Genomic DNA, 57,671 nt, shown 5'->3' with positions numbered 1-57,671 from the left:
GCCTCCAGTTCTGCTGTACGCTCTTGAACTAATGCTTCCAAATCTCGATTCAATTGCGCCAGTTTCTCTTCCACTTGCTTTCTGTCCGTAATATCAATCATGGAACTAATGCGCTGATGTGTTCCTGGAATAACGGTTACACGCATATGGACAGTCTTTACTTGGCCCGCACGATCGAGAAAGGTGAAGTCATAGTCGGGAGGTGCCGTATTGTTCAAATCCGGATGAATCCGTGCAGCATGATAGCCTTTCATACGTCCATGCTCACAAGGATGCGCAAAATCTGTCCAACTCATATGATCAACAATTTCTTCCAACGAGTATCCGCTCAATTCAACAAACCGGGAATTACAGCTTCGAATAATCATGTCGTCACCATAAATAATCGTTGCTGCACCGGTATTCTCAAACAGACTACGATAATATTGTTCACGAGTAGCCAGTTCTTTCTGAGCTTCGTGTTGCTTGGTCACATCGCGAAGAATACCTTCCACTCCCACAGCCTCACCGGTCTCAGGGGAGGTAATCAGGCGGGAGTTAGTTTCCACTTCAATGGAACTTCCATCTTTACATACTAATGTCGTACGAAATCCACGAATAGCCCCGTATTGCAACAGATGTTCTACGAGTCTATTGCGATCTGAGGGATCACGATACAAAATTTGTGCAACATCTTGACCGGCAAGTTCATCAAGAGAAGTATAACCGACCATGCTGAGTGCAGAAGGGCTGGCCATGACCAGCCGACCATGCATATCGGCCCGATAATAGCCATCCATGGTGTTTTCATAAATTCCACGATAACGCTCTTCACTTTCACGCAATTGGGCAAGTGCAGCCTCACGTGTTTCAATCATGGTATTCGCAGCCACGGCGAGTTCAATAAATTCATTGACTACAATTTCTTCGTCAGGGATGGGGTCTGAAGACTCTGCGGCTTTTTTAAAGAACGATGAGAATAGATTGATATTTCGTCGAATACGCTCGGCTATGCATCGTGACAAAAACAGACAAACCAAACCAAGTGCAATCATGGTCGAGCCAATAAACATAAAATGCGTCACAACATTGTGATCTATCACAGCTTGGCGCTTTTCCAATTCGGCCTCAATATCATCCAGATAACTTCCGGCTCCGATATACCACGGCCAACCAGGAACCGCTGCGGCATAACTCAATTTCATGATTGTACGTTGGCCATTGATGGCCGGCATGACATATTGGACGAAACCGCCACCATTTTGGGCAGCCGCGATAAGCTCTCGAACTATCGCAACTCCGTTAACATCGACCGCGTCAATCATGTTCTTGCCGACTGCCGGGCCCAAGATGGACACGCCATCAAACGTCCCTCCAAAAAGCAACTGTCCATCAGGGTTTTGCGTTTGCCGCAATCGTTCAAGAACGCGTGCTTGAATGGTGCTCACATACGCGCTTCGAGGTATTCCCCAACCGATGACCTGTTCATTCTGATCAATAGCCAACGCAAACAACAGAATTGAATCGCTGTCCTCAACATGTTGCTCCATACGGACAATTTCGTTCGATGACGTGGAGCTAAAATCGATAGCGGTTTGTATGGCCGTTCTCATCGACGAAGACGACTTCAAAGTAGAACCATCCGAGGAAAACAATCGCATCGATTGATCTCGTTGAGAGGCGGAAAAGAAAAATCCAGGAATGTCTCGAAAAGGAAGCAAAAGCAGGTGAACGGCATTGGTTCCATCAGCGTGATTGAAAATCATGTCACGGAGATGCGTGCCATTGATGATCAACAAATCCTTGTCCTGTTCCAGTCCGAGACGAATGCTCGTCTCAATGGACTCTTCCTCGCGTTGTCTATCATAAGCGATGTTGACAAGCGCTTGGTCAACGACATTTTTCAGTCTCCGACGCACCTCTAAAAAATGTTCTTGCCGGGTCATTGTGGCGAACCGACGAAAATCGACATGGTCGTCCACAACCCATAAAATCCCTATGAAAATGAGCGGCAACCACCCCACCAGAGTCAAACTCCAGAAGACAATTCTTGCCAAAGAGTATTTGCGTTTACGGCTCGTTTTCATCATCGTACGGCTCTGTTTTCTATGCTGTGATGTACGACATCACGGCGTGCACGTGATCCCGTAAAATAAAGAATACGATTTCGCTTTGCATTGAGCAACATGAAATGAATAACAATCCAAAGAGCCTCCGTAAAATTCGTGCCTTGATCTTTGATGCCGAAGGTGTGCTGATCGACACGGAACCATTGTGGGATATGTCTCAAGAAGCGTTTTTGCAGCACTACGGCAAAACCTATGAACGAAACCGTGTCAAAAGTCTGCTCACCGGGCGGTCTTTAGCAGAGGGAACGGCTGTCCTTGCACAAATCTACGCGCTCCCTGGTCCTCTTGATGAACTGATTCGTCAACGGCAAGAGATCGTCCAATCGTGTTTTCAAACCAATGTGACCTTCATCCCCGGTGCACGCGCATTCCTCGCTCGTTTCGGCCGCAAACTCCCTTTTGGCATCGCCACATCAATGGATCCCGATATGTTTTTGGGCATCGCCGAAAAGCTGGATTTACTCAGTCTCTTTCCTGCCATTTCCACCCTGCATCAGACTCAAGGGAGAGGCAAACCCGCTCCAGCGCTGTTTCTTGATTGTGCAGCTCGACTCAATGTTGCTCCTGTAGATTGCCTTGTCATTGAAGACGCTCCTTTGGGAATCGAAGCAGCCCGGCGTGCCGGCATGCTCTGCGCCGCGTTGACAACGACATATGAAGCAACCCTACTCGAGCAAGCTGATGTCATAGTTCACAGCTTTGACGAATTCGGTGATTGGCTGGCTTCTCACCTTGACTTTTAGCATAAGTGACGACAGGTCAATGTGCGTACATAATCGTCTGCGTATGGAGTAAAGCAGTGGCAGAAAACATGACTTTCGAAGAATTCGCCGACATCCCCAAAGTCGATGAATCGCTTCTTGCTGAACAAATTCATCTGTTTGAAGAGACTCCTCTTCTTTCTCTTTTCGATTTTCTCCCCATGGCAGTGTTGATTCTCAATACAGCGCGACAAGCCGTGTACGGCAATCCGGCGTTCATTGATGTTCTGCCTCAAGCCGATATCGACCTCATGATCGGACGACGACTGGGAGAAGCCATCAACTGCATTCACGCTGGCAAAGATCCCAGAGGATGCGGTGCATCGGACGTGTGCCGCTTTTGCGGAGCGGCACAAGCACTCCTTGAATCCATGCGAAAACGTGGAGCCATCAATCAGTGCCGTATTCGTCGACATAAGGCAGGGATAGAAGAGGCACTCAATCTCGAAATCAAATCCATGCCGTTCACGTATCACGATCAAGATTTCATTTGGGTCTGCTTGCTTGACATCACACATGAAAAGCGACTTCAGTCGCTTGAAAGCCTATTTTTTCACGATATTCTCAATCAGAGCTCCGCTCTCTACAATATGATTGGCATGCTCAGTTCAGAGAAACAATCTGCTGATATCCCAATTGTCTCAACTTTAGTGGAGATCAGCAACGATCTTATTGATTTGGTGCGCCAACAAAAGGAACTCAGCGATGCTGAAGCCATGCGATTGAAAGTGAGTCCGTCTCAATCATTCGCTCGGGATTTTCTGGTGAGTGCCAAACATTCATTAAGCCGTTTGGCACAAGAGCGCGGCGTATCGATCCTTTTTGACAATAAAGCGGGTGATTTGCTCGTAGAAACCGATGTTGTCCTTTTGGGACGGGCCTTTACCAACCTGGTGAAAAATGCCGTGGAAGCGTCATCATCCGGTCAGGATATCCATCTTGATTGCACCAAACATGATAATACGGTGATATTCAGCGTAAGCAACTCGACGGTGATATCTGAAGATGTTCGTTTACAAGTATTCAACCGTTTTTTTTCGACCAAAGGCAAAATGCGTGGACTCGGTGCATATACAGCCAAAGTTTTCGTTGAACGCTATCTTGGTGGGACGATTGAATTCACCTCAACACCTGAAGAAAAAACCCGATTTTATATTTATTTGCCTGAGGAGTTCCATACTCCCGGATAGTCGGCATCCTTCTGTACTGCATAACCATATTTGCATCATGTCTTTTTCAGTTTATGGTTGCGCCAGATCGCACTCTCCTGACATGAGAGAAAAATCTTCTTTTTCCCGGGGAACACCCGGCATCATAAAGGACATGTTATGAAAGTTTCACTTGGGGCCAAGCCCATGGCTTACCCAACTCCGGCCTGGGTTATCGCAACCTACGACAAAGACAACAAACCCAATGTTATGACTGCAGCCTGGGGTGGTATTTGCTGTTCTAAACCACCATGCCTGACCGTTTCATTGCGAAGCGCAACGTTTTCCCACGCCGCATTGGTTGAACGCAAAGCCTTTACCGTGAATATCCCGACAAAAAATCAAATTGCTCAAGCCGACTACTTTGGCATGGCATCCGGTCGAGATTACGACAAACTCGCTGCCGCAGGTATGACCACTTCTCCCGCCGGTTCAGTTGATGCACCGCTTGTCAATGAGATCCCGCTCAATATTGAATGCAAAATTGTCGGCATCCATGAACTCGGGCTCCATACGCAGTTCATTGGTGAAATCATGGACATTCAAGCAGACGACAGCATTCTGACCGAGGGTAAGCCCGATATGGCCAAACTCGAACCTGTCGTGTTTTGCCCGGAAATCCGGACCTATCACGCATTGGGTGAATTTCTGGGGCGGGCATTCTCTGTTGGAAAAATGTATCTGTAACACGTCATATATTTGAGGAGGATGGGGCACCTCCTCCTCAACGCATCCCGTGCACATTCCATAACGTTTTCTGTTAGCGTCCTCTCCTCCTTGTTTTACGCTCTTCTAAAGCCTTCCTCCGTTATTCGATCGTGTATCCCACCACAACAAAGAACCGTATGTATTGCAGTGGTTGCGAGGAAAAGTCGAAAAAATGGAAAAAGAACGTGACGATGGGTTGAGAAGTTTGGCATATATGTCGCCAAACTGATATGATTCGTCGGTCTGTCCCTGGTCGTGTGGGGAGACAGTTGCAATGTTTTTTGCTCCAAGCCGGTTTAACCGGTCTGAACACCCAACCCGCGGAGGATGGCATGCTATCACAAATTGAAGAGCTTCTCGGCGCTGAAGCACAATCACTTCTGACGCATGAGTGCAAAACCGTCACCAAAGATCAATTGTATCTGCCTGGCCCGGATTTCGTTGATCGTGTTGTTGCCCAGACTGACCGGCCTATCCCTGTTCTGCGGAGTCTTCAGTCGATTTTTTCTCATGGACGATTGGGTGGAACCGGATACATGTCGATTCTGCCTGTAGACCAGGGAATCGAGCACACGGCTGGAGCGAGTTTTGCACCGAACCCCATTTATTTCGATCCTGAAAATATCGTCAAACTGGCACTTGAAGCAGGATGTAACGCTGTTGCCTCAACATTGGGTGTTCTTGGTTCTGTAGCTCGAAAATATGCGCACAAAATTCCTTTCATGCTCAAAATCAACCACAATGAACTGTTGACTTATCCGAACAAATACGACCAGGTCATGTTTGCTCAGATCGAACAGGCATTCGACATGGGCTGTGTGGCCGTTGGAGCCACGATCTATTTCGGATCGGAAGTCAGCAATCGCGAGTTGATTGAAGTATCCAGGGCTTTTCGTCGGGCACATGAACTCGGTATGTGCACCTTCTTATGGTGTTATTTGCGAAATTCCGGATTTAAAAAGGATGGAGTGGATTATCACGCCTCCTCCGATATGACATCACAGGCCGATCATATTGGATGCACGATTGAAGCGGATATCATCAAACAAAAACAACCCACGAACAATGGCGGATTCAATGCGATCGGTTTCGCCAAAACCGACCCGCGCGTCTATTCTGAATTGACCACCGATCATCCCATCGACTTGACCCGATACCAAGTTGTCAATGGCTATATGGGGCGTGCTGGGCTTATCAACTCGGGTGGAGCATCTGGAGAAAACGACTTCGGTCAAGCCGTGCGAACAGCGGTTATCAATAAGCGCGCCGGAGGCATGGGGCTGATCTCGGGTCGCAAAGCATTTCAACGACCAATGGATGATGGGATTCGATTGTTGCACTGCATTCAAGATGTCTTTCTTGAAAAAGATATCACGATTGCCTGATTATATGATCCTTTCTTCTCGTTTCCGGGGGAACATATTCCCCCGGGACGTATCGTGTGCGTCTCCTCTTCGTTTTCGCCCCATTCCTGCATGACATACAACGCCCCAACTCGCTCTCCTACGCCTGTGCTTCGCTTTATCCTTGTTATACTTTGACAATTCCAATACAGTATGGCTTATTCAGCATGTATTCCCCGTCGTATCTCAGCACGATACGAACGGACAGAAGCCATAATGTAAAGTGAAATTGCAATGACGACAGAGCACGACACAACAAACTCGATTGCTTTCGCAGCGCACGGAGAGGGAGCACAACCTGTCGAACGCATGGGGCCATCCATTTTTCGATTAGCGCTTGTTCTTGTTGCATATGTCATTTTTACCGTGGTTATCGGCATTACCTGGAGTTCTTATGAGAATGATCGAATCATTGAAGACACCGATCATCACCTTCGACTGGCAGCCGGATCACTCAAATACATGCTTGCCGAAGATTTCCATGACAGAGCTGTTCACGCCCGCGCTATTGCCCTGCCGGAAGAGCTTGAGAATCGACGCCGCTTCAACGCGTTTGTCAATGAAAGCGACCTGGCCTATGTCTATACCATTGTCGAGAAAAACGGCTCGTTTTATTTTTCTGCTCCCACAGTGACCGATGAAGAAGTGAAAGAACGCCCTTCGTGGTATTTTTATCCCTATGAAGATATTCCGACGGAATTTGTTTCCGCCATGCATGATCGAAAAAACGTCTCTCTGTCTTACTCCGACCAATGGGGGACATTTCGGACGGTATGTCTGACCGAAACGTCTCCTCATGGCAATCCCTACCTGGCTTGTGCCGACGTGGATGTTTCACACCTTGATTCGGTGATGCTTCGAAATATTCTGACTGTTGCGCTCGTTTTACTTGGCTTTATCCTGTTTACCATACCAATCATTTGGTCATTCCGTTCGTTTTATCAAAAATACGCGAAAGATCTCCAAAAACGAAACGACATGTTGATGCTGTACCAGGAGAATTTGGAACAACTCGTGGATGAACGGACGGCGGACTTGTATCGTGCCAAAGATGAAGCCGAAGAAGCCAGCCGTATTAAAAGTCGATTTGTGGCAAATATGAGTCATGAAATTCGGACACCGCTGAACGCCATTATCGGCATTGCCGATAGTTTATCCGGAGCAGACCTGCCACGACGATTTACCCCACTTGTCACGACGCTGAAAAGCGCAGGAGATTTGCTGTTCAGTCTGGTCAACAATATACTCGACATCAGCAAGCTCGAATCTGGCCGCCTCGAATTGATGCCGAGTGATTTCCGACTGCAATCATTCCTGGATGATATCCGCAATATTTTTACCCCACAGATGCAGGCGAAAAATCTCGCGTTCGAGATAGTATTGGATGAGCGTATTCCCGAATGTATCTGCACCGATGCCACACGGTATCGGCAGGTATTGGTCAATTTACTCTCCAATGCGGCCAAATTCACATCAAGAGGCTCCGTCACAGTGCGTATTGAACTGCTGGAAGACAAGGGACAAACAATGGTGTTACGCAACGAAGTGCAAGACACCGGCATCGGCATCCCTCGAGACACACTTCCTCACCTCTTTGAACTGTTTTACCAAGGTGATGTTTCCATGCGACGGATTCATGGTGGTTCAGGAATTGGTCTGAATTTATGTAAACACCTGGTCGAACGTATGGGAGGAACGATTGAAGCGCGAAGCCGTATCGGTCAGGGAAGCACGTTTCTTTTTACCATTCAGGTACAAAAAGGCTGCACTGCAGGACTCGAACATGGACTGCACGTTCCAGGTGTTGATAAAACCAGTCACTTGCGCGCACTCATTGCCGAAGACAATATAAGCAATGTCACATTGCTTGACTTCTATTTCAAAGACTCACCACATGAAGCCGATATCGTTAAAAATGGTTTGGATGCGTTTACGCAGTTTACTCAGTTTACATATGATATCGTCTTCATGGATCTGGAGATGCCGATCATGGACGGGTTCGAAGCTGTGCGCCGCATTCGTGAATATGAACGCGTCAACAAGCTGCCTCCCACTCCGATCATTGCACTGACAGCCCACGCCACAACCGATGTCATGGAGCAAGTGTTGACCTCTGGATTTTCGGGATACCTGACAAAACCCATCACAAGAGAGCGATTATTCGATGAAATGCTCAAGGGAGCCAAGCAGAATGTCACACTCATTCCTCCCCAAAAGGAAATAAAAGACGACCTTTCCGATGTTTCTGTTTCTCATGAAACATCATCGAACCACCTCAAAGAACATCAGCCTCAAAACATAACGCTACGGAAGCGCTTACGCGACCTTCTCCCCGGATATATCACATCGCTGATGACAGATTTAGATGAGATGCAACAAAAACTGGAGCAGCCTGATTTTGAATCCGTTCGCAAAATCGCACACAAGATAAAAGGCTCTGGAGCATCATTTGGATACCCGACGATCACCGAACTTGCCACAGTACTGCATGAGGCTGCCGCATCCGGCAAAGAGGTTGACGTCAAGAGCAACGCCGACGCGCTTATCCGCTTTGCCCAAACCATTGGGCCGGATGGAACGGTTGAGGAACCTGCATGAAATTCCTGATAGTTGATGATGACGAAAATATCTGTAAAATTTTGACGTTTTATCTTGATCTTTATGGTCAATGCCATGCATGCAGTCGTGCATCCGAAGCAATACTACTTTTCCGTAACGCATTGGAAACAGAACCATTTGACGTTGTCTTTATGGATATTGACATGCCGGAAATGACAGGTCATGAGCTGGTCACCATTCTCCGTGGCGCCGAGGAAACACAGAAGGTTCCGTTCCATAAAACATTCAAGCTTGTTATGGTTTCAGCATATGACGACATAAAAAACGTGACTGCTTCTTTTTTTCGTGGACACGCCGAATGTTTTGTCCCGAAGCCTGTAACGGAAAGCCGTATTCTCGAAGCTCTTCGCCAGGCCGACATTCTGAAGTGATTGTGGATGTAAGGCTTTCTCTTTCTACTATACAATATAACGTTCTGAGGATGCTACTCTGGCATCTTCACGGAATGAAGGAGGCGACAGTGAAATCCATCAGCATTTTCTGTTTGACGGTTCTTTGTATGGGACTTCTTTCCTGCTCGTCCACGTCCATGCAAGCTGAGCCGTCTCAAGGGGCCGGCTTTGTTCCCATGGATGAGATGGCTAATCGAGAAGATCTTCCCTTCGACAAAATCTGGGTCAAATCCGGTATCGACCTGAAAAAATACAACACGATCTATTTCAAAGACGTCAACACCTCCTACCTCATCAAGAGAGATTGGTGGAAAGAGCAGTTCCGCAAGGACAAAGTTGAAGCAGACGCCAAAGAAGTCGCTCAATACATGAAGAAGGCCTTTGTCACCGCTTTTCAAAAAGACCCGAAAAAACGCTTTACCGTCATTGAAACACCGGACGCCAATTCTCTAACGGTGGAACTGGCATTGACGGAACTTGTCCCGAGTGATCCCGTTCTCGAAGCAATCGGTCTCGCAGCCCCGTATGGTTCCGGAACGGTTCTCATGGCGGCGGTGAAAGGTTCGGGAGCCAGAGCAACCGTGGCGTTTGAAGCTAAAATTAAAGACACGTCATCGGGCGAAGTTCTGGCCATGGCCGCTGATCGCCGATATGGCAAAGTCGCTCCTATCAACTTGCGAGGATTAACGTGGTACGGAGAATCCGAGGTTGTCATTGATGACTGGGCGAACGAATTTGTCGAAATTGCCAACAAACAACCAGGTGAAGTCATCAAACCAGCCAGTCCGTTCACACTGTCGCCGTGGTAGGACACCGTGATGCGGACATGAAGCCGAAACATTTTTCCCAATACTTTCGAGAGAATGTCGAGAAGGAGAGAAGAGGAGCATGCCCCCGTTCACTGTTGCCCTGATCCAGATGCATCCGGAAGAAAACACGGCAATAACCCTGGAAAAAGCAGAAGCGCTGTTATCCGAAGCCGCGGACAGTGGAGCTGACATTGCCTGTTTGCCCGAACTGTTTTTGACGCCGTATTTTTGTCAGACAGAAGACCATGATGCCTTCAATCTCGCGGAGCCCATCCCCGGCCCGACGACACAACGGCTGAGTCGATTGGCCCGTGAGAAACAATTGACGATTGTTGCATCACTGTTTGAAAAACGCGCCCCAGGTCTCTTCCACAACACCATGGCGGTATTGACACCGGACCGAGATGTCCCTGAGATCTATCGTAAAATGCACATCCCCGACGACCCGGGGTATTATGAAAAGTTCTTTTTTACGCCTGGCGATCTCGGATTTCGTGCGTTTGATACCCCGCATGGCAAAATCGGTGGCCTGATTTGTTGGGATCAGTGGTATCCCGAAGCCGCTCGCCTGACCGCTATGCATGGAGCGCAGATCCTCTTCTATCCAACGGCAATAGGCTGGCATCCTGCAGAAAAAGCCGAATTTGGGGAAGAACAACAGAATGCCTGGCTGACAATTCAACGCAGCCACGCCATTGCCAATGGACTGTATGTCGCTGGAGTCAATCGAGTCGGGCACGAAATCGGTGCGGCTGGGGGAGACGGCATCGAATTCTGGGGAACAACGTTTCTTGCCGACCCCATGGGCAATATCATTGCCCAGGCCGACACCACGAGTGAACAAACGCTGTTGGCTGAAATCGATCCGCAACGTATTGAAACGATCCGCCAACATTGGCCGTTCTGGCGTGACAGACGTATTGATGCCTATACGGGTATCGATCGTCGTTTTTTTTAGAGTTTATTGAGTCGTTTGCCTTTCGAAGAAGCGCAAACGGGGAGCCCGTAAAAAGCCCTTCCCATTTGCGCCTCTTCGGCCTCGCACCCACCAAAATTTCTGATGATTACAACGAAGACGTGTAATGCGGTCGGGCTTAGCCGTGATTGTCCCGTCTTGTCTCCGACTTGCATCCTGTGCCCAAATGAAATGTAATAATCTTCAGCAGCTTATTCATATCAATGGGCTTGCTAATATAATCCGTCATGCCCGTGGCAATAAATCGTTCGCGATCGCCGGGCAAGGCATGCGCTGTCATGGCGATAATCGGAATATTCGCAAACGCATCGGACATTGCTCGTATATTCCGCGTTGCCGACACACCGTCGAGAAGCGGCATCTCGATATCCATCAAAATGCAGTCAACAGGTGTTGTTGTCAACATATCAAGAGCTTCCTGGCCATTGTGCGCCGCAAGTAAAGAAAATCCCATTTTCTCAAGGATACTCGCTGCTGCATGGAGACAGGTCTCATCGTCCTCCACAACAAGTATACATTGCTTTTCCTGCAAATCAGGGAAGGGGGCGGTTATCGAATTCGAAACAACATACTCCGTATTCTCGGTCGCACGATCATCGGACATTTGTTTAAATTGTAAACTGAAGTACATACGTGTCCCATGTCCAGGCATACTGTCGACAGCAAGTTCAGTATTCATCGCCGTAACAAGCCGTCGAACAATGGATAGGCCAAGCCCTGCACCCTGATGACTCCGCGTGAGTGATTTCTCACCCTGAACAAACGCACTGAATACGGCATCAAGTTGATTGTCGGCGATGCCACTGCCTGTATCAGCAACGCAAAACAGCAAGCAGACGTTCCTATCATCACGGCTGGAAAGCGGCGAAATGGTCAGCTCGACATACCCTGAATCCGTAAATTTAATGGCATTCCCCACGAGATTGAACAAAATTTGTTGTAAACGCAGTTCATCCCCAACAAGCTGCTGTGGAATGGACGGATCAATATGCAATCGAAGTTCGATACCTTTGTCGCAAGCGGTTTTACTAAAGAGTGCTCCAAGCGCGTTTATCACTTCTGTCAAGAAGAAGGGATCTTCATTTAAAACCAAGTTATCAGCTTCGATGCGTGACAAGTCGAGTATATCAGAGAGTAGTCGTGTAAGACGTGTCGAGGATGCAAGAGCATGATGGATGTATTCATTTTGTTCAGAATTGAGATCGGTCGTCCGCATCAACTGCAGCATGCCGATGACACCATTGAGCGGTGTACGAATCTCATGACTCATATTCGCTAGAAATTGCGATTTTGCTGTATTGGCTTCGTCGGCCAACTGTTTGGACTTGCGCAGTGACGCTTCGGCTTTGAGTTGATCAGTAATATCATGAAAAAGTACCAAAACAAGGTCTTGCTGCTGAATACAAAACGGCTTGGTCAAAATTGACGCATGGCCAAGCGTCTTTCCGGCTGTTTTGACGGTAACATTGGGAAAGTGCTGTACAGCACTCCCCACTGCCCTAAAGTCGATCGGCAAAGAGGACGAGTTTCCCGTTACAGACGTCGCATTACAGACAATAAAATCATGAGGGCGCAATCCCAGCAAGTCGTTTCGTGACATCCCGAAATAGCTTTCCGCTGTTTCGTTGCATTCAACCACCTGTTCGGTTGTACGATCCAAAACAACCACGGGATCCATGATTGAAGAAAAAAGCAGCCTATACTTTTCTTCGCTTTCACGCAGACGTGTTTCTCCACGCCGTTGCAACACTTCAGAGCGAATAAGTACAGCAAAAGCCAAAAGGAGGAAGCTCATCCCCCCGCCCCAAATAAAACCATATTGTATCCGGGCATTAGACTTTTGTTTATCCACGGCAGCTTCATAAGGCGCCATGGGAACAGTGACACTTATCCCACCTCGAATATCACCTTCTTTGTAACCTTGTTTGCCATGGCACTTGAGGCAACTCTTTTCGGTCACCATCGGTCGCATAAAATGAAGAGCTGATTCATTATTCTCCGTCGTGAATTCATAGAACTCATCATGAGCGGAATGGAATGACGCCAGAGCTTTAGCTTCCCAAGCTGATGGTTTATTGGAAGGACGGATCGGATTCAAGCTTGTAATATGCGCCTGCAAACCTGGAGATAGTCGCATGACATTGTAGACCATGCGTGTCATATAGGCGGGGTTAATCAGGGTGAGATGCAGACCATTTGTCGTTACAGCATCACGATATGGAACATCAAGATACGGATTTGGTTGCACGCCATCGCGTATTTGAACGTAGACTCCGCCCATATTGGAAGCCCAACGTCGGTATGAAATATCCTTACTATAGGCAGTGCGTGCTTCAAGCAATGCATGAGAACGAAAAGAGATCATTTCGCTTTCTACTGATCGCGAATACAGAAGAATAAGCAGTCCTGACCAGAGTACAGTGGCCAGCGCACCAACAGTAAAAATGGCCACGAAGATTCGCAACGATTACTCCGAATTCGGCGATGTTGGACCAATAGTATTCCGGATAGGAAAAAGAGAGAGTGACCGGAAATACACACTACTTACTGAAACGGATGCATCCTCACACGACAACAAAACTTGTATAAAGAATATTATTATGCGTAAATACCATAGAACGGCATACACAAACAAGTGATGAATCGTTGAAAAACGGCGTATACATTGACCGAAACAACCACCGATGCTACCCTAAACCATGAACAACGCGAATGTATTGGACACTCATCACCAGATTTTAGGCAGAGTGATTCTTATCGTTCTCGCGCTCATCTGGTTCGTTTGGCCCGCTCCAGCCCAGGCGAAAAACGCCGGATTGACGCCGGTGCGTCTTCAGCTCAAATGGCGACATCAATTCCAATTCGCCGGTTATTACGCAGCATTGGAAAAAGGTTTTTACCAACAGGCCGGTCTCGATGTCAGCATTCTGGAAGGCACAACGACACCGGCTGTGGATATCGTCGTCTCTGGCGGTGCTGAGTTCGGAGTTGCATCATCCAATCTCGTACTTTCCCGATCCGAGGGCAAGCCGGTTGTTGCTTTAGCCGTCATTTTTCAACATTCCCCTTTAGTCTTTCTCACTACGGAACGGTCCGACTTAGCATCGATTCATGACATGCTCGGCAAGCGCATCATGATAGAAAACGATGCAGCTGAACTGCTCGCTTATCTCAAAGACGAAGGTCTCCCCATCAAGCAGATGCAGTTTGCTCACCACACGTTCAGCCCGGCTGACCTCATCGCGAACAAAGTCGACGCCATTTCCAGTTATTCCACAGACGAACCATTTCTTCTTGAAGAACGTGGTGTCCCGTATCAGGTTTTTACCCCACGATCGGCTGGAATCGACTTTTACGGTGATACGCTCTTCACCACAAAAGAAGAGGTCCAAAAGCATCCCGATGTTGTCAAAGCATTTGTGGACGCCTCGCTCAAAGGCTGGGCTTATGCCTTTGAACACGAAGACGAAATCATCGACCTGATCCTCACTCACTATAGCGATCGTCATAGCCGAGCACATCTCAAATTCGAAGCCGAGCACATGCGGCGACTCATTTTACCCGAACTTGTTGAACTCGGATATATGAGCCCAGGACGCTGGACACATATCGCCAAGACATATGCTCGCATGGGGATGATCCCGAAAGATTTCGACGTATCCAGCCTGATATGGGAACGTGATCCCAAACCGGACCTCCATCGACTCTATATCATTCTCGGTTTGTCTTTTCTCACAATCTCCATCATTGGTGCCGTGTCTTTCCGCTTCTACGTCATGTCGAAGAGGTTGAAACGTCATGTCCACAAACTCAAAACCGCAGAAGTTGAAATCAACCAGGCACGCGACGAAGCCAATGCAGCCAACCAGGCGAAAAGTGATTTTCTGGCCCGAATGAGCCATGAAATTCGTACACCTATGAATGCTATACTCGGGATGAGTCACCTTGCACTTTCAACGGAATTGAATCCCAAGCAACGCGACTATCTGCAAAAACTGCAAAATGCAGCGACGTCACTGTTGGGTCTCATCAACGATATTCTTGATTTCTCCAAAATCGAAGCCGGTAAAATGCATATTGAACACACCCCGTTCCACCTGGACGAAATTCTTGATGGGGTGTCGGGTGTCATTGGATTCAAAACGGAAGAAAAAGGCCTGGAGCTCATTTTCAAGATTGCGCCGGATGTTCCTCTGAAGCTAATCGGCGATCCTTTACGACTCAGTCAAATTCTCACCAACCTCTGTGGCAATGCCGTCAAATTCACCGAGAATGGGGAAGTCGTCCTCGAAGTCTCGGTTGATGATGTACGCAACAACACGGCTATCCTCCGTTTTACGATCAAAGATACTGGCATTGGGATGACACCTGAGGAGCAACAACGACTCTTCACGTCTTTTGCGCAGGCCGATGAAACCATAACCCGGCGCTTCGGTGGAACCGGACTCGGCCTCGTCATCTGTAAGCGACTCATTACAATGATGCGTGGAGACATTGAGGTTTTCAGCACTCCCGGCAAGGGGAGTGTCTTCACGTTTCATATCGAGCTTGGTCTGGACCCGGCCGAAGACCAAAAAGCCAGTCAGGTCGACCCCGATCTTCGTGGTCTCAAAACGCTGGTGGTTGACGACAATGCCACAGCGCGTGAAATTTTAAAGGCGGTCCTGACGTCGTATAGTTTCCGAGTCACAACCGCTGAATCTGGAGAAGAAGCTTTGACAATCCTTGAAGGAACCGACGCCTCAGACCCATTTCAGCTTGTGTTGATGGACTGGAAGATGGACGGCATGGACGGTGTTGAAGCCTCCCGTCGAATCAAGAAAGAAGTCCATCTGGAGTCAATACCTCAGGTTCTCATGGTGACGGCGTATGGTCGACAGGAAATTCATGACCGGGCAGCACGCGTCGGTATTGATGCATTTCTCGTCAAACCGGTCAATCCGTCCGTCCTGTTCGATACCATCATGAATTTGTTCGGCCATATAACCCATGACCAACGTCTCCCCCGACTTCAATTCCGTCGCTCAAATCCCCGCGATTTCGATAACATTGCCGGAGCAAAAGTGCTTTTAGTCGAAGACAATGCCGTCAATCGACAAGTCGCATCGGAATTGCTTCAAAAAGCCAGACTCCATGTTGTAACTGCAGAAAATGGCCGCGAAGCCGTGGAGACCGTGGCCGCTGATCCCGATATCGAACTCGTACTCATGGACATTCAAATGCCGGAAATGGATGGGTATGAAGCCGCCACAGCAATTCGACTCAACCATCTAGCAGAGACGTTGCCGATTGTTGCCATGACAGCCCATGCATTGGTCGGCGACCGGGAAAAAAGCCTGGCTGCGGGTATGGATGACCATATAACCAAACCCATAGATCCGGACGCCTTGTTCGAAGCACTCAAGAAATGGATCCAACCTAAACGCCGGGATACGACACCAGCACGTTCTGATCATTTCGATAAAACTATGGAGGATGTGGAGTTGCCCCAGCAACTTCCCGGCATGGACATCAGTGCTGGCTTGCGATGCGTTGACGGCAACGCACGGCTCTATCGCAAACTACTGTTCGATTTCCGACGCGAATTCAGAGAGATCAGCTCCACGCTCCAGGAACTGATCACGGCGGAAGATATGGATCGCGCTGAGCGCATGGCGCATACGTTAAAAGGTGTCGCATCGAATATCGGGGCACGGTATGTGGCCGCAAACGCCGCACAGGTCGAACACGCGTGTCGAGAACGACAGCGAGAGGAAGCGCTGTCCGCTGTGCCTGCACTCATGCAAAGTATGGAAATGGTATTGTCCGGGCTCGACACGAATCTTCCCGAAGAGTCCAAGGCTCCAACGCTGCCTTCCGACGAGACAGATTGCACTGTCGATATCGATCGTGTGATGCCACTTTTGGTTACTTTACGAACGCTGTTGGAAGAAAACGACATGGATGCCCAAGAATCACTCAATGCGTTGCACCAGGCGTTGGAACCCTGTTGTGCGGCTCGGCTTGCCGAGCTGGACGAGGCCGTCTCTGACCTTGAATTCGAGCGTGCCATAGTTTTGGCCGATGCATTGCAGAATGATATTACAGGGAATGGAACCTCGTCATGAACGATATCTACAAAGAAAAGCCTCAGCTCCTCATTGTGGATGATGCCCCGGCCAATTTGAAAATATTGGTCGATATGCTCAAAAGCGACTATCGTATTGTTTTCGCCAAAGAAGGAAAGACCGCGCTTCAACTGGCCGCATCGAAAAAACCGGATTGTATTTTGCTCGATATTCTCATGCCGGGCATGGATGGATACGAAGTTTTGACCCAACTCAAGGCAGACCCGTTACTGCGGGATATTCCTGTTATTTTCATTACCTCTCGCACGTCGACAGAAGATGAAGCAAAAGGATTCGCGCTGGGTGCCGTCGATTACGTCGGCAAGCCATTTATCCCCGAGATTGTTAAAGCACGAGTGGATACTCAAGTCCGGCTCAAACGGAAGTCCGAACTTCTCGAAGAGCTTGCTGGCATTGATGGTTTGACCGACATACCCAATCGACACAGCTTTGACGAAACCCTGTCCCGGCTATGGGAACAAGACGACACAGCTCCGATAGCGCTCATACGTATCGACGTGGATCATTTCGAGGCATTCAATGACAGTGCCGGGTATGTTCAGGGGAACTGGTGTCTGCGTCGACTGGCCAAAGCAATGCACACCGCACTCCAGTGGTCGGGCAGTCTGTTGGCGCGATATGGCGAAGAAAAATTTGCTGTTGTACTGCCTGGGTGTCCACTCAAGTCGGCACATTTTCAGGCTGAAACTCTGCGCAACGCGGTGACGGAACTCCATATTGAGCATCCGTCTCCAGAATATGCGTATGTCACGGTGAGCCTTGGGCTGGCCAGTATTGACCCTACAGAGGAGACCATCGACCCCGAAGAGCTCATACAACGCGCCGAACAAATGTTGTATCTGGCAAAAGCCAACGGCTGCAATCGTACGGAAATATTCTCATCCTCCTATTGAATACTCGTGGTAAAATCACCCCAACCCAACCCAGCCCAGCCCAGGTGCAGTATAGAGCGTAAGAGGATACAGAATGGACACGATTGAACAGAAAAGAAAAATCCTCATCGTGGACGATTCAGCAACAGACATTAAGATTCTTGTCGACCTGCTCAAAGCCGACTATGCCGTGTTGTTTGCTCGCGACGGCCAAACGGCCTTGCGCCTTGCCGCAACCAAAAAGCCTGACCTTATTTTGCTTGACATCCTCATGCCCGATATGGATGGGTACGAAACCTCGAACAGACTCAAAGCAGATTCGGCAACACAAGATATTCCCATTATTTTTGTGACGGCCCTGACCGGAGAAGAAGACGAGGTGGAAGGGCTCGAACTCGGTGCTGTCGATTACATTACCAAGCCTTTTACACCGGCCATTGTCCGCGCCCGAGTCAAAAATCATCTTGCACTCCACGAAGCACTCCGTATCCGCGAAGACGTGGATCGCATGACCAAGCATGACCTGAAGAATCCCCTGGGAGCAATTTTGGGGCTGACCGAATTTCTTATCGGAGAAAAAAACCTTCCGGAAAACGTTCAGGAAGCTTTACGCATCGTCCAATGCGCAGGATACCGTATTCTCGGGACACTCAATAAATCCATCGACATGTATGCCATGGAAACAGGTGTCTATGTTCCCAAAGCAGAGCGTGTCGAACTTATCCCTGTTTTGCAGAGAACAATTTCCGAAGTAACAAGCCGTCCTGAATTTACCGATCGTGTTGTCCAGCTTGAAACGGCTCATGTTCAAGGAGAACCAGCATCGACACTCTTTGTACTGGCCGAAGAGTTACTGCTTTTTTCTTTGTTCTCCAACCTGTTGGCCAACGCCTTGGAAGCATCGACATTGCAGGATCCCGTTATGGTGCGCATACAGAAGAAGGCAGAACAAGCGTGCATCACCGTCCATAACATGGGGTGTGTTCCCGCATTGATACGTGACCGTTTTTTTGAAAAGTATGTCACCGCAGGGAAGCCCGGTGGAGTTGGCCTGGGAGCGTATACCGCGCGATTAATGGCCCGAACCTTAGGCGGTGATGTGACCATGTCGACGTCGGTTGAACATGGTACGGACGTAACGGTCCGTCTTCCACTGGCATCGACGCAAGAAATAACGTCGTTGCCAGAACAGCGTCCCGACAAAGAACTATCGCGTTCCGAAGATCTCCCTCCCATGACAATTCTACTCGTGGATGACTCCGAATTTACGCACTTTATCGTAAAAACCTATCTCAAAAAAACAGCCTGCCAACTCGAATCGGCTTTAAGTGGTATGCAAGGTCGAGAGATGGCCAAGACAAAGCGCTATGACGTCATTCTTATGGATTTGGAAATGCCTGATATGGATGGCATTACAACTGTTCATGCAATCCGAGATGATGAAATGCACGCCGGTCTAACACCCGTCCCCATCCTTGCCTTGTCAGGTCGCCTCCCGAACCACCTTACCGAAGAGCGCCTCTTCCAAGCGAAACTGGCAAAGCCTCTTGTAAAAAAACAGCTCTATGAACACCTCCTTGCAGCAATCTTGCCTTCTGAATCTTCCCAATAACGAGAGAGAACGTTACAATTTAATGTTATTTGTTTTTTTTCTTTACTGTTCAGCCTAAATTAGAGATAAAGTATTCACAGTATTTCATTGGTTTTCATGGCGACAACTCCGTGAATAATACGCACTTTCTCTGCTCAAAACCTCACTTAAGCCATCCATTAATGAAGTTTCGACCGGACAATGTTTATCATTCATCACATATGCAGCAACTCTTTTTGATATGAAAAGCATAAAATATCGTATTTTTAAACAGCTTTGCATCTTTAGCCTTCTCGCGACATTAATTATTTGTATGGGAGTCTATCTTCTCGCAATAGAAACCTCACATCGATCAATGGTCGAGATCAAAGACATCACCATACAAAACGCTATTAATGTATTTAGTTTATTTGATACAGCCTCCGCCATGGTTGAAGCAGAAGTCGACCGTTCACTCCATAATGTCTTGCCAACATTAGCTAACGATATTCGTACTCTTGGTCCGCACTCCGTTGACGAAAGCAAATTAATCACATTGGCTCGGCAATATAACATTGATGATATATATCTCATCAATGATCATGGCGATGTCTTCATGACGACATTCAGTCCAGATAAAGGTTTAAATCTTTTTAGTGTATCCGAATCGTTGACCAACAGACTCCGCGACCTTTTTGGCGCAGGTGAAATCCATATTGATCGTCTCGGATTTTCCAGCCGAACAGGAATTCTCAAAATATATGCGTTTTACAGTCCTGTCGGTTCTGATTTTATCCTGGAAGTGGCGGTCAATTTTACAGATGCAATGCGCCGCTTTGCTCCCGGATCGGAATATGGACAGGGACTGAAGCATGCCTTTAATGAAGTTGTACGGGCTACACCGTATGTTATTGGATTGGATATATTTAAATATAATACAGTCGGAAGTTGGTCTTTACTGAATCAGGGTACCCCTCTACCCATCGATATTGTTAATAAGCTGAAAGTTTCCTCCAACGTCACAATAGAAACCAATGGCATTATCACGCAATATCGTTCATTCACACTGAAGAATACCCGACTCCCATTGGCCAATTCCGGCACCTGCATCATGATATCGTATGACTTCTCCAGTTTTGAATCTGCACCACTCAAAGCAGCGGGGAAAATTTGGCTGCTCGTCTTTATCGTTACAATTCCAGCATTTATTCTCGTAGCACGCTTTTTCAATTCCAGCGTGCTAGCCGAGGTCAGCCGTGTCAACACAACGCTCGCGACCGTCAGCCAGAGAGAATTGACGTGCGTGATACCCCAGGCTCGTGATCGGGAATTCGATTCCATCTTCACTCATATCTCTCAACTTTGCGATTCGTTGAAACGAAAAGAGGAGGATGTCGTTCAAACGACAACAAAGCTTCTCGAAGCTAATTCTGAACTCAAATTGTTCCGAGAGATTTTCGACCATTCACTTGATGGTATTATCATTACCGATGTTCAAGGCCGTATTCTCATTGTCAATGATGCGTTCATACACATCACGGGCTACTCTTTGGCTGAAGTCGAAGGGCACACTCCGCGCATTCTGAAATCAGATCGACATCAGGATTCGTTCTACCGCCAATTGTGGCGCGAACTTTTGGAAACCGGAGGATGGCAGGGAGAAATATGGAATAGACGCAAAGATGGCTCCATTTATGCTCAATGGACCAGCATCGTCTCGATTCGCGATAACGTCGGCAATGTGACTCACTATGTGGGACAACTGCACGACGTTACTGCGAACAAAGAGCAGGAAGCGTACATTCTCTTCCAAGCGAATCATGATGCACTGACAAAATTACCGAACCGCACGTTGTTGCTCGACAGGCTCGATATGGCCATACGCCATGCCAAACGCAACAATTCCCAGCTCAGTCTTCTCTTTCTCGACCTGGACAATTTCAAAAGTGTCAACGATTCCCTGGGGCATGATGTTGGTGACCAGCTCCTTATCGACGTGTCAAAACGCCTGAAAGCACAAATTCGCGATGAAGATACTTTAGCTCGACTCGGTGGCGACGAGTTTGTCATTCTTCTTCACCACATTAGTCACAACGAAGACGTCATCGACGTCATTCATCGAATTATCAAAACATTTCGTGTTCCTTTCAATCTGGCTGGCGCGCCGTATTATATCACAACCAGTGTAGGGGCATCGATCTTTCCCCTTGATGGATACGATGCGGATGATCTCATTAAATGCAGCGATGTCGCAATGTATTCGGCCAAGCAAGGAGGACGAAATACCTTTTCATTTTATACCGAAGAAATGGGTGAGCAGAGTCGGCGCAAGCTTGCATTGGAACAAGATTTACGACACGCCGTCGAAAAGCAGCTCCTCGATATATTATATCAACCCATAATATCTACACACACCAACGAAATCGTCGGGGTTGAAGCACGATTGCATTGGAATGGTGCGCACGGTTCGATCGACGCGGAAAAAATTTCTCGCGTGGCGAAGAAAACCGGCCTGTTGCAACACGTGGGGAATCTGCTTCTGGAACATGCGATAGCACAAGTTGCAAAATGGCGTCGAGAGTTTGATATCCCACTGTTTTTAAGCCTTGGTATGAGTGCAGTGCAAATCGCAGATACCAACCTCCCCGCCCGCATCGGTGAATTAACCGGCCGAAATGGTTTGCCACCGGGAGCTCTGAATATCGATATCCAGGAAGCCGACATTGTCTCCGATCCCGAGAGTGTCGCGGCGTCCATTCGACGTCTCACGACCTATGGCGTCAAAGTCGCCATTGATGGGTTTGGTGCTGGGGCATCGTTGCTGACTCGCCTCCATCGATTTGATGTGACTTCGATCAAACTCGACAGGAGTGTTGTCGCTATGCTGTCATCTCAATCCGGAACAGACTATGTGTTGCAGACCATGGCCGTCCTGTCGGGAACTCTTGGTCTGAATGTCGCAGTCAACGGCGTGGAAAACCCGGCGCAACTTGATGCCATCAAACATAGTGGATGTTGTTGGTCATACCAAGGAAGACTGGTGTCGAAAGCAATCGGGGCGAAAGAACTTTCCAATGCGCTCAGGAACTCCAAATTGGAGCGCAATGATCATTCTCCCTCAACGTCCATTTCATCGACCTGACATAACTCTATTTGCAATTCCGCCTCTCCCCTGAGAATGAAACCTGGAGCGGCTTCTGTTTCGTTTACGAAATCGATGAAATCCACTATAAAAAACGGGTGCAGTTTCCTCTAAGACCAACTGACGCAACTCCCACCCACCCTGGTCGCCGGAGAGACGAATGCGGGAAATTTTAGTCATCGACGATGAAAAACCGACTCTGTCCATGTTTTCCCTCTACCTTGAAGCCTATGGACATACGGTCATCACAGCCGAAAATGGCGAAGAGGGCCTCGAACTCTTCAAGGAACGCAAACCTTCCATTGTCATTACGGATATAAAAATGCCGGGCATGGATGGGCTGGAAGTATTGCAGCGCATCAAGGGAATCAGCCCACTCACCGAAGTTATTGTCATAACGGGGCATGGAGATATTGATCTTGCCCTAAAAGCACTGAATCTTAACGCAACCGACTTCATCGACAAGCCCATAAGCCGTGAGGCTCTGGAAGCAGCGTTAAATCGAGCTGATGAACGGTTGATCGCAGTAGTCAACAAAACCGATGAAATCGAGGTCAATCAGGTCGGTGATGTGGCCATCATCGAAATTCGAGGTAATGTCACCTCTCGTTCCGAACCGTTTTTAATCGATGCCTATAAAGATGCGTCGGGAGAAACTGGCCTGCACAAACTTATTCTTCACTTTGACGATGCCGCATCTATTAATGGGGCTGGCATCGCCGTGTTGACTCAGCTCCTCATGGAAAGCGAAAAACGCGGTCAACCTGTTGCCATTGCAGGACCATCAGACAACTTTCGCAAAGTTTTTGATATCGTCGGTATCACCAGAATTGTGAAGATTTACGACACTGCTCACGCCGCTTTGGCAGCTCTGGAAAAAACCGAAACCGTTAAACCCCCACCAAGTTAAAATGCACGTGCTCTCGTAATGCCCGGTATTCAATTGGTATTGAATGTTCGTACATGCAGAGACAGGCTATGAAACAATGAGAACGTTACGCAAAACAATGCGAAAATTACGTCTTCGCATTATACGTTACGCGGTGATGGGAGTGCTTCTCGGAGTGCCACTCACTCTCGCCCATTCAACAGTTACCGCCCAAGACGATTGCACCACTGTTCGCATTACGACGAGCTTCAAGGCCCGTTCTTTGTCTGAAGCTTTGGATAAATTATCCGAGATTTCCGGATGCTCCATTAAAATTGACAAAGAATGGGAAAGCACACAGGTGACGGTATCATTTCACGAAACCCCACTATGGGATGCGTTGGACCGTCTTGTACGAGCTGCTGAAATCCGTAATTTTGCTACAATTGCAACGCCATCCGAACGCCGCTTGCATATTCGTGTCCTTGACGAGCACCAAGGCGATACGAATACCCCCAAGCGAAAACCGCAGCACAATATCCCGTCGAAACTCTTTCCCCCTATGCCGTAACGCGCCCGGAATTTTTCTGGCGATATGAGCTCCTTGAGATCTATCGCAAGGATCACAAATATTCTGTAACACCTTTGACAAACCAACGTGTCAGTGGAATTACATCTCTTATCCCGTGACAGACGTTGAGAACTTCTGAAACGACCTCTTCGATACATGGGCATACGCTGAGAGGGAGTGTGAAAAGGCATTTTTTATTTTTTTTGGAAGAAGCTCGTTTTTGTTCTTTACACCGCCAAAAAAGCCAGTATAAAGATCAGAACGATTCTTGATTAAGACTGATTCGAAATCAACATAAAGGAGAATTCCATGTCCAAAGCTGAAGCCGATCTCAAAGAAGCCTTTGCTGGTGAATCCCAAGCCAACCGTAAATACCTTGCTTTCGCGAAACAAGCCGACAAAGAAGGTCATCCTCAGGTCGCAAAACTGTTTCGGGCTGCTGCCGAAGCAGAAACCGTTCATGCCCATGCTCACCTGCGTGCGCTTGGTGGCATCGGCGACACTGTGTCCAATTTGAAAGAAGCTGTCGCCGGGGAAACCCATGAATTTAAAGACATGTACCCGGATATGATCGAACATGCCAAGGAAGAAGGCCACAAAGCCGCTGAACGGTCTTTCACCTATGCCAATGCCGTCGAAAAAATCCATGCCGATTTGTACCAGAAAGCTCTGGACAACATCGAGTCCCTGGCTGATGTCGATTATTATGTTTGTTCGGTTTGTGGCTACACCTGTGAATCCGAAGCCCCTGAAAAGTGTCCTGTCTGCTCTGCCGCGGCCAAGGCATTTTTCAAAGTCGATTAGTCACGACATAATCCTCCGGGTGTGCCGGTCGTGACACCCTTTGCCTCTCACCTCCCAATTGAGAGAGCCGGGAATCCATGCCAGGATTCCCGGCTTTTTTATTTTGGAGAAACGGGCATGATCATACCGCATATTTCTGATAATGATCATGTTTGGAAAATAATAAAAAACACGGTATGCTCCATACACTGCATTTGCCATGTGGTTAAAACAGCGAAGCAAGCAAAAAAAATAACGAGAAAACGATGCAACGCATCAACTATCTATATCTTTCTCTTGAAGCTCAAATGCGCTACAGTATGGGCAACTGGAGACACAGTTCTGGTTCTTCAAAGATAGAGAAAAAACATAAAAGGGACGCACAAAGGCGTCCCCTCTCCTTTTCGACGGACCGTCCGTCAGTTTCCCGAAGGAAGACTTTGAGTGTAGCCCGAGTTGGCTATAAAGGCAAACTGTAGCCTGGAGCAATCCATGCGTTTCAAGAACTTAAGCCGACAACTTGAGGCTGGCCCCGTGCAATGCCAACGCGGAGTCTGTGCTATTGACATTGATGATGATGGCTTATGTGAGGCCTATATTTGTGCTCACGATGGACCAAACTTACTGTTGGACTTCAATGATGGAGTCTACCGTCTCTTTCTTTTGCCCCAACTCAGCGATGCTGCTGCATCATCACAGAGTGCAGTAGCTTGTGATGTCAATGCTGATGGATTGGAAGAACTCTACGTTCACAATATCAGCGATGAAACGGTTGCAGTTCCATCATCCGATCGACTGTTTGCCCGTCACGGACTTGGCTGGGTCGACCTCTTTAACCATGAGACCAACCAATCTTTACGTAATCGTGTTTCCGGACATTCCCTGGCTGTCATAGATCGATTAGGTAACGGCTCCTATGGCATCATCGTACAGAACCACAGTCCTGCAGGTCCATTGCAGCTGTATGAAATCGAGGACCAGCACGAGGAGAAACTCCACGATGTTGCGGCAGATACAGGCATACAAGTACTCACCGATGGCACGGCGATGTTGGCTGCACCTCTGTTCGGGCACACTATGGACTTATTGATAGGTGGGACAGAAGACCTAGACAGGATTTTCGTTGCCGAACAGAATGGTCACTTCAACGAACTTCCCGCAACACAGGGGTTGGGCAAGACCGGACATTCTGCGTCTCTCTGCCTCGTGGATGATCCTCGTTATGGAATCTGCTGCATTGTTGTTCGCCATTCCCAGGATTCGCGAATGTACCGCCTAGACAAAGGAAAATTCGTTCTCGTGCAGTGTCCTGGTCTCGAAGATATCATCTCACCACATAATGTCGTTGCCGCTGATTTCGACAACAATGGATACCAGGAGATTTATGTCACGACCACCGCCGGAAGGAATCACCTTTTTGCCTGGCGCGATGGCACCTGGACCGAAGTGGATCCTGGTATTCTCTCCGAACCGGGAGGAAGTTGTTCCGGTGTTTGTGTAGCCGATTTCAACGGGGATGGTTGTCTTGAGGTCCTTGTCACCCATGGGGAACGTGGAGCGCAGCCGTTGAGCCTCTACGAGCATGAAGACACGCCAAACACGTGGATTCGCATCATGCCACTCACACAATATTATGCCCCGGCCAGAGGGTCTTTGGTGACCATTACGGCAGGAGGACGACGTCAAACACGTGTTATTGATGCCGGTTCGTCGACATTGTGCCAAATGGAACCGATTGCTCACTTTGGCCTTGGTGATGCGCAACGTGTCGAAGAAGTTGTTGTGACGTGGCCAGACGGGAGAACTCAATGTGTAAACGATTTGAATGTCAATACGATCTACAAAGTGACATATCCCAACGAGGAAAACGTGGAAAAAAAGCACGGCGTAGATTGACACCAATCAATCCACGCCGTGAAAGCTGGACGCATCAATTGTTATTCACCGATAATAACATCGGCCGACTCGACGATCTCCTGCGGAACCTGCAATCCCATGCGCTGTGCCGCTTTGGGATTGAAATAAAACTGCAGAGTTTTCTGAAATTCCACAGGAGTATCCTGCGGCTTGGCTCCAGCCAGGATACGCCTGGCCATCTCACCAGTCTGTTTTCCATGTTCATAATAATCCAATCCCACGGCTGCAATGGCGCCTCGTCGGACGGAATCCGTATCGGCACAGAAGAAAGGCGTTTTCGATTCTTCAGCCACTTTCACGACCGTTTCAATATTAGAGACAACAGTATTGTCCGTGGGAACGTACATGGCTTGAACCTTCCCCACCAGACTTTTCGCGGCTTGCGTCACTTCGCTTGAATTGGCAACGGTCGCTTCAATCAGCTCGATGCCCTGGGCCTCAGCTGCGGCTTTCAACCGTCTGACGTTTGAAACAGAATTGGCTTCACCGGCATTATAGAGCACACCCAACGCTTTCATATCGGGCATGAAACGCTTAATCATCGCGACATGCTTATCCATGGGCATTTGGTTTGATACACCGGTCACATTGGCTGTCGGCTGTTCCAGGTTTGTCACAAGCCCGGCACCAATAGGATCGGTAATCCCTGAAAAAATGATGGGAACTTCGGCCATGTGGGCATTTTTCCGTGTTGCTGCGACTTGTGCCTGTGCGCTCGGAGTTGCAATGGCTAAAACGAGCACCGGATCATCATCCGTAATTTGATTGGCAATTTGGTTGGTGGTGCTCACATTCCCTTGAGCGTTGTACACTTTGTACTCAACAACAACGCCGTTTTCCTTGAGATCATCCTGAAATCCTTTGAGGATGGCGTCTAAAGCCGGATGCTCCACAAACTGGTTCACGCCAATGACCGGCGTTTTGGCCAAAGCCGGAGAAGCCAGGCAGACCAAAGCGGCCAGGAGTACAAAACAAGCACGAAAATTCATGTGTATCCTTTTGGTTACGGTTCAATGTGCTGGGTCTCTGCCCAAGCCGAAGCAGCCAGTATCTTTTTGCAAAAGAAACGGCCGCAGCCGGTTTCAGTCATAATTTGGAATTGACGGATATACACTCTTGTGAAAAGGCTAGCAATTCTCCCCAGTGGAGCATCGCGCTTCACAACATTTTGAAAAGACGAAGAGACGACAATGCCGAAGAAACCTGTTGTAACCCTGTTTATTCAATGTCTTGTGGAACACCTTGCTCCTGAAGCGGGCATGGCCATGGTCCGACTTTTCGACCGCCTGGGTGTGGATACGGTGTACCCGGAAAATCAAACCTGCTGCGGTCAACCGGTTTTCAATGCCGGACACCGTGACAAGGCCATGGTTGCCGCCAGGCGATTTATCGAAATTTTTGAATCGGCCGAAGTCATTGTGTGCCCGTCCGGTTCATGTGTCCACATGATCCGTCATCATTACCCCGAGCTGTTTCGTGACGATCAGACCTGGCATCGTCGCGCAACGACTGTGGCGGAAAAAACGTATGAACTCAGTGAATTTCTCGTGGATGTTTTACATATCGATAATGTCGGTGCGCGGTTTGACGGCCGGGTAACGTACCATGATTCCTGTCAGTTGGCACGCGGACTCGGCATTCGGCGTCAGCCTCGCGCTCTGCTTGAGCATGTTGACGGCCTGACGCTGGTAGAAATGGAAGAGAGTGATCGGTGTTGCGGCTTTGGTGGAACATTTGCCATCAAATATCCCGAACTGTCACTGAAAATCGTCGACGACAAAATCAAAACAATTCTCGATACCGGCGCCGACGCTGTGGTCGGTTGCGATATGGGGTGTTTGCTCAATATTGAAGGTCGTCTCAAGCGACTGGGCCATGCCGTTCCCGTTTTGCACCTTGCCGAAATTCTTGGTGCCGAACGAACCACGACATAAGACCTGCCTGTCTTACCTTCCCCCTGAACGGATTCAGATCATGTGCGGCAAGTGTTTTCCTCGCCGCACGCAAACTATCGAGCAATACCTACCGGCCTTGTGTGCTCCTGAAATATCGTAGCAACAGGGCCGGTCTCCCACGAAAAGCCTTCTGAGGTTCAATGCCGAACATTTGACTGTTCATTTCCCCCGAAAATGCAGGGTCAGAACGGTGATATCATCGGTTTGCGGAGCCCCTCCAGCAAATTCGTGCACTGTGGCGACCAAATGTGTACAGATGCCTTTTGCTCCTTCTGATGACAAGTTCGTCGCCGTATCAAGAAGACGAGGGTTAGAATAGAATGCTCCCGACTGATTTTCGGCTTCATTCACTCCGTCAGTATAGACAATAAGTTTGTCGTCTTTCTCCAGCTTGATGCTCGCATTTTTATAAACGGATTCTTCCATAACCCCGAGAAACAGCGCTTTGGGGACGGTAAGCCATTCGGCATTGTGACCGGACCGTAAAAGCACCGGAGGATTGTGGCCTGCATTGGAGTACGCCAACTCGCCGGTTTTATAATCAAGAATCCCAAGAAACATGGTGACAAAGAGCAACGCTTCATTATCCACGAGAAGTTCCCGATTAACCCGGGCAAGAATCTCGGCGGGAGAATTCTCAAGCTCGGCAATACCTTTGATCAGCGTTTTTGTGACAGCCATGAAAAGCGCTGCAGGAACACCCTTTCCGGAAACATCGCCAACAAGAAATAATAATCGACCATCATCAAGCAAAAAGAAGTCAAAAAGATCTCCCCCCACCTCCAATGCTGGTTCCAATGTTGCAAACAACTCGAATTGTTCGATGTCGGGAAATGGTGGAAATCGCTTTGGCAAAAAACTCATTTGGATAGACCGGGCAATTTTGAGCTCGGATTCCATTCGTTCTTTGGCTTTCGTTGTTTCCGTCAGGTTGGCAATATACTCACGGAGAGCCAAGCGCATCCCTTCAAAAGATCGAGCCAATTGCCCGACTTCGTCGCCTGTGCTGGCCTTGGGAACAGGAATATCCAAATTCCCTTTGGCAATTTCTGCTGTTCGTTCAGCGAGTGTTTTCAAAGGTTTTGTGATCGATGTAGAGACCACAATGACGACAATAAGCAGCAAAACAAATCCGATGAATCCGATGACGGCAACTTCGCGGCTGAGCCCTTCAAGCCCTTGAAACATCTCCGCTTCCGGAATGACAAGTCCCATGGACCAATCGGAATTTGACACCGGTGCGTAGGACAACCAAGCCGGCTCTCCCATGACAAATTCCGGCAGTCGTACAAAGCCTGTCTCGCCCTGAACCATTTTTTTTCCAATATCGCGCAGTACCTTGCTCGAATGTGTTTCAGCCAGGCTAAAAATACTTTCGCGCATGATGAACTGGTCGTTCGGATGGGACAGAAAAACACCATTGCGACTCAGAAGAAAGGCGTATCCCGATTGGTAAATGGAGATGCTCTTTATGAATGTGCGTAACCATTCCAAAGAAATATCGGCTGTCACGACACCAAGAAAGCGTTTGCGTCCGTCCTCCTCACGAAAGAAGGGAATACTATATGTCGACATGACCACGTTGCCGCCCCCTTCGTCAAAGTAGGGTTCGCTCCATATCGGGCGGCGAATTTCTTTGGGAATAAGAAACCAGTCTGCTTGGGGGTAATTGTAATCAGCCGAAAGATACGTAAACATCGGTCGGCCGCCGGGCATATAGGCGTAGGGCGCAAAAAACTCAACATCGCGATCAAAAGCATACGGTTCATACGCAACGCACGAACCATAGACCGCTGAATTGAATAAGATAAACCCCAGTAAATCTGTACTGATGGCGCTCGCTGTCGGTTTATTTTTTCCATAGCTAAACGCCAACAACCCGGGGATAGCTTCCACCGAAGCAAGTGTGCCTTCGATTTTGCGAATACTTGCCAATGTCAAATTTGCGGCATCAGCGCGAGCCTCCTGCATCAATGTTGTTTTCGATGACGTATGGTAATACAAAAACGATGCGAGAAAGATAGCTGATGTGCACGACAGAATAAGCAAGGAAAGCTTGAAAGCAAGTCCTTTCCCTTGGGGAAGACTACCGGTTTGGGACATGAAATTCCTCGAAGGATACGGGCCGAGGCAACATGCCGGCCCTGTTCAAAGACTGGACGACAGTATCAAATTCGACGGATTGAAGCGGACCGGGCGGAACCTGATTATCATCGGGAAAAATATTCTCGAACATACGTTCAAGCATCCATTTTTGATGCGCCCGATTGGTAGGCAACATCGCTGCATTTACACGTTCCATCACGATATCAAGTGTTTCTTCAGGATGTTCATGAGCATACACCCATCCTTCGATACTCGCCTCCGCAACGGCATGGCACAATTCAGGATCGTCACGATAGGTTGATTCAAGACAATACAGTCCATCTTCGGCAAAATTGAGACCATAATCGGCCATAGCGAAAACGGTCAAATCCTCCGGATCAAGGCCGGTATTCAGAAGAGTGTGGTACTCATTGTAATACATTGCCGACATGGCATCGACACCACCACGCAAAAACAAGTCTGGGGTAAACCCCTGAGGAAGCAACGTCACTTCCACATTATATTTTTTGAAAAATTCTTCCGGTTGGAGGCTAAATTCTTTGTCCCACAAACTGACTTTTTTTCCGTCAAAGTCTTCGGGCCGAGTGATTCCACTCTCTTTCTGCACAACGAGCAGCACCGTGGAGCCACGCATAAATTGGGCAATATTCATGAGCTTGAGGCCCTTGGATCGCTCCAAAATGGCCGTCGCTAAAAACATAGTGCCAAACTGTGCTTTTCCCGAGGTCAACAATTTCGAAGGAGGGTTGGAGGGACCACCGCGCAAAATCGTCATGTCCACACCATGCCGAACATAGAAACCCTTGGCTTGGGCAACATAATACCCGGCAAACTGGGCCTGGGGTTCCCACTGCGGAATGAGGGTGGCTTCCTTCATGACGTCCCCCCAAACAGCACAAGGGCTGACACAGAAGAACAGTAGCAGTGCCACCGAAAAGAACACTCGTTGTGTGAACATGATTTTCACCGACTCCACAGACTATTGTGAAGAGCATGTTCCTACTGCACGCGCAGTGCAATTACATTGAACGCAACATCACCCACCAATTACGAAACTGGTTCAGCATCTCGTGTTGCTCTGCTGTTTGGACCTCCACCAGCATATTACCGTAGGCGTCTTCGAATTCTCCATCGGTGAAATCGAGATGCTCTTCTGCCAAGACGGCCATTCGGGCCTCGTGGTTCTCCGCAGCATTCAGCTTCTGCCGCAATTCCTTATCTTCGAAAAGGCGCCGGTACAGGCCTTTTACGTTGGCAATCGTCATACGAACTCCTTCCATTCTCTCGAGAGAATAAAAAAACCCCTATAATAGGGGTTTTTCAAAAAGATGCATTCTCAACATCGATTATGCCATTGCTTCGGCGTCATCGAACTCGGACTTCATCGCCTGAATAGACTGAATTTCATCCGTGGAAAATACTTTATCTACGTCGAGAATAATAATGAAACGACCGGCTTGTTTCCCAATACCACGGATAAAGTCGGTTTTAACACTTGCCCCCATTGTGGGAGCCGGATCAATTGAGGAGGCATCCAATTCAAGGACTTCCTTGACCGAATCGGCCATTGCACCAATGGCTGACGTAGTCTCACCTTTATTGATTTCCAAAATAATAATGCGTGTATTGAGGGTGGGAACAATGGGCGGCATGCCGAATTTCATTTTCAAATCCATGACCGGCACGGCCGCTCCCCGAACATTGACAACACCGCGCATAAAGGGAGGGGCTTGGGGAATACGCGTAATGTCGGTCATATCGAGAATTTCGCGAACGGAATAAATATCAAGCGCGAAAAATTCGTCACCCAACGTGAGCGTTAAAAATTTTTCCACTTCACTCTTTTTTTCTTCGCTCATGGAGACGGCTCCTTGCAAAAAGGTCACAACGTCGCACACGTAATGTTCATAATGGCACTGTTAGAGAAAAACAGCAATAAATTTCCCCTCAGAAGCCTTCCTAAAACATCGTGAAATCAAATTAGAACATCAACAGAAGATCATGAGGCACCGCAATCGCCTGATCTGTACGGACACACCGAAAGCGCCGCGCCTCGGTTTTGACTACAGTATGACTTGTCGCTGTATCATATTGCATAACCCAAGCGTTTGTCGGTGTCTGTATATCGGTCGTACTCGTCCAGTACGCTTCAGGATGAGCGGAAAACCGCGTGTTCGCCGCAATTGGAGTTCGTGACGGATCAAGCAGACTACTCAATTCACGGGCATTGGGTAGTCGCCAATCATTGTTCCCACCGTCTTCAAGCACCTGGCAAAATCTCAGAGCGTCCTTCCACGTTGCTGGCGCCTCATCCGCCTGCAGCCAGGAAAGCCCCGTTGATTCATCCAATACGAAGCGCCCACGATCTGTATATGGTCCATACGGAAGAACAGCACCTCTCACGCATCGTACGTTCATGAAAAAGTGTGTCCTCGTCTGGAATACCCCACCATCCTCAAAAGATACGATATAGCCCAAAGCGTCGTTTCCCGGAAACGTATCCGCCGACCAAACCGGATTCTCCGTCGTAAAAAAAATCGGGTCCAAACTCGGTTTTTTTCGTCCATAATCAATCAGCGTAAACAGTTCATGCAGACTGGGGACACGCCAACCGTTTTCTCCCTCCAAAGTAAGCCCACTGCAATAGCTCCGCGCATCATCAAAAGACCGCCGAGCAAGATCAGGGCTGCGTTGCCAGGATAATCCGGTCACAGGGTCACGGACGATATCTCCGTGCGCTTCATAGGGGGCAGGGACATGGCTCACGTTGCCATCTTGTCCATAAAAGGCATTACCAGGAGGCGGACAATCAATGGCCTCCTTCGTATTATAGCAACGATACTGCCCGGAATCCGTTGCCATGGTGGCCCCAACCGGACCATACCATATCGTCAGAGCAAGAACCAACGCGAAAACAAACGCTACGGGATGCATCATGACGCCTCCATGGCTTCGAATCATAGCGGCAGCGCGAGCGTGTCGCCAAACGCCGGGTCAGCGTGAAGCACGCCGACCCGGAACACGTCGGACAAATTAGTCGTCCACGCGAACAATACTCAAAATGCCGATGGGATCGACAGGCACATCATCAAAATAGCCCATGGAGCGAGTTTTGACCTTCTTGATTTTATCCACCACATCCATGCCATCAATAACTTCACCAAAGGCACAATAACCGAAGCCCTGAACGGTCGGCGCCGTGTGGTTGAGGAATTCATTGTCGGCAACATTGATGAAAAACTGCGACGTGGCGCTATGCGGATCCTGCGTTCGGGCCATGGCGATGGTGCCACGCGTATTTTTCACTTCCGTCGAAGCTTCATTTTCAACCGGTTCGTGCGTCGGTTTTTCTTTCATACCGGCAGTCATGCCACCGCCCTGGATCATAAATCCATTGATGACACGATGAAAGACTGTGCCTTCATAAAATTCCTCGTCAACGTAACGCAGGAAATTTTCGACGGTCTTTGGCGCTTTATCCGGCCACAGAGCAATGGTGATGTCCCCGAGGGAGGTTTCCATAAGAATGTTCAAAACAACTCCTTTGTATGTTTATCAGGTTGAGATTCGATTGTGTACTTAGTCAATGAGAAGACGCATACAGTCCGCTGATGCTTCAACAGGCAAGCAAGTCCACGAGTACTCATCAGCGTCGCGACCTTCATAGGTAATGGTGTCCAAAACCGAATAAAAGTCGTTTATGAGCACTCCCTCATTATTGTCTACATCATAACGAATCTGTTGATAGCGCAACAGGTGCAGCGTGAGGGAGTTTTCGTCGAATGCATTGATATTTCTCCATAAATACCAGCCCGTATTGGTATGATACATAAGCTGCATCCAAAACTCTTGACGCCGTTGGCATTCGCCGCCGTAGATACTTCCCCAGCTTGTGAAGTCGGTTTCGATCATCGGCGCCTTCCTGTCCAGTGGCTTTTCATCAATCTTGCGCAAAGTTTTGGAGCGACCGGAGAGTTTATGTGTTCGACTTTGACGAACAGTCATTTCAAATGTTTCATCGTATCGCCAAAGAAACAGCGTTGTGGAGCGGTCTTCAATCCAATTCTCTTTAAACCATTGTGCAGCCTTTGCCCGCTTCGTTTTCGGAGGAAAGCAATGAAAAAAGCATTCTGCCCCACGTCCTTTTATGAAAATCGTCAGATCCATGCCGCCTCCTCAAGCTTCACCCCCCGTATCGTCTCTTGAGACGAGTTGCAAGATGAGGGACGCCTCCTTTATTCGCTACAAATTTGTACACTAAACATTCTACTTGATTTCATCACGATAAAGTTACAAATAATGAAATATGGATTCGTTTTGGCGGAAAGTATCCGCATAATTCTCTACTCAACCCAACCCAACTTGAGAGAAAGGAGTAAGTACGTATGTCTATGAAAGCCACCTGGGAAAAAGTCTTCGAATATGCCTCTATGCCCGTTCACGGCACGCTTTCCCGCAAACTGCGTAAAGAAGTCAAGCTGCAACTCAATGACGGCACGGTATATGACGAAGCTGTTTTGTTCCTGGGCGAAGAATTCATCCGGATTACGTCCGAAGCCGATGGAGACACGGTGAACACCTACTATGACTGGGACAAAATCGTTTCGGTTCGGACCTACAGCAAAAAAGCCTAACGGCTATGTCTCAACGGCGATAATATACCGTTGATTCCCCAATAAGGCACTTATCACTTTCGATAAGTCAAAGGGAAGGGACGACTCCCTTCCCTTTTTACGTTATTGGCAACACCGTTTCATCAATTCCAAAGCATCGGCAGGTGGACGTCGCTCAAGCCGACGATACGACCGGCCATCCGGTGTCCTCACCATGAATCCCTGATCCACGAGTTCTCGACGCAGGAGGGCATGATCACCGAATACATGCAAAGCATTGAGCCGTTCATTGAGTTTGAGCTCAAAGAAATCCTGTCGTGCCGGAATGTGGGACCAAATCACCCAGAGACACAATATGCGTTGATTGTATTTTTTCGGCCAACGTATCAATCGGCCTTGTGCGTCGAAAAACCGGAGAAGTCGTTTTACCTTGACATAATCGACAGACTCGGGCTCGGGTACATTTCTATCCAGTTGTTCACGGGCGTCGCATTGTGCCCGAAAATGCTGAAAGTTACGAAATCCCGAAGCACGTGACAGCATGTTGAGCATTTCAACATGTCCAGGAGTCCGGTCCAGAGCAGAGAGTTGGTGTTTCAGAGAGCGGGCAAAAGAGGTAATATCGCCCACAGATAAAGGCATTTGCGTTCGAGACATAACGTGTCCTCGTTACCGCGCCTTTTTCCAGGCTGGAATGTCGGTGGTCGCCGTCTTCCGACACGGCACGGAAACACGGTGTCGGGAACAGAAAAAGTATGACAGGTTTAGCACCCATTGCTGGGCGGCGACGCCTTGGTGAACTGCCGACCGGAGGCAGACATACACGGGAACGGCATAACTGGCAATATTTTCTGCGCAACAAAAATCAAGACGTCGAAGGAACACCATGGGGTTTCAACTCACAGAAATCGTCCCTTGGGGGCGATCATTCTCCGAATATCGTTCAATGTTTGCATTAGGGCAGTCCGAACTATCCCGATCCATTCTCGGCTGCGGAGACGGGCCGGCATCGTTCAATGCCGATTTCAGCGCCCAGGGTGGTCGTATTGTGTCTGCCGATCCCCTTTATGCCTTCAGCGCCGAGGCCATTGCCGAGCGTATTGATGCGGTCTTCCAAACAGTGATGAAACAAATCCGAGCGAACCGTACAGATTATATATGGACGCACATCCGTTCGGAAGATGAACTCGGTGAGATACGCATGCAAGCCATGCGTCGATTTCTTGAGGACTATCCGGCAGGAATACACGAAGGGCGGTATGTGAATGCGGCGTTACCGAACCTGCCGTTTGAAAATGGGACTTTTGATTTGGCGTTGGTTTCCCATCTTCTCTTTCTCTACAGTAAACATATGGATTTCGACTTTCATCTTGCTGCACTCATCGAACTCTGCCGAGTCGCCCGGGAAGTGCGTATTTTTCCTCTCGTGGAACTCGACGGCACTCCTTCTCGACACCTGGAAAACATCATTGGCGCACTAACCCATAATGGAATGACGAGCCGCAAAGTTCGGACCGACTACGAATTTCAAAGAGGAGGTCACGATATGCTTGTTATAACCAACACAGAGACAGCGTCCTGAATATCTCACACATGCTCCCTCAAACACAAAAACAATGCCGCGTACCGGGCAATCTCCCTGCACGCGGCATTGATGTATCAAGCAAAAATCCAGCTTATTTCTGACAATCACACGAAATATTGCCAGCCATAATCTCTTTGATGTCGCCAAGAACATCATGCGTCCAGCAATCATCGGCTCCAGCCGCTTCACGCATAACGAGGGCTAAGATATAGGCAAGTTCTTTGAGACTTGCCCCGGCATCAAGCGCGCCTTTGAAATGTTTCAATACACAAGGTTTCGATCGCGCCTTGATGGACAACGCAAAACAAATGAACTGATATGTCTTTTCGTCAATACTCCGCTTTTCTTGGTACAACGCGTCCATGTCATCAAGCAAACCGGTAAATTCAGGAAAAAGTTGAGCTAAAAACCGCATACCGTAACCTCCAGTTTTATGATAAAAAAACACTAACTCCCGGTACGTTAGGCAAGGAGAATCGATAGATAATTTGAGCATGCTTACTCGTTCCCCTAGCCTTTTTCAACCATATCCGTGTGAAATTCATGCGTTGACGCTCCCAAAATAGTTGCGTACTGCAACTAAATGCATAACGACACATCACCATACATTCTCGATCAGTCTTTAGGGCATCTCGCATCGCGCTTTTCCCGTGTCATATTACGAGAAATCCATACGGCGTTTGCCGCGCAATCTGTTCCGCTCGCTACAGAACAATGGAGTGTGCTTGTCTATATCATGCACCACGACGGCGAACCGCAAGGCACATTGTGTGAGGCGCTATCGCGAGAAAAAACGGCCGTTGCTCGACTTGTCGCCACTCTTGAACGGCAAGGATACATCATGCGTCAACAATGCAAATCGGATGGCCGTGAAAAAACACTCCACCTTACACCGGCGGGCGTCACCCTCATGAAACAGGCGACCGAAATCGTTCAGAAAATACTCAACAACGCGACAAGAAATATTCCCCCTTCCGATCTTGATACATGTCGCCGTGTATTGAAAAAGGCGTGGGGCAATCTTACCGGCGCGGACGGGGCTTCACTATAGGACCGTTCTCGCCTCTTTTCTTTCTTTTTTGCGTTTCAGCAAAGGTGAATTATGCTTCCTATTGGTGCTTTTGTGAACGCGGCCGCGATTGTGGCCGGCGGAGGAATTGGTATAGGACTCGGGCGACGTCTGCCTGAGAAAATACGAGCAGGAGTCTTTCAAGGATTGGGTCTTGCAGTCTTGGCGCTCGGCATTCGGCTCAGCTTGAACTCAACCAAGCCCATCATCGTCATTGTCTCCATTTTGGCAGGCGTGGTTGTGGGCTCGGCCTTGTGTCTCGACGACTTTGTTGCATCGGCAAGCAATCGACTCAAAAAACATTTGCGATCCAACAATCCCCTGTTCACAGACGGATTTGTCCTCGCCGTTTCCATTTTTTGTCTCGGTTCATTGGCCTTGCTCGGCCCCATACAAGAAGGCGTCACCGGAGACCGAACACTCTTATATACCAAGGCCATTCTCGACGGAGTGACAGCCATGGCGCTGTGCTCTGTATACGGCGTGGGCGTCATTTGCGCGGTTTTTCCATTATTGATCTATGAATGTATTCTCACCATCTTTGCCAATAGCCTTCAGACAAGCATTACACCGTTTGCCATGAATGAGTTGACGGCAACCGGTGGTGTCATCGTCATGGGAATCGCCGTTAATTTATTGGAATTAAAGCGTATTCCTCTGCCGAACTTATTACCTGCATTGTTTTTTGCTGTTGGTATAGCCTTATGCATTGGTGGATAATCTGGTTGAAAGCAATTCTTTACGCTGTCTTCTTCTGAATTTATTTTTCTACAACACACTCGCAGAGAACATTTGTCTGAATAGATAAATGCGCTCTGTGAGTAGAGCATACATTTAGCATCTACCTCTTCTTTTTTATATACCACAGCAGATTTAATATCTTCACACTATATCGACGTAGTACAACTCTATAAGGAATTCACAATCGATGCTGCAGAAATATTCAAACCAGAAAATCACAAATTATCTTTCAAACTTGATTCTAAAAACAGAGAATAGTAATAGAATGAAGGACTATTATTAGTATTATCATTGCATGATGACGGATATGTCCGCAAACGGCGTACAGCTTCCCGAGAAAACACGTCGTCATCAGAACATGGCAAACGATTCTTCTCGCTTTTGAGAAGGTCATACAGAACACTTCAGCAGCGCCTAGCGACCGAGCGTCAGGAAATCTCGTTGCTATACACAACAATGCGAAAGCGTTGAAAAAAACTTGCGCCCAGTAATGCTTGATATTCAAGCTCATTCCTCACGAGAGCAATCCATTGAACGAAAATACAATCACCATTCATGTTCCGCCCCAAAGCCGTTGGCTTCCGCTTGTACAAGACGGAGTGCATCGCTATGCAGCGATAGTGGGTTTTTCCGACTTATTGAAAAAGAAAATCATGCTGTCCGTAATGGAAGCATGCGAAGAATTAGTGCGCTGGGCTGAACGCAGCGAGATTGATGTACCCTTTACCGTACTCCTTGATTATAAAAATGATGCGATATTCATCGATATCACATACGCCGCAGCCATCCGCCTCAACCCTTCCGAAACCGAAGAGTACGAGGTGCCAGACGCCAAAACGGATATTGAGAACATTACGGTAGATGCCTTGTGGCTCCATTTACTCAAAAAAAATATGGACCGTGTCTTCTTCCGTGTGCGGGGGAAAAAACGCGTTCTCAGTATGATCCTTTATCAACGCGAAGAGGGGAAGGAAAAGCGGGCCTGGGCGATGGCGTTAAAGCCAAAGCTTAAAAAAGGTCTGGAGCTGTATATCAAAGATAGTGAAGAAGAACATCCAAGCTCGGTGCTGCAAAAAGTCGGTACAACGGTACTCATTCTCAATCCCAGCGAAACGTTTTTTGTACAAAACATGGATGGAACCAAGACCTTACACGATATCTATATACAGCATGTGGACTCTATTGGATTGGTTTCCCCCCATTTGCCAATCCAACTTTATGAACACCTCGAACGAATGGGCATGCTCAGCGATTCGACGGAAGAAACAGGCAAAATTACCGGAAAACAAATCCTGCTGAAACTCATCAACCCATCGTTCTCAATTCCACATTCTGACGCCATTGTCACCGCCATACACAACAAGATACGGTTTCTCTTTTCCCCCATTGCGATTGGAATATTACTTCTCATCGGACTTTCCGGATTCTATCCGCTTTGGGACAAATTTCATCATTTCCTCACCATATTCATCGGCCTGGAAAAGACCATAGTCAATTCGCCCCATATACTGATTTGCACGTACATTTTAGTCACCGCCCATGTTCTTCTCCACGAACTTGGACATGGTGTGGTCTGTAAACATTATGGGGGGCGTGTACCTCGCATTGGGATTATGTTTTACCTGGCATTTTTCATTTTCTTCTGTGACACAACAGCCGCCTACACATTTCCTAAAAAATATCAGCGGATTTTGGTCTCTCTGGGCGGCCCCATCGTCAGCTTTGTCATTTTTGGAATAGGACTCTGGTGTTCGTGGTTATTGTGTCGCAATTCGCCCGGAGGGATAGGTTTCTGGGAGTCGACATTTGTTCTCTTCAGTGTGTCCAACGTTGTAGGGTTGTTCATGAATTTCAACCCATTTATTAAAATGGACGCGTACTACATGCTCCTGGATTTCACAGAAATTCAAAACCTGCGACAACGCTCCTTCGCGTTTATCAAACGCAAACTCTTTGGCTGGCTCGGATTCGGCTCGCCTCGAGATGTGAGGACAACGCATAATGAACGTAATATATTCTGGTGGTATGGCATCCTTGGCGGCGCGACGACTTTAATATTTTTTGTCTTGCCCATTGCGCAACTGAATATGCTACTGAAGGATGCGTCTCAGCATCAGGGACGACTTCTCTTCGTCATCGGTATCTGCTCGTTGATTTGCCTCAGGCTGGGATTACAAACGTACAATACCATGAAGAAACGATGGGCACGGGAGTACATCTTGAAAAAATAGCATCGTCTCGTCATTGCAGCAGACAATTCGAAGAAACACGGACAAGAAATATTTTAAAATTCCCCGTGACACTTTGGTTATTGTGCATGATAAAGAATACAATGAGTCGGAGAAAAAAATGGAGTTTTCGATGCTTTAAAAGACGTATGCCCATAAAGGAGGCTGAGAATGATCGAAACGTCGACAAGAATTCTAGACTGGATTGCCGCAGGCCTTCTCGTCTTTGTCTTTCTTGTTTTGGTGTACGGAATAATCTATATACATGATATTCCTTATAAATTAGCAAAAAAGCGAAATCACCCCCACCAAGATGCCATCCATGCTGCGGGTTGGCTCAGCCTCTTTTTACTCCACCTGATTTGGCCTTTATTATGGATATGGGCACTCCTCTATAAACCTGGCGTACAGACACGTACAAATGACTTCCTGCAAGACGGTTTTGCCTCAAAAGATGACACGCAGGCCCTGCGTGATGAAGTCGCGGCTTTGCGCGATCAAATCACGAAAGGCCGTGAATCGGTCCCGACTCATCAGGACGATACAGATGATAACATCGTGGCAGAAACACCCGCCCCCATAGAACCGTCAGGCCAGGAAGCATAATTATGGATATACTGATTGAACTAACCTATGCAGCGCTTGTCTTTGCAGCTTTTCGCATTTTCAAAATTCCTGCCAATAAATGGACCGTCACCACGGCAGTCGTGGGCGGTATTTTTGTTGTCGGCGGGATTTTTTTGACCATGGCGTATTACCATCCGTTTACATCGGAAGGCATTATCTACTTTCAGACCACGCCCATTATGCCGCAAGTTCGTGGGAAAGTGACTGATGTCCCGGTACAGAACAGTCGGCCATTAAAAAAAGGTGATATTCTTTTTAAAATCGACCCCACCCCCTTTCAAGCTGAAGTTGATTTGGAAAAGGCCAAACTGACGCAATCCCAGGATCGTATTCAACAGCTTCAGGCTCAAGTGCAAAACGCCGAAGCCCAAGTCAAACAGGCATCTGCAGCTTTAAACCTGGCGGCCGTGACGGAAAAACGCATGCGATCACTGATAAGTAAAGCGTCTATCAGCCAGCAGCGTTATGACCAATCTTTAGCCACCTTTAAAGAAGCGCAGCAAACTGAGGCCAGCGCCCAAGCTGAAGCAGTCCGCGCCCGGTCAGAGCTTGGCAGCCAGCAGGCCATCATCGAAGAAGCAAAAGCAAGACTAGACAAAGCCCAGTTTAACCTTGACTCCACCGTGGTTCGTGCTCCGTCGGATGGATACGTTGTCCAGGTACGATTACGTCCGGGAATGATGGCTGTCCCTTTGCCTCTCAAACCGGTGATGACATTCGTGAGTGCTGACAACACCTATCTTATTGGAGCATTCAAACAAAATCCCTTGCAAAATATCAAGCCTGGTAATGCGGTTGAAGTTATCTTCCCGGCTCTGCCTGGCCGAACGTTTCATGGAAAAGTTGACGCCCTTGCCGTTGCCATTGGTGAAGGTCAACTCCAACCGAATGCCGATATGATCAAAATCGAAAACAGCTTACCGCAAGGACGCGTCCCCGTATTCATTCATTTGGACGATGATATGTCCAAATACGACCTGCCGCCGGGGAGTGCGGCCAATGTGGCGGTCTACTCCCATGAGATGGAGTTTTTGGCCCCCATTCGTCAAATCTTGCTCCGTATGATGAGCTGGAAAAACATCATTTGTTTCGAGGTATTGTAGCTCAAAACTGTTTTCCATCCCGATATTGTATACTCTGATCGAGCGATGAAAAAAAATGCTGCCGGCAACATGGGATTATACCCGTTGCCGGCAGCATTATTGCTTTGGGTGAGAGAGCTTGACGTAGAGACTACGTCAACACTCTTTATTCTTCAGGGTTGGCGGCAAGCTGACCGCAGGCGGCTTTAATATCGGAGCCTTTGCTTTTACGTAACGTTGCCGTGAAACCTTTGGCCCGGAGCACATTTTGAAATGCTTCGACACGGGCAGGGTCAGGGCGTTTGAAAGGCAGTCCGGGCGATGCGTTATAGGCAATGAGATTAATTTTGGCTTTTACTCTCGACAACAGGCGAATGAGTTCCCGGGCATGTTCCGGTTCATCGTTGATTCCGCCCAATAACAGGTATTCAAACGTGATACTCTCTCGATTTCGGATAGGGTAGCGGGCGAGCTCGTCCATAAGTTCGGCAAGAGGGGTCCGAGCGGCCTTAGGCATAATCTGTTCCCGAATCGCCTGATTCGGCGCGTGCAGGGAGACAGCCAGCGATGACAAGGCAAGCTCGCCAAGCGCTTGGAGCTTCGGCACAATCCCAACCGTCGAAACCGTTATACGGCGCGTTGAAAAATCAAGTCCCAAGTCTGAATTAAGACCGTGCAAACTTCGTTCGAGCGCCTCGAAATTGAGCAGGGGTTCCCCCATTCCCATAAATACCAAGTTACGCAAACGGAGCGGTTCTTCATGTTCCTCCAGCCAACGCCGAGCCACAAGGATTTGTCCCAATATCTCACCCGACGTCATATTTCGGGTAAAACCGAGGGTCCCGGTGCTGCAAAACCGGCATCCTAACGCGCATCCGACCTGTGTGGAAAGGCACTGCGTAAAATGATCTTTTTCTGGAATAAGAACCGTTTCCACTTTGCTGCCATCGTCGAGTCCGAGTAAAAACTTTACCGTTCCATCCGCACTGACCAGAGCTTTTTCTACCATAGGCCAACGGATTTCAGCAGTATCGCTCAACTGTGCCCGCGCGTCTTTGGACAGATTCGTCATGGCTTCAAAATCGACAACGCCCTTTTGCCAGATCCATTGCCAGACTTGCTTGGCACGAAATGGTTTTTCCCCGAGATCGGCCATAAAGTCGGTGAGTTCGGGCTGCGTAAATTCAAGGAGATTGGATTTCATCATGTATCTGGCATCATGTCCGGATGGTGTGAACAGAGGGGCGTTGTCGGGCAACGCCCCCTTGCTTGCTCTTACCCGAGCTTTTCTTTCTTATAGTACTCTCTCACGAATTCCATGGCTTCCTCTTCCGAGGAGACATCACCCTGTATCTGCGCAGTCATCAGCGCTTCGCGGATAATGCCGACCCCCGGTCCGGGTTTAAGGCCGGTGAGCTGCATGATGACCGTACCATTCAAAATGGGGTCGCCCATCGCAACGCCAGTATCAAGACGTTCGAGCATTTTCATATTGTGGTTGAACTCGCGAAAGCTTCCACCACGGGCTTTAATGTCGGCTCGTGTCATTTCGATCAGTCGTGGATATTCATCCAACGCCGCAAATCGACGAATGCCGCGTTCGGTCAGCATGAAATGCAATCGCATGTGATTGCGTACCAAATGACAGACCAAATCCACATCTTCTGGAGCAAAACCGAGTCGTTTGAGAATCTTTCGGGTCACTTTGGCACCGACTCGGTGATGCTGATAAAATGTCCAGCGGCCATCAAAAAATTCAGCCGTATGAAGTTTGCCCACATCATGGAACAGGCATGCCAGCACACCGAACCAGTCATAGGGCAGTTCTTCCGGATAACGTTCCATAACAGCCAGCGTATGGTCGAAAACCGTTTCTTCCTCGCTCTCGACTTTGAGATGCTTAATACGAGCCATCGCGGCGATCTCAGGAATAAGTCCATGCAGAATCATGGAGTCATACAACAGACCGACAAACGCATGCATGTTTTCAGCTTCGACTTTGCGCCATTCATCCATGATATCCGTGACGGAGACATAATCGAGAATACGTCTCGCGCCCCGCATAATGGCTATCCACGTGTTTGCTTCAATGGGCAAACCATAGTTGGCTGAAAAACGCAGAGCACGAACTCCGCGCAGGTAATTTTCTTTGAGCGTTTGATCAGGAATCCCCAGGAATTTCACTTCTCCCTGGCTGAAATCGACAAACCCATCCTGCGCATCCTCGGAGCGCGGCAAAAACGGACAGGCAAGCCCGAGCGGGATATCGCCTTCTTCACCGAGTCGACGCAACAATCGCGGCGTGACCTTGGCGACACATTCTTCGGGATGTGATGCATCTTCCGTATCCGAGGGATAGAACCGGTACGTGGTGTCGGCCTCGCGCAAGACCGCCCAAACTCCGTCTGCTGCGCCTTCAGCAATATTCGGGAAGAGCTTTTTCAGTTCGGTATGATCGGCATCCGAAGCAATATCGATTTCGATCGAATCCAAATCCAGAAAGTCATTTTGCAGATTCGCATTGACGACATAGGCATCGAAGCCATTGCGCATGATGGTTTTGCACAGAGCGACGGCGTCTTGGAACGGTTCCGCCATGCGGGTGCTCCTTCGGGTTAAACAGTTGAGATCAATTGACGTACTGCCCGTGGCAACGTTTAGCCTTCGTACACTTTTTCACCGCCAATGTAATGGCCGCGGACAAGGCCGGGCAAGGTACGACCGTAAAGCGGCGTATTTTTTCCTTTGGATGCCATGGTTGCAACAGTTGGCGACCATTGGGCAGAAGTATCGAACAAAATAAAGTCGGCCGGATCTCCAGGTAAAAACCGGTTTTGCGGCAACCCGAAAATACTGGCCGGCCCGTGACTCCATAAACGGACGAGATCGTCCGGCGTCAGTTTGTTATCCTGGACAAGCATCCAGGTGGCCGACAATGCCGTATCCAATCCCGAAATGCCACACGGCGCTTCGTCAAACGGATGCTCTTTTTCATGGGCGGCATGCGGGGCATGGTCCGTGGCCAAAATATCGACAACACCGGATCGCACGGCTTCAAGAAGACACTGCTGATCGTCCCGTGTGCGAAGAGGAGGGTTAACTTTGGCTGCAGTGTCGTATCCCTGAACAGCCTCTTCGGTGAAAAGCAAGTAATGGGGGCAGGTCTCTGCCGTGACACGTACACCCCGCTTCTTGGCTGCAGCGAGAAGCTCCACGGTTTGACGGCAGGACACATGCGCGAGGTGAACCGGAACATCGAGAAATTCGGCCAAGAGGATATCACGAGCGGCCTGTAACGCCTCAGAAGCCGTTGGTTGTCCGCGTAAACCAAGCCGTGCAGCAACTTCACCTTCGTTCATTCCAGCGGCAGGGGCCATATACGGATCTTCGCAATGGTCAATGACGATTTTTTCGAGATCCGAAGCGTATTCCAATGCATGTCGAAACAGTTCCGTATCCGCTACCGGCAGACCGTCGTTTGAAAAGGCAACACAACCAGCCGCGGCCAGCTCTGCCATAGGAGCCAATTCCGCTCCCTTCAATCCGACAGTCAAAGCACCAATCGGAAAAAGACGGGGGCCCAAAGGACGCACGGTTCGCGCTTTGGCCAACATCATAGTCGTGACCGCGCCACGGTCGTTGACCGGATCGGTATTGGCCATACACATGACATTGGAAAATCCACCACGAGCAGCCGCAGCCAACCCGGATGCAATATCTTCCTTCCATTCAAATCCAGGCTCGCGCAAATGGGCATGCGCATCCGTCAGACCGGGAAGCAGAGTCTGGCCGGTGGCGTCTATCACCCTCTCCGCCCCTTCAAAAACCCGATGAGAATCATAATCAAGGACATCGGCAACTTGCCCGTCTTCAACAACCAAATCGACGGGGCGTCCATCCTCAATCGCAAACCGAGCTCCTCGGAATACGCGTTGCGTCATGGCAATCTCCTTATGCCATCCGGATGTTCCTCATAGAGGAATCCCCGGAAAATTCAAAACACTGAATACGGCCGACATGACTGTTCCCGCCCTCCTCCATTGACGTAAAGAAGGGAGATGTCTTTCTCGACAATCCCGACCATACGCTTTCCGGATCAACTAATCCTTGCGGGTGATATAGAGATGCAGCAGTGCCATTCGCACGGCAACACCCGACGCCACCTGATCAAGAATGAGCGAATCTGACGCGTCGGTGACGTCTGAAGCGATCTCCAATCCTCGGTTCACTGGTCCCGGGTGCAGGACAACCACATTATCCGAGGCAACGGCCAAGTGTCGACGAGTCAGACAGAACAGCCGGGCATATTCACGTAAATCGGGCAGAAGTCCGGCTTTTTGCCGTTCAAGCTGCAAACGCAAACACATAATAGCATCCACGCCGCGCACCGCTTCATTGAGATCGCTGTACACCTCGACCCCAAACGTTTTCACGGTCGGAGGCAAAAGGGTCTTCGGCGCGCATAATCGCACATTCACCCCAAGCATAGTAAGCAGGTGAATATTCGACCGAGCTACTCGAGAATGCGCAATATCTCCCAAAATGAGGAGTGTTTTTCCGGCGAAAGCTCCCTGCCAGCAATTGGCGAGTGTGAATGCATCGAGCAAAGCTTGTGTGGGATGGGCGTGCCAACCATCCCCGGCATTGATGACGGAACATTCCAAATGATTGGCCACAAAGGCAGCAGCACCGCTTGATTGGTGCCGAATCACCACGGCATCGGGGTTCATCGCCTGCAAGGTAAGCACCGTATCTTTGAGGGACTCTCCTTTTTGCAAGGAGCTTCCACTCTTAGAAAGGGAAAAGGTGTCGGCAGATAATCGTTTTCCCGCCATATCGAAACTTGTCTTTGTGCGGGTGCTTGGTTCAGCAAAAAAAAGAATAACGCTGCGCCCTTTCAATGTCGGCACTTTCTTGACGAGGCGGGCGTTGACCTTAGCAAATTCGCGTCCGGTCGCGATGATCATATCAACATCTTCGCGTGACAATTGGGACACGTCCAACAGATCCTTGTGGGACCAGTTCATGAAGGGGCTACTCCGTACTTGGCATGGCGTTAAAACAGCCTCCCCCGCGGGGAGCGATGAATTTTTTCACAAGCAGCTGGCCGCGTCAATGTCAGGTTTGCGTGGTTTCCCTCTCACTCAAGACCATTTTCATTTGATTCAAAAAGCGATACGCAGCTCAAGTCCTTGTCGTTGTTTTATCCGTTGCGCCAATTGTTGCAATCTCATATGGGAGCATATTCATGGCAAAGCTCACGTTAGCTAAGAAGCTAATTCTTGGTTTCGGTCTCATTACCCTGTTCATGATCACCACGGCCGTCGTTGGAATCTTTTCCATTCAAAATGCCGGTGACAACTTTAGCACCTATCAACACCTGGCGTCGACCTACGATTTGTCCAGTCGTATGCAAGCTGACATGCTCATGGTACGAATGAACGTCAAGGATTTCATCTTGAAAGGGAAAGAAGAATCCTTCAAGAGGTACAAGGAATATCTTAGCAGCCTTGATACACTCCTTGAACAGGCAAAAAACAACATCACTGCTCCTGAAAGTGCATTAAAAATAGAAAAATCAATCAATAATATACAAACATACCGTGATTATTTTTCTCGCATTGTTGAACTTCAACGAAAGTATACAGCACTTTTTGATGGAATTCTTGCAAAACAAGGTCCTGTTCTCCATCAGACGATGTCCTCTGTTATGCAGGAAAGTTATAACTTAGGAAATACAGAACTCACCTATTTGGCTGGATCGGCACTGGAGCAGTTGCTTCTTGTACGTTTTCATGTCGTTATGTTCCTCTCAGCCAACACACAAGCGAATGTGGATTCCGTAAAAAAAGAACTTGCCACATTTAAAACAATTATTAGCCAGCTTAACGTCGCAACGACATCTCCCATTATCAAGCAAACAGCTGCGAAAGTATTGCAGATCTTTTCCGAATACGACACGGCCTTCGACCAACTCGTCCAAGTCATCTTCACTCGAAATGATATCATCGACAACACACTGGAAGTCCTCGGCCCTCAATTTGCGTCTGATCTGGAAGCGGTGAAGGCATCGCTCCAGCATGAACAGAATATCCTGGGCCCCGAGGTCGCTCGCAAAAACAGCCAAGCCCTCACGTTGATTATTGTCATCAGTGTCGCTGCTATTGTTATTGCCGTTTTAGCTGCGTTGATAATTATTCGCAGTGTGCTTGCACAGCTTGGTCGGGATCCAGCAATCATTGCGGATATTACTCGACAAGTCGCTCAAGGTGATCTTGATATCTCCTTTGAGAATTCTGGCATGCGTGGTGTCTACGCCGATATGCACAACATGGTTTCCCGACTCTGCAATGTGGTAACAGAAGTTTCGACAGCTTCGGAAAACGTGGCTGCTGGAGCTGAAGAACTCTCGTCGTCCAGTGTTTCATTGTCTCAAGGGGCAACAGAACAGGCGGCCAGCGTCGAAGAAGTTTCCTCATCAATGGAAGAAATGACGTCTGGCATTAAACAAAATGCCGAAAATGCCAACGTGACCGAATCGATGGCACTCAAAACGGCAAAGGACGCCAAAGAGGGAGGCGAAGCCGTCAATGCAACTGTCGAGGCGATGAAACAGATTGCAGAGAAAATAACGATTATCGAAGAAATCGCCCGACAGACCAACCTTCTTGCCTTGAATGCAGCAATTGAGGCCGCACGCGCTGGTGAACACGGCAAAGGATTTGCCGTTGTTGCCGCCGAAGTCCGAAAATTGGCCGAACGAAGCGGTACAGCGGCCGGCGAAATTAGCGAACTCTCGTCAACCAGTGTCAGCATCGCCGAAAAGGCTGGACGGATGCTTGCGCAGATCGTCCCTGATATTACGCGAACGGCGGATCTTGTGCAGGAAATTACCGCGGCAAGCAACGAGCAAAGCGCTGGTGCAAGCCAGATAACGAAAGCCCTCCATCAGTTTGACCAAGTGGTACAACAAAACGCAGCCGCCGCAGAAGAAATGTCTTCCACCAGTGAAGAATTATCAAGCCAAGCGCAACAACTGATTCAAATCATGCAATTTTTCAAAATCAATAATTACCATGGGCACACACAGAACCATAACCCGCAAAAAGTCGTCAAAGTGGTGAAAAAGACATCACCACAACGACCAATTCCAACACAACGACGTTTCGAAATCGACACGCACCCATTGGATACAGATTTCGAACAATTTTAGGGATTAGTTTTGTTTTAGCATGGTGACTTTCCTGGTTCATTTTCACAAGAGTCTATACTTCCGGTGTTTATGCTTGACAGACGGAACCTGTCATCGATAGGAAGAATATATGATTGCACAACACAAGAGTTTTGCCGTGGATTTTTACGGCTTAGCGCAGTACTTTTCGTACCCCTATTATTACCTTCCAGATATCACGCCGCGGTCGAGCGTGCTGGAAGACGTGCATTCAATGTAAAAAAACGGTCCACACCTCCCGACAACGCCTCAAAGGCCGCGGCTTCATGCCGCGGCCTTTTTTTTGGCACAACCACAAGGAGCATCTCATGCAAATCGGAAAAGCCATTCGTCGTGAACGCATTTTCAACCGTGACACAAACCGCACTATTATTGTTCCCTTAGACCATGGTGTCAGTGTTGGCCCTATTTTTGGCCTGACTGATATGAAAAAAACCGTAGGAAACATCGTTGAAGGTGGCGCGAATGCCGTCCTCATGCATAAAGGATTGGTTCGCTGCGGACACCGAACGCAAGGCAAAGATATTGGCCTGATCGTTCATTTGTCGGCCAGCACAAACCTGTCGCCATTCCCTGGAGCCAAAACCCTGGTCTGCACGGTCGAAGAAGCCATTACGCTGGGAGCAGACGCCGTGTCGTTACATATCAACCTGGGCGATGAGGCAGAGGCTTCCATGCTCGGTCATCTTGGTGAGGTCAGCAAGGCGGCTTCGTCGTGGGGGATTCCGATTCTGGCCATGATATACGGTCGAGGCCCCAAAATCGCGAATGAATTCGACCCGGAAATTGTTGCACATTGTGCACGCGTTGGCGTGGAACTCGGTGCTGACGTGGTCAAAGTACCGTACACCGGCGAGCCGGAATCATTTAGCAAAGTCGTAGACGGAAGCTGCATCCCTGTTGTTATTGCTGGAGGTCCTAAAACCCCGGATACGCGCAGCTTTCTCAAAATGGTTGAGGAATCCGTTCAAGCCGGTGGAGCAGGGCTTTCTGTTGGACGAAACATTTTTCAACATAAAGACCCGAAAACCTTATTGAAAGCACTGAACCTCATTGTTCATGGAGAGTACAGCACTGACGACGCCATCGCTCAGGTGGGAGATCTGTAGCTGGCCGACGTGGCGCGTGATGGATGTCTTTCCGGGACGCGCCATGACAAAAAGATATTGGAGAGCCATTTTTTAAGGCATGACGATTGGAATGCTTTTGAACGCGTAGAATATCGTTTATTGACATTTCGTGGAGAATTCAGGATAGGACAGCAAGACGTCTCCCCATCGCATCGGTTCAACAATCAACCACATGGAGAAGAAAAAATGAAAAAACTTTTATCCACGCTGTTCGTTCTTGCCCTCGTCGTCACGAGCTCTTTCGCGCTCGCCTCTTCGGATGCAGATTTTGATGCATTGGACACAAACAAAGACGGCAAAGTTTCGAAAGATGAATTCATTGTCTGGTACCCTGTGCAGCAATTCGTCAAGGCCGACCAAGATGGTGATGGCTATGTTGTTGTGACAGAATGGGTGGCGGTGAAAGAAGACATGAAGCAATTCAAGAAAAACAATCAATAAGACCATTTTGAAGGGCCGGGGCGATGCGGCTCCGGCTCTTCATTCTCTAGGATTAGCCAGCAAACACTCTAGCCATCACTATTTCCATACTATTATAGTACATATTGTTTTTTCATTTCTTCTCCATTCCATGAAAAAACTGAAAGTTGTCTTTCTTCGCCACTCTTTTCTCCAATTATTCCCTCAGTTTTATGCGCTTTATCACAGTATGAAGTGTTTCCAATTTACACTTTTCCTTTACATTCTCCTCTTGCCGTATTTATAGAATCATGCAATAGAAAAGATAATCTCATCACTTTTTTCATGAAGTGAAAGAAGCAATCCATATACTTTGCATGGACGTTCCGTATATATCTCATCGTGTTTTTGGATTTTGTTCACTTTGAGATAGTATATGGACAGCAGCTCAAACGAAGAAATGTCATATTTTCACGACAGTGTCTTGCTTTCAAGACACAACGAACACACGATCTTTTAAATTTTCCTGTGATTTCAAAGAAATAAAAAACTATCTTGTTGGCATAGAAATTGTTTTCGTTTGCCCCAAAAGAGGCGAAGCTGTGAAAACTATTTTTATTGTCGATGATGATCGCTTGGTACGAGATAGTTTACGGCGCGGCTTAAGCGTGTACGGCTACAATGTACAGACCTTTGAAAAAGGATCCCAGGCTCTCAGGATGCTGGCAATTCAACCGGCTCATCTGCTTATTAGCGATGTGTTTATGCCTGATATGGATGGCCTGGAAGTGCTCCTCGCTGCCAAAAAACAGCAGGTCGATCTCAAACTTGTCGTTGTTTCGGGTGGAGCTGTGCGTTCTCCCTTGTCTCGTGACGATGCTCTTACCTTGGCCCGAACACTTGGTGCCGATGCTGTGATGAAAAAACCTGTAGCGCTCGACGAACTTGTCACCAATGTTCGCAGTTTGATTGGCGACTGACCAGGAACATTCAATTCCCGAGGAGAATGGCGATGAAGAACATGAAGCTGGCAGTAAAAATCGGAATCGGGTTTGGCGTTTTAATCGCCATTACCTGCGTGCTGGGGGGGATGGCTATCTTCAGCATGAAATCGGTTGAAACCCAGTCGATCATGCTCGATGAAGAATACATTCCGGAAGTTCTCATTGCCAACGACCTGGAACGTTCTTCCCAGGACACGATGCTGGCCATGCGATCATATGCATTAAGCGATGAGCAAATGTATTACGATGCAGCAATGTCGGATTTAGAGCAGGTAAAAAATTTCCTCGTTGAAGCCAAAAGCCATGCGGACCAATACGCAAGTCTCGTAAAACTGAAATCAGGAACTGAATCGGCTCAAAAAAATGTTGCCGAGTATGAGTCGCTTTCAAAACAAACGCGTGAAGTCAATCAACAAATAGACACTAACCGAGAGACTCTTGATACAGCGGCTATCAAGTACGCAAAGAATGCTTCTGATTTCCTGAAGGCGCAAAACGAAGTTATGCGCCAAGAAATCGAAGAATTTGCCGGTGTAGAAAAACTGAAATCTCGTCTACAAAAAATTACCTGGGTGAATGAGATCATCAATATAGGTAATGATACGCGCATCCGAAACTTCAAAGCGCAGGTCATGCGCGACATGACATTTATCAATAATGCTCTCACGAATTTTGACACGATAATCCTGCTTCTCGAAAAATTACGGGCTGTTACCGTGAAAGATGTAAATCTAAAGCAAATCGCAGCCATCCAAGAAGCGAGTGAAAATTACAAAAGCGCGATGCTTGAATTGCAGCGAAACTGGAAAGAGCGCACCGAACTTGGCCAAAAACGAAATCAAGCCGCGGACGCCGTATTGTCTTCAGCTCAGGAGATCGCTCAAGCCGGTCTTAAACAGACAACCGTCATCGCCAATGAAACAGCCAAGAACCTGGCTCAAGCTTCGTTTGTTCTTATCGTCGGTCTTGCCGTGGCAATAGTCTTAGGCATCATCATTGGCATCTTCCTCACGCGCTCCATTACAAAACCCATTATCCAAGGAGTCAACTTCGCCAAAGCCATGTCCAAAGGCGACTTCACCAATCGCCTTGAGATAGACCAAAAAGATGAGGTGGGTGAACTTGCCCGTGCGTTGAACGAAATGATTGCTCGATTGAGAGATGTTGTCGGTGAAGTGCAGACGGCTTCGGACAATGTCGCCACGGGAAGTGAAGAATTGAGCGCATCGGCCCAGGGATTGTCTCAAGGCGCCACAGAACAGGCAGCCAGCGTGGAAGAAATCTCATCGTCCATGGAAGAGATGACGGCAAATATCCGACAAAGTGCTGATAATGCCACTCAGACCGAATCCATTGCCATTCAGGCTGCGCGCGATGCTGAAGAAGGCGGAAAAGCCGTTATGGCAACAGTGGATGCCATGAAACAAATTGCCGAAAAAATTTCCATCATCGAAGAAATCGCTCGTCAAACCAATTTGTTGGCGCTGAACGCGGCCATCGAAGCAGCTCGTGCCGGTGAGCATGGCAAAGGATTCGCCGTTGTTGCCGCCGAAGTTCGTAAGCTGGCGGAACGCAGTGGATCGGCAGCTGGCGAAATTAGCGAACTGTCCTCATCCAGTGTCGAGATTGCCGAAAAAGCCGGGGATATGCTCGGCAAGATCGTGCCCGACATCAAACGAACGGCGGAACTTGTTCAAGAGATAGCCGCCGCCAGCAAAGAACAAGATGCGGGTGCCGGACAAATCAACAAGGCAATTCAACAGCTTGATCAGGTCGTCCAGCAAAACGCCTCCAGTTCAGAAGAAATGGCGTCAACAAGCGAAGAATTGTCGAGCCAGGCAGAACTGCTGATGCACACCATGGAATTTTTCCGGATTTCGCCGAGTGGACAGTCGGCTCAACAAAACGTACAGCGTACAGTCAAGGTGAAATCTGCGCCGCAAAAAGCCGGTCGCTTGCTCCCAGGAGCCGACGATGGTTCGGGAAAATCCACAGCCTCTCATGACGGCGTCATGCTGGCCATGGATGACGATGAAGGATTTGAACGCTTTTAAGCACTCAATACGATCATTCACATAAAACGCCGGTCTCGTTGCATGACGGGACCGGCGTTTTTGCGTGAAAACAGAGGTTCTCACACTTCCTTTTGCGCGTTTTGCACATACCATGCAGCGGCTTCGGCTAAACCGGCAGAGACATCGAATTGGGGCTCATACCCAAGCAAACGTTGTGCGCGGGTAATGTCAGCAAGGGAATGGCGCACATCCCCCGGCCGGAAAGAGCGAAATTCGGGTTCTGCTGTAGCGGCGTCAGCATTGAAAGGAATGACGACCTGACGAATAGCCTCAAAAAGCTTATTCAACGTAACCCGACGACCGTAGGCAATATTATATACCGTATTCTGTGCTTCTTCACGTTCAGTAGTTGCCGCGAGAAGATTCGCTTGAACGGTGTTATCAATATAGCAGAAATCTCGACTTGTTTGCCCATCGCCGTTGATAAAACATGGTGTGTTTGTCAGTAAGCCATTGAACCACAGCGGGATGACGGCCGCATACGGATTTCCCGGTTGTTGACGGCGACCGAAGACATTGAAGTACCGCAAACCAATGGTTTTTATCCCGTAAGTTTTGGAAAAAACTTTAGCGTAGACTTCCACAAACGCCTTGGTTGCCGCATATGGGGACAGCGGCATTCCAATACGCTCTTCAATTTTGGGAAGAAATGGATGATCACCGTATGTCGAGCTTGAACCAGCATAGACAAAACGCTTGACGGTCCCTGCATCTTTTATCGCCACAAGCATGTTCAGCGTTCCTGTCACATTGGCGTGGTGTGTGGCAATGGGATTATTTATACTGCGCGGCACCGAACCAAGAGCAGCCTGATGCAGCACATAATCGACGCCGGAAACAGCTTTGCGGACAGCGTCCATGTCGAGCAGATCCGCTTCCACCATGGTGAAACGAGACCAGGCTTCTGGTCCGACAAGACCTTGCACTTCAACCAGGTTCTCACGGTATCCATTGGAAAAATTGTCGAAGCCGACAACGGTTTGATTGAGACGAAGCAATGTCTCCACAAGGTTGGAGCCGATAAAACCGGCAGCGCCCGTAACGAGCCAGGTTCGTGGAGACTCTTGCAAAGTCTTTTTAAGGGTATCGTACGTGGTCATGACGTTTTGCCTTTTTTAAGAAAGCTTGTAGAAAAACCAAACAGAGGATATCTCTTGGTATAGCCTGGGCGTTCACAGCGGACACGTTCCCGAGGCATTGGCGGATGTGCACAAAATCTGTTCACTCAATTATAACTTGCGATCAGGACACCCACGTTTCTATGGATGTTTTTACCTTTGATAACGTCAGTTACGTTTCCCCCTTGCCCTCGATTCCTCAACTTCGTTGGGAAAAGGGCACGGCTCCCCGGTTCAATGCTATTCTTCCGAAAAGCATGCGGTATGTCCCTCCGGAGAATTTACTGACAGCATTGAGTCTGATTGCAGCGTTGTCTAAGACATATCCAGCGGTACGTTTCATCTTCCAGGAACCGCGTGGAGACGCCGAAGACATGTTCGATTTCAACGCGTATGTCAAACAGCTTCCTCAAAAGACGCTCCAGACTGCCAGCTACTCCGATGAAACGCCATTAGACGTCACGTCGTCCGATGTTTTCTTTTGTATGGACTGGACATCGGTGCTTCTCTGGCAGGCCCATGCCGCTCTCATGACGAAACACGGCCGGCCGCGCACGCCATTTTATTATTTCATTCAAGATTTCGAACCGGGGTCTGTTCCTTTTTCGAGCACATACGGACAGATATTGGCGACATATAACCACAAGCACTATACGCATGCCATCATCAATTCACTTGAACTGGGCGCTTTCTTTCGGAGACAGGGATTTTCGTTTGCCAAAACGTATACGTTAAAACCCTCGCTCAATGCAGCTATCGCGTCCTGGCTTCGCTCGGTCGATTTTATGCTCCCAGCCAAACCGAAATCGCCTTTGATGCTTGTCGTTTATAGTCGCCCGCAAATTCTACAAAATGCCTTTGATGCCGCCATGGCCGGGTGCAAACGATTTGTTGACGGACTATCACGCAAAGAGCGTCAAAATCTGCGCATTGTCAGCGTGGGAGACCATCACCAACATATTGATCTTCATGGCATGGAAGTTCGTTCACTCGGCTGGCTTGATGTTGAGGCGTATATCAACTTGCTTTCTTCGGCACATATGGGGCTATCTCTTAAGGTTTCTCCGCATCCGTCTTATCCTCCGCTGGAAATGGCGACAATGGGTCTGCACACCGTGACCAATGCATTCTACCCAGGGAAAGACCTCACGGGAAACCACCCGTTATTATTGTCGGTTTCAGCTCCTGACCCTGAGCTTATTGCCGCAAGTTTGGCTGAAGCACATGCACTTACGCGCTCCCAACCCACGGGAGCCACCCCTGTCATTCTGCCGGCAAGCCTGAGTATCCATTCCAGAGAAGAGGATATCGATAAACTCAGGATCGCGCCTATTATCCCCAAATAAGAACCGTTTTCTATCCTGCGTTGTTGCAAGCAGGTGCATATTGTTTTCGAGGCTCGTTCCTTCAATGAAACGAGTGCACTGACATCTCTCTCACACATGTCTTGCCCGCATAGAATTGGGGGAATGGAAGACTTTGTCGAAAACTGAAGCTCGTCAAAAAATCTATCAAGACAGCGCAGTGTCAAAAATATATTACACAGGGAGCGTATTCTCTCTTCACGGAATGCGCCCGGAAAGAACAGCTTTGCTTAGGTAGTGTCGTCACAAGATTGCTTTATTCTTCTTTTCCTGGCATCGGATACTAAAAGGAAAAAGAAGACAGAATGAAGAGTGCAGCACATAGACGACATGATATTTCTGACCGGGTATGGGAGTTGCTCGAACCTCATTTACCAGGAAGAAAAGGAACGTGGGGAGGTGTCGCCCATGACAATCGGCTTTTCATTAATGCCGTTTTCTGGATACTCCGAACTGGGGCTCCATGGAGAGATCTTCCACCCGATTACGGCGATTGGAAAAATACACAT

At 48.4% G+C, this 57,671-nt stretch carries 49 protein-coding genes (1 of these 49 running past the window's edge); 32 read left to right on the top strand and 17 right to left on the bottom strand.

Annotation, left to right across the window (positions count from 1 at the left end):
• A protein-coding gene (locus tag G451_RS33085; RefSeq protein WP_051261675.1) for a PAS domain S-box protein crosses the window boundary here: on the bottom strand, nucleotides 1–2,069 show its 5' portion. Its footprint begins 829 nt before the window's first position; the window shows 2,069 of its 2,898 coding nt (coding positions 1–2,069); the start codon lies at nucleotides 2,067–2,069; the stop codon falls past the left edge of the window.
• A 101-nt stretch (nucleotides 2,070–2,170) separates the two neighbouring features.
• Here G451_RS33085 and G451_RS0118640 point away from each other — a divergent pair, with 101 nt between their 5' ends.
• From G451_RS0118640 to G451_RS0118605, 8 genes are all read left to right on the top strand, one after another.
• Nucleotides 2,171–2,851 (top strand): HAD family hydrolase, encoded by a 681-nt coding sequence (locus tag G451_RS0118640; RefSeq protein ID WP_027185444.1) that lies wholly within the window; start codon nucleotides 2,171–2,173, stop codon nucleotides 2,849–2,851.
• 68 nt (nucleotides 2,852–2,919) lie between these two features.
• Entirely contained in the window at nucleotides 2,920–4,059 is a 1,140-nt protein-coding gene (locus G451_RS0118635; protein WP_169727908.1) for a sensor histidine kinase, read from the top strand.
• Nucleotides 4,060–4,197: 138 nt separating this feature from the next.
• Entirely contained in the window at nucleotides 4,198–4,764 is a 567-nt protein-coding gene (locus tag G451_RS0118630; RefSeq protein ID WP_027185442.1) for a flavin reductase family protein, read from the top strand.
• Nucleotides 4,765–5,117: 353 nt separating this feature from the next.
• Nucleotides 5,118–6,170 carry a class I fructose-bisphosphate aldolase gene (locus tag G451_RS0118625; RefSeq protein ID WP_027185441.1) on the top strand — a complete coding sequence of 351 codons (1,053 nt, stop codon included), beginning with the start codon at nucleotides 5,118–5,120 and terminating at the stop codon, nucleotides 6,168–6,170.
• A 252-nt stretch (nucleotides 6,171–6,422) separates the two neighbouring features.
• Nucleotides 6,423–8,786: an ATP-binding protein gene (locus G451_RS0118620; protein ID WP_027185440.1), complete on the top strand. Its 2,364-nt coding sequence runs from the start codon at nucleotides 6,423–6,425 to the stop codon at nucleotides 8,784–8,786.
• Nucleotides 8,783–9,178 carry a response regulator gene (locus tag G451_RS0118615; RefSeq protein WP_027185439.1) on the top strand — a complete coding sequence of 132 codons (396 nt, stop codon included), beginning with the start codon at nucleotides 8,783–8,785 and terminating at the stop codon, nucleotides 9,176–9,178. The genes G451_RS0118620 and G451_RS0118615 overlap by 4 nt, the downstream gene beginning before the upstream one ends.
• A gap of 89 nt (nucleotides 9,179–9,267) precedes the next feature.
• Complete coding sequence (locus G451_RS0118610; protein WP_027185438.1) at nucleotides 9,268–10,008, top strand: DUF3313 domain-containing protein; 741 nt, start codon at nucleotides 9,268–9,270, stop codon at nucleotides 10,006–10,008.
• Nucleotides 10,009–10,087: 79 nt separating this feature from the next.
• Nucleotides 10,088–10,966 carry a carbon-nitrogen hydrolase gene (locus tag G451_RS0118605; RefSeq protein ID WP_027185437.1) on the top strand — a complete coding sequence of 293 codons (879 nt, stop codon included), beginning with the start codon at nucleotides 10,088–10,090 and terminating at the stop codon, nucleotides 10,964–10,966.
• A gap of 136 nt (nucleotides 10,967–11,102) precedes the next feature.
• Here the strand turns inward: G451_RS0118605 and G451_RS33080 are convergent, their stop codons facing one another.
• Complete coding sequence (locus G451_RS33080) at nucleotides 11,103–13,436, bottom strand: response regulator (RefSeq protein ID WP_156921716.1); 2,334 nt, start codon at nucleotides 13,434–13,436, stop codon at nucleotides 11,103–11,105.
• A 247-nt stretch (nucleotides 13,437–13,683) separates the two neighbouring features.
• Here G451_RS33080 and G451_RS33075 point away from each other — a divergent pair, with 247 nt between their 5' ends.
• The 8 genes from G451_RS33075 (at nucleotide 13,684) to G451_RS30320 (ending at nucleotide 26,814) form a co-directional block, all read left to right on the top strand.
• Nucleotides 13,684–17,091, top strand: a complete 3,408-nt coding sequence (locus tag G451_RS33075; RefSeq protein ID WP_084448654.1) for a response regulator — start codon at nucleotides 13,684–13,686, stop codon at nucleotides 17,089–17,091.
• Nucleotides 17,088–18,005 carry a GGDEF domain-containing response regulator gene (locus G451_RS0118590; RefSeq protein ID WP_027185436.1) on the top strand — a complete coding sequence of 306 codons (918 nt, stop codon included), beginning with the start codon at nucleotides 17,088–17,090 and terminating at the stop codon, nucleotides 18,003–18,005. The genes G451_RS33075 and G451_RS0118590 overlap by 4 nt, the downstream gene beginning before the upstream one ends.
• Nucleotides 18,006–18,078: 73 nt before the next feature.
• Nucleotides 18,079–19,596 carry an ATP-binding response regulator gene (locus G451_RS30330; protein WP_051261672.1) on the top strand — a complete coding sequence of 506 codons (1,518 nt, stop codon included), beginning with the start codon at nucleotides 18,079–18,081 and terminating at the stop codon, nucleotides 19,594–19,596.
• A gap of 220 nt (nucleotides 19,597–19,816) precedes the next feature.
• A complete protein-coding gene (locus G451_RS33070; protein ID WP_084448653.1) occupies nucleotides 19,817–22,696 on the top strand; it encodes a putative bifunctional diguanylate cyclase/phosphodiesterase in 2,880 nt (959 codons plus the stop codon).
• Nucleotides 22,697–22,856: 160 nt separating this feature from the next.
• A complete protein-coding gene (locus tag G451_RS0118575) occupies nucleotides 22,857–23,606 on the top strand; it encodes a response regulator (RefSeq protein WP_027185435.1) in 750 nt (249 codons plus the stop codon).
• Between the two features lie 76 nt (nucleotides 23,607–23,682).
• Nucleotides 23,683–24,135: a hypothetical protein gene (locus G451_RS0118570; RefSeq protein WP_156921715.1), complete on the top strand. Its 453-nt coding sequence runs from the start codon at nucleotides 23,683–23,685 to the stop codon at nucleotides 24,133–24,135.
• 309 nt (nucleotides 24,136–24,444) lie between these two features.
• Complete coding sequence (locus tag G451_RS0118565) at nucleotides 24,445–24,939, top strand: rubrerythrin family protein (RefSeq protein WP_027185433.1); 495 nt, start codon at nucleotides 24,445–24,447, stop codon at nucleotides 24,937–24,939.
• A gap of 471 nt (nucleotides 24,940–25,410) precedes the next feature.
• The gene (locus G451_RS30320; protein WP_051261670.1) at nucleotides 25,411–26,814 is read left to right on the top strand and encodes a CRTAC1 family protein; all 1,404 of its coding nucleotides are present in this window, start codon (nucleotides 25,411–25,413) and stop codon (nucleotides 26,812–26,814) included.
• 41 nt (nucleotides 26,815–26,855) lie between these two features.
• Here the strand turns inward: G451_RS30320 and G451_RS0118555 are convergent, their stop codons facing one another.
• The gene (locus G451_RS0118555; protein ID WP_034642831.1) at nucleotides 26,856–27,824 is read right to left on the bottom strand and encodes an ABC transporter substrate-binding protein; all 969 of its coding nucleotides are present in this window, start codon (nucleotides 27,822–27,824) and stop codon (nucleotides 26,856–26,858) included.
• 201 nt (nucleotides 27,825–28,025) lie between these two features.
• On the opposite strand from G451_RS0118555, the gene G451_RS0118550 reads away from it, so the two are divergent.
• Complete coding sequence (locus G451_RS0118550) at nucleotides 28,026–28,769, top strand: (Fe-S)-binding protein (protein ID WP_027185431.1); 744 nt, start codon at nucleotides 28,026–28,028, stop codon at nucleotides 28,767–28,769.
• A gap of 180 nt (nucleotides 28,770–28,949) precedes the next feature.
• On the opposite strand, the gene G451_RS0118545 is transcribed toward G451_RS0118550, so the two are convergent.
• The 7 genes from G451_RS0118545 to G451_RS0118515 all read right to left on the bottom strand — a co-directional run bounded on the left by G451_RS0118545 (nucleotide 28,950) and on the right by G451_RS0118515 (nucleotide 35,063).
• A complete protein-coding gene (locus tag G451_RS0118545) occupies nucleotides 28,950–30,893 on the bottom strand; it encodes a SpoIIE family protein phosphatase (RefSeq protein WP_027185430.1) in 1,944 nt (647 codons plus the stop codon).
• Nucleotides 30,877–31,773, bottom strand: coding sequence for an ABC transporter substrate-binding protein (locus G451_RS0118540; RefSeq protein ID WP_245587844.1), 897 nt, complete (start codon nucleotides 31,771–31,773; stop codon nucleotides 30,877–30,879). The genes G451_RS0118545 and G451_RS0118540 overlap by 17 nt, the downstream gene beginning before the upstream one ends.
• A gap of 142 nt (nucleotides 31,774–31,915) precedes the next feature.
• Nucleotides 31,916–32,161: a Nif11-like leader peptide family natural product precursor gene (locus G451_RS0118535; protein WP_027185428.1), complete on the bottom strand. Its 246-nt coding sequence runs from the start codon at nucleotides 32,159–32,161 to the stop codon at nucleotides 31,916–31,918.
• 81 nt (nucleotides 32,162–32,242) lie between these two features.
• A complete protein-coding gene (locus tag G451_RS0118530) occupies nucleotides 32,243–32,755 on the bottom strand; it encodes a chemotaxis protein CheW (RefSeq protein WP_027185427.1) in 513 nt (170 codons plus the stop codon).
• Between the two features lie 121 nt (nucleotides 32,756–32,876).
• Nucleotides 32,877–33,833, bottom strand: coding sequence for an Lcl C-terminal domain-containing protein (locus G451_RS0118525; protein WP_027185426.1), 957 nt, complete (start codon nucleotides 33,831–33,833; stop codon nucleotides 32,877–32,879).
• A 96-nt stretch (nucleotides 33,834–33,929) separates the two neighbouring features.
• Nucleotides 33,930–34,418, bottom strand: a complete 489-nt coding sequence (locus G451_RS0118520; protein WP_034642851.1) for a peptidylprolyl isomerase — start codon at nucleotides 34,416–34,418, stop codon at nucleotides 33,930–33,932.
• Between the two features lie 57 nt (nucleotides 34,419–34,475).
• Nucleotides 34,476–35,063 carry a hypothetical protein gene (locus G451_RS0118515; RefSeq protein WP_027185424.1) on the bottom strand — a complete coding sequence of 196 codons (588 nt, stop codon included), beginning with the start codon at nucleotides 35,061–35,063 and terminating at the stop codon, nucleotides 34,476–34,478.
• Between the two features lie 218 nt (nucleotides 35,064–35,281).
• Between G451_RS0118515 and G451_RS0118510 the strand changes: the two genes are divergently transcribed.
• Nucleotides 35,282–35,530: a hypothetical protein gene (locus G451_RS0118510; RefSeq protein ID WP_027185423.1), complete on the top strand. Its 249-nt coding sequence runs from the start codon at nucleotides 35,282–35,284 to the stop codon at nucleotides 35,528–35,530.
• 102 nt (nucleotides 35,531–35,632) lie between these two features.
• Here G451_RS0118510 and G451_RS0118505 read toward each other — a convergent pair whose 3' ends face one another.
• Nucleotides 35,633–36,166: a DUF2087 domain-containing protein gene (locus tag G451_RS0118505; RefSeq protein WP_027185422.1), complete on the bottom strand. Its 534-nt coding sequence runs from the start codon at nucleotides 36,164–36,166 to the stop codon at nucleotides 35,633–35,635.
• A gap of 229 nt (nucleotides 36,167–36,395) precedes the next feature.
• On the opposite strand from G451_RS0118505, the gene G451_RS0118500 reads away from it, so the two are divergent.
• The gene (locus G451_RS0118500) at nucleotides 36,396–37,091 is read left to right on the top strand and encodes a class I SAM-dependent methyltransferase (protein WP_027185421.1); all 696 of its coding nucleotides are present in this window, start codon (nucleotides 36,396–36,398) and stop codon (nucleotides 37,089–37,091) included.
• A gap of 94 nt (nucleotides 37,092–37,185) precedes the next feature.
• Here the strand turns inward: G451_RS0118500 and G451_RS0118495 are convergent, their stop codons facing one another.
• Nucleotides 37,186–37,509, bottom strand: a complete 324-nt coding sequence (locus G451_RS0118495) for a carboxymuconolactone decarboxylase family protein (RefSeq protein ID WP_027185420.1) — start codon at nucleotides 37,507–37,509, stop codon at nucleotides 37,186–37,188.
• Nucleotides 37,510–37,677: 168 nt separating this feature from the next.
• Between G451_RS0118495 and G451_RS30315 the strand changes: the two genes are divergently transcribed.
• From G451_RS30315 to G451_RS0118470, 5 genes are all read left to right on the top strand, one after another.
• Nucleotides 37,678–38,145, top strand: a complete 468-nt coding sequence (locus G451_RS30315; RefSeq protein ID WP_051261669.1) for a MarR family winged helix-turn-helix transcriptional regulator — start codon at nucleotides 37,678–37,680, stop codon at nucleotides 38,143–38,145.
• 51 nt (nucleotides 38,146–38,196) lie between these two features.
• A complete protein-coding gene (locus G451_RS0118485; protein WP_034642824.1) occupies nucleotides 38,197–38,883 on the top strand; it encodes a DUF554 domain-containing protein in 687 nt (228 codons plus the stop codon).
• Nucleotides 38,884–39,434: 551 nt separating this feature from the next.
• Nucleotides 39,435–41,135, top strand: a complete 1,701-nt coding sequence (locus G451_RS0118480; protein WP_027185418.1) for a hypothetical protein — start codon at nucleotides 39,435–39,437, stop codon at nucleotides 41,133–41,135.
• A gap of 168 nt (nucleotides 41,136–41,303) precedes the next feature.
• Nucleotides 41,304–41,738: a DUF3302 domain-containing protein gene (locus tag G451_RS30310; protein WP_051261668.1), complete on the top strand. Its 435-nt coding sequence runs from the start codon at nucleotides 41,304–41,306 to the stop codon at nucleotides 41,736–41,738.
• Between the two features lie 2 nt (nucleotides 41,739–41,740).
• Nucleotides 41,741–42,862 (top strand): HlyD family secretion protein, encoded by a 1,122-nt coding sequence (locus tag G451_RS0118470; RefSeq protein ID WP_027185417.1) that lies wholly within the window; start codon nucleotides 41,741–41,743, stop codon nucleotides 42,860–42,862.
• A 145-nt stretch (nucleotides 42,863–43,007) separates the two neighbouring features.
• On the opposite strand, the gene rlmN is transcribed toward G451_RS0118470, so the two are convergent.
• From rlmN to G451_RS0118450, 4 genes are all read right to left on the bottom strand, one after another.
• Nucleotides 43,008–44,048, bottom strand: a complete 1,041-nt coding sequence (gene rlmN / locus G451_RS0118465) for a dual-specificity RNA methyltransferase RlmN (protein WP_027185416.1) — start codon at nucleotides 44,046–44,048, stop codon at nucleotides 43,008–43,010.
• 68 nt (nucleotides 44,049–44,116) lie between these two features.
• Entirely contained in the window at nucleotides 44,117–45,439 is a 1,323-nt protein-coding gene (locus G451_RS0118460; protein ID WP_027185415.1) for an HD domain-containing protein, read from the bottom strand.
• A 59-nt stretch (nucleotides 45,440–45,498) separates the two neighbouring features.
• Nucleotides 45,499–46,782 (bottom strand): dihydroorotase, encoded by a 1,284-nt coding sequence (locus G451_RS0118455; RefSeq protein ID WP_034642821.1) that lies wholly within the window; start codon nucleotides 46,780–46,782, stop codon nucleotides 45,499–45,501.
• A gap of 159 nt (nucleotides 46,783–46,941) precedes the next feature.
• Nucleotides 46,942–47,868 (bottom strand): aspartate carbamoyltransferase catalytic subunit, encoded by a 927-nt coding sequence (locus G451_RS0118450; RefSeq protein WP_027185413.1) that lies wholly within the window; start codon nucleotides 47,866–47,868, stop codon nucleotides 46,942–46,944.
• A 221-nt stretch (nucleotides 47,869–48,089) separates the two neighbouring features.
• On the opposite strand from G451_RS0118450, the gene G451_RS30305 reads away from it, so the two are divergent.
• The 6 genes from G451_RS30305 to G451_RS0118420 all read left to right on the top strand — a co-directional run bounded on the left by G451_RS30305 (nucleotide 48,090) and on the right by G451_RS0118420 (nucleotide 54,659).
• Nucleotides 48,090–50,054, top strand: a complete 1,965-nt coding sequence (locus G451_RS30305) for a HAMP domain-containing methyl-accepting chemotaxis protein (protein WP_051261667.1) — start codon at nucleotides 48,090–48,092, stop codon at nucleotides 50,052–50,054.
• A 109-nt stretch (nucleotides 50,055–50,163) separates the two neighbouring features.
• Nucleotides 50,164–50,292: a hypothetical protein gene (locus G451_RS35215; RefSeq protein WP_281171572.1), complete on the top strand. Its 129-nt coding sequence runs from the start codon at nucleotides 50,164–50,166 to the stop codon at nucleotides 50,290–50,292.
• Between the two features lie 88 nt (nucleotides 50,293–50,380).
• Nucleotides 50,381–51,181 (top strand): 2-amino-3,7-dideoxy-D-threo-hept-6-ulosonate synthase, encoded by an 801-nt coding sequence (locus G451_RS0118435; protein ID WP_027185412.1) that lies wholly within the window; start codon nucleotides 50,381–50,383, stop codon nucleotides 51,179–51,181.
• Between the two features lie 207 nt (nucleotides 51,182–51,388).
• On the top strand, nucleotides 51,389–51,643 hold the full coding sequence (locus G451_RS34245) for an EF-hand domain-containing protein (RefSeq protein ID WP_156921714.1): 255 nt from the start codon (nucleotides 51,389–51,391) through the stop codon (nucleotides 51,641–51,643).
• Nucleotides 51,644–52,203: 560 nt separating this feature from the next.
• On the top strand, nucleotides 52,204–52,581 hold the full coding sequence (locus G451_RS0118425; protein WP_027185410.1) for a response regulator transcription factor: 378 nt from the start codon (nucleotides 52,204–52,206) through the stop codon (nucleotides 52,579–52,581).
• A 32-nt stretch (nucleotides 52,582–52,613) separates the two neighbouring features.
• Nucleotides 52,614–54,659: a methyl-accepting chemotaxis protein gene (locus G451_RS0118420; RefSeq protein ID WP_027185409.1), complete on the top strand. Its 2,046-nt coding sequence runs from the start codon at nucleotides 52,614–52,616 to the stop codon at nucleotides 54,657–54,659.
• 80 nt (nucleotides 54,660–54,739) lie between these two features.
• On the opposite strand, the gene G451_RS0118415 is transcribed toward G451_RS0118420, so the two are convergent.
• A complete protein-coding gene (locus tag G451_RS0118415; protein ID WP_027185408.1) occupies nucleotides 54,740–55,780 on the bottom strand; it encodes an SDR family oxidoreductase in 1,041 nt (346 codons plus the stop codon).
• Between the two features lie 161 nt (nucleotides 55,781–55,941).
• Between G451_RS0118415 and G451_RS0118410 the strand changes: the two genes are divergently transcribed.
• The gene (locus tag G451_RS0118410; RefSeq protein WP_027185407.1) at nucleotides 55,942–57,144 is read left to right on the top strand and encodes a rhamnosyltransferase WsaF family glycosyltransferase; all 1,203 of its coding nucleotides are present in this window, start codon (nucleotides 55,942–55,944) and stop codon (nucleotides 57,142–57,144) included.
• A gap of 323 nt (nucleotides 57,145–57,467) precedes the next feature.
• On the top strand, nucleotides 57,468–57,671 hold a 204-nt coding region (locus tag G451_RS30300), incomplete at its 3' end, for a transposase (RefSeq protein ID WP_156921713.1).

Origin of the sequence: Desulfovibrio inopinatus DSM 10711 (genome assembly GCF_000429305.1) — a bacterium.
Classification (GTDB): Bacteria; Desulfobacterota; Desulfovibrionia; order Desulfovibrionales; family Desulfovibrionaceae; genus Alteridesulfovibrio; species Alteridesulfovibrio inopinatus.
Note: the sequence above shows the minus strand (reverse complement) of the source record. Positions and strands in the feature narration are given on the sequence as shown.

Coding starts and splice junctions, on each gene's coding strand:
- G451_RS0118640 (WP_027185444.1), top strand. CDS start 2,171: ATGAATAACAATCCAAAGAGCCTCCGTAAAATTCGTGCCTTGATCTTT.
- G451_RS0118435 (WP_027185412.1), top strand. CDS start 50,381: ATGCAAATCGGAAAAGCCATTCGTCGTGAACGCATTTTCAACCGTGAC.
- G451_RS0118545 (WP_027185430.1), bottom strand. CDS start 30,893: ATGTCCCAAACCGGTAGTCTTCCCCAAGGGAAAGGACTTGCTTTCAAG.
- G451_RS30330 (WP_051261672.1), top strand. CDS start 18,079: ATGGACACGATTGAACAGAAAAGAAAAATCCTCATCGTGGACGATTCA.
- rlmN (WP_027185416.1), bottom strand. CDS start 44,048: ATGATGAAATCCAATCTCCTTGAATTTACGCAGCCCGAACTCACCGAC.
- G451_RS30315 (WP_051261669.1), top strand. CDS start 37,678: ATGCATAACGACACATCACCATACATTCTCGATCAGTCTTTAGGGCAT.
- G451_RS0118450 (WP_027185413.1), bottom strand. CDS start 47,868: ATGAACTGGTCCCACAAGGATCTGTTGGACGTGTCCCAATTGTCACGC.
- G451_RS0118520 (WP_034642851.1), bottom strand. CDS start 34,418: ATGGAAACCTCCCTCGGGGACATCACCATTGCTCTGTGGCCGGATAAA.
- G451_RS0118495 (WP_027185420.1), bottom strand. CDS start 37,509: ATGCGGTTTTTAGCTCAACTTTTTCCTGAATTTACCGGTTTGCTTGAT.
- G451_RS0118470 (WP_027185417.1), top strand. CDS start 41,741: ATGGATATACTGATTGAACTAACCTATGCAGCGCTTGTCTTTGCAGCT.
- G451_RS33070 (WP_084448653.1), top strand. CDS start 19,817: ATGAAAAGCATAAAATATCGTATTTTTAAACAGCTTTGCATCTTTAGC.
- G451_RS0118615 (WP_027185439.1), top strand. CDS start 8,783: ATGAAATTCCTGATAGTTGATGATGACGAAAATATCTGTAAAATTTTG.
- G451_RS0118630 (WP_027185442.1), top strand. CDS start 4,198: ATGAAAGTTTCACTTGGGGCCAAGCCCATGGCTTACCCAACTCCGGCC.
- G451_RS0118500 (WP_027185421.1), top strand. CDS start 36,396: ATGGGGTTTCAACTCACAGAAATCGTCCCTTGGGGGCGATCATTCTCC.
- G451_RS0118510 (WP_027185423.1), top strand. CDS start 35,282: ATGTCTATGAAAGCCACCTGGGAAAAAGTCTTCGAATATGCCTCTATG.
- G451_RS0118565 (WP_027185433.1), top strand. CDS start 24,445: ATGTCCAAAGCTGAAGCCGATCTCAAAGAAGCCTTTGCTGGTGAATCC.
- G451_RS0118540 (WP_245587844.1), bottom strand. CDS start 31,773: ATGAAGGAAGCCACCCTCATTCCGCAGTGGGAACCCCAGGCCCAGTTT.
- G451_RS0118515 (WP_027185424.1), bottom strand. CDS start 35,063: ATGGATCTGACGATTTTCATAAAAGGACGTGGGGCAGAATGCTTTTTT.
- G451_RS0118570 (WP_156921715.1), top strand. CDS start 23,683: ATGAGAACGTTACGCAAAACAATGCGAAAATTACGTCTTCGCATTATA.
- G451_RS0118625 (WP_027185441.1), top strand. CDS start 5,118: ATGCTATCACAAATTGAAGAGCTTCTCGGCGCTGAAGCACAATCACTT.
- G451_RS30305 (WP_051261667.1), top strand. CDS start 48,090: ATGGCAAAGCTCACGTTAGCTAAGAAGCTAATTCTTGGTTTCGGTCTC.
- G451_RS30320 (WP_051261670.1), top strand. CDS start 25,411: ATGCGTTTCAAGAACTTAAGCCGACAACTTGAGGCTGGCCCCGTGCAA.
- G451_RS0118525 (WP_027185426.1), bottom strand. CDS start 33,833: ATGATGCATCCCGTAGCGTTTGTTTTCGCGTTGGTTCTTGCTCTGACG.
- G451_RS0118410 (WP_027185407.1), top strand. CDS start 55,942: ATGGATGTTTTTACCTTTGATAACGTCAGTTACGTTTCCCCCTTGCCC.
- G451_RS35215 (WP_281171572.1), top strand. CDS start 50,164: ATGATTGCACAACACAAGAGTTTTGCCGTGGATTTTTACGGCTTAGCG.
- G451_RS0118455 (WP_034642821.1), bottom strand. CDS start 46,782: ATGACGCAACGCGTATTCCGAGGAGCTCGGTTTGCGATTGAGGATGGA.
- G451_RS0118535 (WP_027185428.1), bottom strand. CDS start 32,161: ATGACGATTGCCAACGTAAAAGGCCTGTACCGGCGCCTTTTCGAAGAT.
- G451_RS33075 (WP_084448654.1), top strand. CDS start 13,684: ATGAACAACGCGAATGTATTGGACACTCATCACCAGATTTTAGGCAGA.
- G451_RS0118460 (WP_027185415.1), bottom strand. CDS start 45,439: ATGGCGGAACCGTTCCAAGACGCCGTCGCTCTGTGCAAAACCATCATG.
- G451_RS0118530 (WP_027185427.1), bottom strand. CDS start 32,755: ATGAGCGAAGAAAAAAAGAGTGAAGTGGAAAAATTTTTAACGCTCACG.
- G451_RS0118420 (WP_027185409.1), top strand. CDS start 52,614: ATGAAGAACATGAAGCTGGCAGTAAAAATCGGAATCGGGTTTGGCGTT.
- G451_RS0118555 (WP_034642831.1), bottom strand. CDS start 27,824: ATGAATTTTCGTGCTTGTTTTGTACTCCTGGCCGCTTTGGTCTGCCTG.
- G451_RS0118415 (WP_027185408.1), bottom strand. CDS start 55,780: ATGACCACGTACGATACCCTTAAAAAGACTTTGCAAGAGTCTCCACGA.
- G451_RS0118620 (WP_027185440.1), top strand. CDS start 6,423: ATGACGACAGAGCACGACACAACAAACTCGATTGCTTTCGCAGCGCAC.
- G451_RS0118635 (WP_169727908.1), top strand. CDS start 2,920: ATGACTTTCGAAGAATTCGCCGACATCCCCAAAGTCGATGAATCGCTT.
- G451_RS0118485 (WP_034642824.1), top strand. CDS start 38,197: ATGCTTCCTATTGGTGCTTTTGTGAACGCGGCCGCGATTGTGGCCGGC.
- G451_RS34245 (WP_156921714.1), top strand. CDS start 51,389: ATGAAAAAACTTTTATCCACGCTGTTCGTTCTTGCCCTCGTCGTCACG.
- G451_RS0118505 (WP_027185422.1), bottom strand. CDS start 36,166: ATGTCTCGAACGCAAATGCCTTTATCTGTGGGCGATATTACCTCTTTT.
- G451_RS0118605 (WP_027185437.1), top strand. CDS start 10,088: ATGCCCCCGTTCACTGTTGCCCTGATCCAGATGCATCCGGAAGAAAAC.
- G451_RS0118550 (WP_027185431.1), top strand. CDS start 28,026: ATGCCGAAGAAACCTGTTGTAACCCTGTTTATTCAATGTCTTGTGGAA.
- G451_RS0118575 (WP_027185435.1), top strand. CDS start 22,857: ATGCGGGAAATTTTAGTCATCGACGATGAAAAACCGACTCTGTCCATG.
- G451_RS0118590 (WP_027185436.1), top strand. CDS start 17,088: ATGAACGATATCTACAAAGAAAAGCCTCAGCTCCTCATTGTGGATGAT.
- G451_RS30310 (WP_051261668.1), top strand. CDS start 41,304: ATGATCGAAACGTCGACAAGAATTCTAGACTGGATTGCCGCAGGCCTT.